The 57,671-nt window shown below is 44.9% G+C and carries 56 protein-coding genes (1 of these 56 cut by a window edge); 39 read left to right on the top strand and 17 right to left on the bottom strand.

Annotated features, from left to right (window positions below):
* The 5 genes from rsp to trhN all read left to right on the top strand — a co-directional run.
* Nucleotides 1–3,142, top strand: partial view of an IncHI-type conjugal transfer protein RSP gene (gene rsp / locus NMD08_RS27085; RefSeq protein ID WP_001232109.1) — the 3' portion only. It extends 1,163 nt beyond the left edge of the window; 3,142 of the gene's 4,305 nt are visible here — the last part of the coding sequence; its start codon lies beyond the left edge, outside the window; the stop codon is at nucleotides 3,140–3,142.
* A 277-nt stretch (nucleotides 3,143–3,419) separates the two neighbouring features.
* Nucleotides 3,420–3,932: an IncHI-type conjugal transfer protein TrhF gene (gene trhF, locus NMD08_RS27090; RefSeq protein WP_001286760.1), complete on the top strand. Its 513-nt coding sequence runs from the start codon at nucleotides 3,420–3,422 to the stop codon at nucleotides 3,930–3,932.
* Nucleotides 3,919–5,430, top strand: a complete 1,512-nt coding sequence (locus tag NMD08_RS27095) for a TrbC family F-type conjugative pilus assembly protein (RefSeq protein ID WP_001256132.1) — start codon at nucleotides 3,919–3,921, stop codon at nucleotides 5,428–5,430. Before trhF ends, NMD08_RS27095 begins: the two co-directional genes overlap by 14 nt.
* Before the next feature lie 144 nt (nucleotides 5,431–5,574).
* Nucleotides 5,575–6,630 (top strand): IncHI-type conjugal transfer protein TrhU, encoded by a 1,056-nt coding sequence (gene trhU, locus NMD08_RS27100; protein ID WP_181231580.1) that lies wholly within the window; start codon nucleotides 5,575–5,577, stop codon nucleotides 6,628–6,630.
* An 18-nt stretch (nucleotides 6,631–6,648) separates the two neighbouring features.
* A complete protein-coding gene (gene trhN / locus NMD08_RS27105; protein WP_000776701.1) occupies nucleotides 6,649–9,837 on the top strand; it encodes an IncHI-type conjugal transfer protein TrhN in 3,189 nt (1,062 codons plus the stop codon).
* Nucleotides 9,838–9,865: 28 nt separating this feature from the next.
* Here the strand turns inward: trhN and NMD08_RS27110 are convergent, their stop codons facing one another.
* A complete protein-coding gene (locus NMD08_RS27110) occupies nucleotides 9,866–10,738 on the bottom strand; it encodes a hypothetical protein (RefSeq protein ID WP_000771834.1) in 873 nt (290 codons plus the stop codon).
* A gap of 179 nt (nucleotides 10,739–10,917) precedes the next feature.
* On the opposite strand from NMD08_RS27110, the gene trhI reads away from it, so the two are divergent.
* From trhI to NMD08_RS27135, 5 genes are all read left to right on the top strand, one after another.
* Nucleotides 10,918–12,702, top strand: a complete 1,785-nt coding sequence (gene trhI, locus NMD08_RS27115) for an IncHI-type conjugal transfer helicase TrhI (protein WP_000517885.1) — start codon at nucleotides 10,918–10,920, stop codon at nucleotides 12,700–12,702.
* Between the two features lie 394 nt (nucleotides 12,703–13,096).
* Complete coding sequence (locus NMD08_RS27120; protein ID WP_000041927.1) at nucleotides 13,097–13,969, top strand: hypothetical protein; 873 nt, start codon at nucleotides 13,097–13,099, stop codon at nucleotides 13,967–13,969.
* Between the two features lie 57 nt (nucleotides 13,970–14,026).
* Nucleotides 14,027–14,404, top strand: a complete 378-nt coding sequence (locus tag NMD08_RS27125; protein WP_000120822.1) for a hypothetical protein — start codon at nucleotides 14,027–14,029, stop codon at nucleotides 14,402–14,404.
* Between the two features lie 60 nt (nucleotides 14,405–14,464).
* Entirely contained in the window at nucleotides 14,465–15,442 is a 978-nt protein-coding gene (locus NMD08_RS27130; RefSeq protein ID WP_000810361.1) for a hypothetical protein, read from the top strand.
* A gap of 57 nt (nucleotides 15,443–15,499) precedes the next feature.
* Nucleotides 15,500–16,309 carry an AAA family ATPase gene (locus NMD08_RS27135; protein ID WP_370620234.1) on the top strand — a complete coding sequence of 270 codons (810 nt, stop codon included), beginning with the start codon at nucleotides 15,500–15,502 and terminating at the stop codon, nucleotides 16,307–16,309.
* 41 nt (nucleotides 16,310–16,350) lie between these two features.
* Here NMD08_RS27135 and NMD08_RS27140 read toward each other — a convergent pair whose 3' ends face one another.
* Entirely contained in the window at nucleotides 16,351–17,319 is a 969-nt protein-coding gene (locus NMD08_RS27140; protein WP_013815099.1) for an IS5-like element IS903B family transposase, read from the bottom strand.
* A 104-nt stretch (nucleotides 17,320–17,423) separates the two neighbouring features.
* Here NMD08_RS27140 and NMD08_RS27145 point away from each other — a divergent pair, with 104 nt between their 5' ends.
* The 19 genes from NMD08_RS27145 (at nucleotide 17,424) to NMD08_RS27235 (ending at nucleotide 33,198) form a co-directional block, all read left to right on the top strand.
* A complete protein-coding gene (locus NMD08_RS27145) occupies nucleotides 17,424–17,624 on the top strand; it encodes a hypothetical protein (RefSeq protein WP_044489213.1) in 201 nt (66 codons plus the stop codon).
* Between the two features lie 131 nt (nucleotides 17,625–17,755).
* A complete protein-coding gene (locus NMD08_RS27150; protein ID WP_001176645.1) occupies nucleotides 17,756–17,929 on the top strand; it encodes a hypothetical protein in 174 nt (57 codons plus the stop codon).
* A gap of 63 nt (nucleotides 17,930–17,992) precedes the next feature.
* The gene (locus tag NMD08_RS27155) at nucleotides 17,993–19,120 is read left to right on the top strand and encodes a DUF3150 domain-containing protein (RefSeq protein WP_000174396.1); all 1,128 of its coding nucleotides are present in this window, start codon (nucleotides 17,993–17,995) and stop codon (nucleotides 19,118–19,120) included.
* A gap of 76 nt (nucleotides 19,121–19,196) precedes the next feature.
* Nucleotides 19,197–21,203, top strand: coding sequence for a VWA domain-containing protein (locus NMD08_RS27160; RefSeq protein WP_000762700.1), 2,007 nt, complete (start codon nucleotides 19,197–19,199; stop codon nucleotides 21,201–21,203).
* 72 nt (nucleotides 21,204–21,275) lie between these two features.
* On the top strand, nucleotides 21,276–21,497 hold the full coding sequence (locus NMD08_RS27165) for a hypothetical protein (protein ID WP_000192120.1): 222 nt from the start codon (nucleotides 21,276–21,278) through the stop codon (nucleotides 21,495–21,497).
* A 113-nt stretch (nucleotides 21,498–21,610) separates the two neighbouring features.
* Complete coding sequence (locus tag NMD08_RS27170) at nucleotides 21,611–22,843, top strand: toprim domain-containing protein (protein WP_000220379.1); 1,233 nt, start codon at nucleotides 21,611–21,613, stop codon at nucleotides 22,841–22,843.
* A gap of 269 nt (nucleotides 22,844–23,112) precedes the next feature.
* The gene (locus tag NMD08_RS27175) at nucleotides 23,113–23,634 is read left to right on the top strand and encodes a hypothetical protein (RefSeq protein ID WP_001011130.1); all 522 of its coding nucleotides are present in this window, start codon (nucleotides 23,113–23,115) and stop codon (nucleotides 23,632–23,634) included.
* Between the two features lie 78 nt (nucleotides 23,635–23,712).
* Nucleotides 23,713–24,591 (top strand): hypothetical protein, encoded by an 879-nt coding sequence (locus NMD08_RS27180; RefSeq protein WP_000762003.1) that lies wholly within the window; start codon nucleotides 23,713–23,715, stop codon nucleotides 24,589–24,591.
* 69 nt (nucleotides 24,592–24,660) lie between these two features.
* Nucleotides 24,661–25,596 (top strand): hypothetical protein, encoded by a 936-nt coding sequence (locus NMD08_RS27185; RefSeq protein ID WP_000691119.1) that lies wholly within the window; start codon nucleotides 24,661–24,663, stop codon nucleotides 25,594–25,596.
* A 68-nt stretch (nucleotides 25,597–25,664) separates the two neighbouring features.
* Complete coding sequence (locus tag NMD08_RS27190; RefSeq protein WP_000991697.1) at nucleotides 25,665–26,585, top strand: hypothetical protein; 921 nt, start codon at nucleotides 25,665–25,667, stop codon at nucleotides 26,583–26,585.
* Nucleotides 26,586–26,651: 66 nt separating this feature from the next.
* On the top strand, nucleotides 26,652–27,590 hold the full coding sequence (locus tag NMD08_RS27195; RefSeq protein ID WP_000472041.1) for a hypothetical protein: 939 nt from the start codon (nucleotides 26,652–26,654) through the stop codon (nucleotides 27,588–27,590).
* A 171-nt stretch (nucleotides 27,591–27,761) separates the two neighbouring features.
* A complete protein-coding gene (locus NMD08_RS27200) occupies nucleotides 27,762–28,718 on the top strand; it encodes a hypothetical protein (protein ID WP_000149830.1) in 957 nt (318 codons plus the stop codon).
* A gap of 263 nt (nucleotides 28,719–28,981) precedes the next feature.
* Nucleotides 28,982–29,257, top strand: coding sequence for a hypothetical protein (locus tag NMD08_RS27205; protein WP_001004200.1), 276 nt, complete (start codon nucleotides 28,982–28,984; stop codon nucleotides 29,255–29,257).
* A gap of 44 nt (nucleotides 29,258–29,301) precedes the next feature.
* Entirely contained in the window at nucleotides 29,302–29,892 is a 591-nt protein-coding gene (locus NMD08_RS27210; protein WP_000578891.1) for a hypothetical protein, read from the top strand.
* 7 nt (nucleotides 29,893–29,899) lie between these two features.
* Nucleotides 29,900–30,157 carry a hypothetical protein gene (locus NMD08_RS27215; protein WP_001371933.1) on the top strand — a complete coding sequence of 86 codons (258 nt, stop codon included), beginning with the start codon at nucleotides 29,900–29,902 and terminating at the stop codon, nucleotides 30,155–30,157.
* Nucleotides 30,158–30,230: 73 nt separating this feature from the next.
* Nucleotides 30,231–30,767, top strand: coding sequence for a hypothetical protein (locus tag NMD08_RS27220; RefSeq protein WP_000107167.1), 537 nt, complete (start codon nucleotides 30,231–30,233; stop codon nucleotides 30,765–30,767).
* A gap of 16 nt (nucleotides 30,768–30,783) precedes the next feature.
* Entirely contained in the window at nucleotides 30,784–31,230 is a 447-nt protein-coding gene (locus NMD08_RS27225; protein ID WP_000549069.1) for a hypothetical protein, read from the top strand.
* 90 nt (nucleotides 31,231–31,320) lie between these two features.
* A complete protein-coding gene (locus NMD08_RS27230; RefSeq protein ID WP_000119428.1) occupies nucleotides 31,321–32,283 on the top strand; it encodes a DNA replication terminus site-binding protein in 963 nt (320 codons plus the stop codon).
* A 9-nt stretch (nucleotides 32,284–32,292) separates the two neighbouring features.
* On the top strand, nucleotides 32,293–33,198 hold the full coding sequence (locus NMD08_RS27235; RefSeq protein WP_001198595.1) for a hypothetical protein: 906 nt from the start codon (nucleotides 32,293–32,295) through the stop codon (nucleotides 33,196–33,198).
* 301 nt (nucleotides 33,199–33,499) lie between these two features.
* Here NMD08_RS27235 and NMD08_RS27240 read toward each other — a convergent pair whose 3' ends face one another.
* A complete protein-coding gene (locus NMD08_RS27240) occupies nucleotides 33,500–34,675 on the bottom strand; it encodes a tyrosine-type recombinase/integrase (protein WP_000795949.1) in 1,176 nt (391 codons plus the stop codon).
* 169 nt (nucleotides 34,676–34,844) lie between these two features.
* Here NMD08_RS27240 and NMD08_RS27245 point away from each other — a divergent pair, with 169 nt between their 5' ends.
* Together NMD08_RS27245 and NMD08_RS27250 are read left to right on the top strand one after the other, a co-directional pair.
* A complete protein-coding gene (locus NMD08_RS27245; RefSeq protein WP_001285422.1) occupies nucleotides 34,845–35,057 on the top strand; it encodes an Hha/YmoA family nucleoid-associated regulatory protein in 213 nt (70 codons plus the stop codon).
* Between the two features lie 360 nt (nucleotides 35,058–35,417).
* Nucleotides 35,418–36,500: a hypothetical protein gene (locus NMD08_RS27250; RefSeq protein WP_001232447.1), complete on the top strand. Its 1,083-nt coding sequence runs from the start codon at nucleotides 35,418–35,420 to the stop codon at nucleotides 36,498–36,500.
* 165 nt (nucleotides 36,501–36,665) lie between these two features.
* Here the strand turns inward: NMD08_RS27250 and NMD08_RS27255 are convergent, their stop codons facing one another.
* The 13 genes from NMD08_RS27255 to NMD08_RS27315 all read right to left on the bottom strand — a co-directional run bounded on the left by NMD08_RS27255 (nucleotide 36,666) and on the right by NMD08_RS27315 (nucleotide 50,073).
* Nucleotides 36,666–38,165, bottom strand: coding sequence for a helix-hairpin-helix domain-containing protein (locus NMD08_RS27255; protein ID WP_001284318.1), 1,500 nt, complete (start codon nucleotides 38,163–38,165; stop codon nucleotides 36,666–36,668).
* A gap of 25 nt (nucleotides 38,166–38,190) precedes the next feature.
* A complete protein-coding gene (locus NMD08_RS27260; protein ID WP_000081059.1) occupies nucleotides 38,191–39,828 on the bottom strand; it encodes a PP2C family serine/threonine-protein phosphatase in 1,638 nt (545 codons plus the stop codon).
* Complete coding sequence (locus NMD08_RS27265; protein ID WP_001253656.1) at nucleotides 39,828–40,868, bottom strand: TerY-C metal binding domain-containing protein; 1,041 nt, start codon at nucleotides 40,866–40,868, stop codon at nucleotides 39,828–39,830. Before NMD08_RS27265 ends, NMD08_RS27260 begins: the two co-directional genes overlap by 1 nt.
* A gap of 84 nt (nucleotides 40,869–40,952) precedes the next feature.
* Nucleotides 40,953–41,591 (bottom strand): VWA domain-containing protein, encoded by a 639-nt coding sequence (locus NMD08_RS27270; protein ID WP_001253658.1) that lies wholly within the window; start codon nucleotides 41,589–41,591, stop codon nucleotides 40,953–40,955.
* Nucleotides 41,591–42,232: a TerD family protein gene (locus tag NMD08_RS27275; protein WP_000116681.1), complete on the bottom strand. Its 642-nt coding sequence runs from the start codon at nucleotides 42,230–42,232 to the stop codon at nucleotides 41,591–41,593. The genes NMD08_RS27270 and NMD08_RS27275 overlap by 1 nt, the downstream gene beginning before the upstream one ends.
* Nucleotides 42,233–42,254: 22 nt before the next feature.
* Nucleotides 42,255–42,893, bottom strand: coding sequence for a VWA domain-containing protein (locus tag NMD08_RS27280; protein WP_001253657.1), 639 nt, complete (start codon nucleotides 42,891–42,893; stop codon nucleotides 42,255–42,257).
* 462 nt (nucleotides 42,894–43,355) lie between these two features.
* The gene (gene terW, locus NMD08_RS27285; protein WP_001176767.1) at nucleotides 43,356–43,823 is read right to left on the bottom strand and encodes a tellurium resistance protein TerW; all 468 of its coding nucleotides are present in this window, start codon (nucleotides 43,821–43,823) and stop codon (nucleotides 43,356–43,358) included.
* Nucleotides 43,824–43,840: 17 nt separating this feature from the next.
* Complete coding sequence (locus NMD08_RS27290) at nucleotides 43,841–45,049, bottom strand: DUF4236 domain-containing protein (protein ID WP_011152964.1); 1,209 nt, start codon at nucleotides 45,047–45,049, stop codon at nucleotides 43,841–43,843.
* A 10-nt stretch (nucleotides 45,050–45,059) separates the two neighbouring features.
* Complete coding sequence (locus NMD08_RS27295) at nucleotides 45,060–46,016, bottom strand: HpcH/HpaI aldolase/citrate lyase family protein (protein WP_011152965.1); 957 nt, start codon at nucleotides 46,014–46,016, stop codon at nucleotides 45,060–45,062.
* A complete protein-coding gene (locus tag NMD08_RS27300; protein ID WP_001585166.1) occupies nucleotides 46,016–47,095 on the bottom strand; it encodes a cysteine protease StiP family protein in 1,080 nt (359 codons plus the stop codon). Before NMD08_RS27300 ends, NMD08_RS27295 begins: the two co-directional genes overlap by 1 nt.
* A gap of 1 nt (nucleotide 47,096) precedes the next feature.
* The gene (locus NMD08_RS27305; RefSeq protein WP_001040058.1) at nucleotides 47,097–47,870 is read right to left on the bottom strand and encodes a hypothetical protein; all 774 of its coding nucleotides are present in this window, start codon (nucleotides 47,868–47,870) and stop codon (nucleotides 47,097–47,099) included.
* On the bottom strand, nucleotides 47,863–49,005 hold the full coding sequence (locus NMD08_RS27310; RefSeq protein ID WP_001280115.1) for a phosphoribosyltransferase domain-containing protein: 1,143 nt from the start codon (nucleotides 49,003–49,005) through the stop codon (nucleotides 47,863–47,865). Before NMD08_RS27310 ends, NMD08_RS27305 begins: the two co-directional genes overlap by 8 nt.
* Before the next feature lie 9 nt (nucleotides 49,006–49,014).
* Nucleotides 49,015–50,073, bottom strand: a complete 1,059-nt coding sequence (locus tag NMD08_RS27315; protein ID WP_012695441.1) for an ATP-grasp domain-containing protein — start codon at nucleotides 50,071–50,073, stop codon at nucleotides 49,015–49,017.
* Between the two features lie 320 nt (nucleotides 50,074–50,393).
* On the opposite strand from NMD08_RS27315, the gene NMD08_RS27320 reads away from it, so the two are divergent.
* The 8 genes from NMD08_RS27320 to NMD08_RS27355 all read left to right on the top strand — a co-directional run bounded on the left by NMD08_RS27320 (nucleotide 50,394) and on the right by NMD08_RS27355 (nucleotide 57,159).
* Nucleotides 50,394–50,975, top strand: a complete 582-nt coding sequence (locus NMD08_RS27320; protein ID WP_000254137.1) for a tellurium resistance-associated protein TerZ — start codon at nucleotides 50,394–50,396, stop codon at nucleotides 50,973–50,975.
* Nucleotides 50,975–52,132 carry a TerD family protein gene (locus NMD08_RS27325; protein WP_001054786.1) on the top strand — a complete coding sequence of 386 codons (1,158 nt, stop codon included), beginning with the start codon at nucleotides 50,975–50,977 and terminating at the stop codon, nucleotides 52,130–52,132. The genes NMD08_RS27320 and NMD08_RS27325 overlap by 1 nt, the downstream gene beginning before the upstream one ends.
* 22 nt (nucleotides 52,133–52,154) lie before the next feature.
* Nucleotides 52,155–52,610, top strand: a complete 456-nt coding sequence (locus NMD08_RS27330; RefSeq protein ID WP_000007449.1) for a tellurite resistance TerB family protein — start codon at nucleotides 52,155–52,157, stop codon at nucleotides 52,608–52,610.
* 22 nt (nucleotides 52,611–52,632) lie between these two features.
* Complete coding sequence (gene terC / locus NMD08_RS27335; RefSeq protein ID WP_000255079.1) at nucleotides 52,633–53,673, top strand: tellurium resistance membrane protein TerC; 1,041 nt, start codon at nucleotides 52,633–52,635, stop codon at nucleotides 53,671–53,673.
* A 48-nt stretch (nucleotides 53,674–53,721) separates the two neighbouring features.
* A complete protein-coding gene (gene terD / locus NMD08_RS27340; protein WP_000116680.1) occupies nucleotides 53,722–54,300 on the top strand; it encodes a tellurium resistance membrane protein TerD in 579 nt (192 codons plus the stop codon).
* A gap of 68 nt (nucleotides 54,301–54,368) precedes the next feature.
* A complete protein-coding gene (locus NMD08_RS27345; protein WP_000301247.1) occupies nucleotides 54,369–54,944 on the top strand; it encodes a TerD family protein in 576 nt (191 codons plus the stop codon).
* A gap of 427 nt (nucleotides 54,945–55,371) precedes the next feature.
* Nucleotides 55,372–56,613, top strand: coding sequence for a VWA domain-containing protein (locus tag NMD08_RS27350; protein ID WP_001053340.1), 1,242 nt, complete (start codon nucleotides 55,372–55,374; stop codon nucleotides 56,611–56,613).
* A gap of 90 nt (nucleotides 56,614–56,703) precedes the next feature.
* On the top strand, nucleotides 56,704–57,159 hold the full coding sequence (locus NMD08_RS27355; protein WP_000374058.1) for a hypothetical protein: 456 nt from the start codon (nucleotides 56,704–56,706) through the stop codon (nucleotides 57,157–57,159).
* 240 nt (nucleotides 57,160–57,399) lie between these two features.
* On the opposite strand, the gene NMD08_RS27360 is transcribed toward NMD08_RS27355, so the two are convergent.
* On the bottom strand, nucleotides 57,400–57,591 hold the full coding sequence (locus NMD08_RS27360; RefSeq protein ID WP_000398479.1) for a hypothetical protein: 192 nt from the start codon (nucleotides 57,589–57,591) through the stop codon (nucleotides 57,400–57,402).
* Between the last annotated feature and the right edge of the window lie 80 nt (nucleotides 57,592–57,671).

Here is a 57,671-nt window from a genome sequence, read left to right on the forward strand (position 1 = left end):
TGAGCCTGAAAGCAAACTGATGCTGTCTGATAACCCAACGCTTATGGTTCTCAAAGATGGGCAGGTATTAACTAAACGAGCACCCGTATACTTCCTGAACGAGATTATCGTTGCAGCTTTCCAGGGGCAGGCTGGGGTTGCTGACATAAAATCAGTAACAATAGACAACAAAGTAGTTTCGTTAACACCTACAAATTATAAAGGTATTTACTACCTGCCGGTTGGAGACGATTTAGCAGTTAATTCGGATCACGAGATTACTGTGGTGGCTGAAAACCTTTATGGAAAAAACGTAAATTTCAGTACCGTGTTCACTTATCAACCTACTGGATTCACTCTTAAGAATCTGGAAAAAAACGTAACTCTTTACTCGCGCGTACGTCAGTATACGGACCTGCTTAGTCAAACAGCTGGTGATAAATGCACTCTGTTTACCACAGAGGAAAATGCGAATGCTTACCTCGCCTGGTATGGGGAAAAATCAGATGTTACAGCATGCTACCCTCAGTGGAACAATGTCCCTGATGGGTTGGAGTTCTATTTTAAAGGACGTACCCCGGGTCTAACTGGATTCTTTAATAAAACAGGTGAGAATCTGCTCGACTATCAAGTCTATATGATTAACGGGAAGGGCTCTAAAGCGGTTTCCGCAAGGAATCGCCGTACTCTGACCACACAATTACCATACAACCCGATCATCTCTTACAAAAAGAATAAAGTCATAGCAGGCATCAATCCGAACACTGCTCTGGCTTATACGACCGGGGGGGAGGCCGCTCGAATATTAGCGAAGGTGGTACCAGCTGACGTTACGATGATCGTCTCTCAAAACGGCTCTGAGGCTGTCAAAACGTCATTTAAAAATCGTTCCTCAAACAACGATGCAACGACCTTTGTACAAAGGGTCAAGGTTGCTGCTGCACCATTGTGGACAAAGAACGTCTTTGACATAGCTGTAGAATACTCAAAGGATCCAGAATTAAGAACTACAGACACCCTCAACGTATATACGGTGCCTGATTTCAATATTCGAGCATCGATGGAAGTGGATGACAAAAAAACAGCCACATCTCTTGAAGTGCCCTTAAAGGTAACAGTGGGGCGTTATAACAACTCCACACGTAAAAGTGCATTTGACCGTAAAACAATGGGAGAATGGGACGTCACGATATACTCTCAAAAAAGTGTATACGGCAAAGATCCAGAAACAGGCCGTTATAAAACTACATACGAAAGAACTGCGCTGACTGAAGCATTGCCGGTCAATGATGCGGGCATTGTCGAAACCAAGATTAAAATTGAAAATATGGATCTGGGTAATATGCGTCTGGTTGGTGTGGCTAAGGTCAGATCGCCATTCTCTGATTTTGAAATGAAACGTGAGACCAGTGCTGTAGGCATTCGAATCTATAAAGGTGAGGAACTGGAGGGTAACCTGTCGAAAAGCCTTATTATCGGAAGGATCCCACTTAGTACTCTGGTAAGCTTCAAATCTGCCAGTACGGCTAACTCTGATGCACTCGCCCCCACCGAATGGCAGCAGTCCTCTGATAATGGTCAAACCTGGACCATGCTTTCCGACATGACCGGAAAGAGAAGTGTAAGTATCAAAAAGACAGAAGTAGGAAAGTGGCTTTATAGGGCAAAAATGACTAATAAATTCACATCCAAGATTTCCTACACAGATGCCTTAACGGTAGTTACCTACAAGCAGCCTAAGCTCAGTATAGATGTTACAGACATTCTTCAGGGCTCAGATATACCTGTAACCCTGCTTGATAACGATGAACCTATACCAGCAGGCACCGCTGAGGTTCTCTGGTCAGAGGATAAAGTCAACTGGGTGCAGGGAGATACAACTTACACTGTGGCTTCAGCTGATACCCTACCGTCTACGATTTATGCCCGGATGCGTTACCTTGATTCCGATGAACTGGCAGAGGAGTCTTCATGGAAGGAAACGTCTGCTCGGTTGGCAGCCGCAAAACCCAAGCGCCTTTCTGTCTCGGTAACGGGGGTTTCAAAGGTAGAGGTTGGTCAAAAAGTTACTTTGGAAGGTAAGTTCACGAACCCTAACAGTAAGTACCAGAATGGTAATAACGTAGTTGAAGAATGGAAAACACCGGATGGCCAGACATTTAAGGGCTCTTCACTGTCTGTTACCCTTACTGAGCAAATGTTGGATAAACAGGGATATGCTGCTTTTGAATACAGTGCATGGTTAGCGGACAATAAGGAGAATACGGTTTCTACCCGTAGAGTTTCTGTCAAATCGTGGGTTTATAAATTTCCCGAGATGAAAATAAGCTCCAAACTTAAATACGACATGGCACCGACCACCCTACGCGTTGCGTTGAGCGGTATTAAGGATGGAGACTATCCTGGTGTTACTTATTCCCGTGAATGGATCTACGACAAAGAGAATCTGGTAATCACTAAAGATGAAGGTGACACCAAAGAATTTACAATTGAAAATCCTGGCAAATATACATTGATGGTTGTTTTCAAAGATAACCGAAACAATGAACAGCGTATCGAAAATACCTTTGTTGTCGATGAACAAACGCCAATGAACGTTGAGATGACACCCAAGTTCTCTAACAAATATATGAGAGCTCCACTCGATGTAACCTTAAGGTCAAACATCAAGCTATCTCATTCGGCGGACTCGATAGATACGGTCACATACAAGGTGAACGGTGAAGTAATACCCAGCGGCAAAAATTATTGGGCTCAACTGATCTCGGGTTTAAAAGAAAAGAAATACGAGATTACAATTGATGTTGTTAGTAAACTTGGACAGAGAGGTTCAGCATCTGTTGAGTTTGATGTCGTTAAAAACGCAGTGCCTAATTGTACATTGAGCTACACGGAAACCAACCTAAGCTGGAGCTTTACCAATAAATGTGATGATACTGATGGAAAAATGGTTAGATATGAATGGTTCATCAACGGCGAATTAAGGAACGTTTTCGGTAGTACGGCTACACTTTCTAAAAACCTTAACCGTGGTAAGCAGGACATAAAAGTAATTGCTTATGATGATAGTGGAGACTTTGCAACACAGCACGTGACAGTTTTCGGACCGGCTGAAGAGGCAAGTAAGTCTGAAAACACTGTATCAATACCAAGCAGTGAGTAGTTAATTTTTAAATATAAAGCCGGGACATTATGTCCCGGCTTTTTTATACCCAATAATTGGACCTTTGAAAAATTAATGTCGGAAAGTAACTTTGCTCCAAAGGCATCTTTCATGGCCGCTAACAAAGCTGCGTATACATGCTGAGGAATTAACATTCTTATAGGTGAATATTAGGTTGGTTTGCAGACTTCCGAGCGTTGAAAAACATGGATAATAATTACTTGGATAGAGGTGCATCTGCCTAGTAAAAATATTCTTCAGTGCCAGTGAGAAAAATATGAGCGACTACATACCTAAAAAGAGAGGGCTGCTTATACTGGATTGGTATGTCCCCCTTAATATTTTATTGCTGATTCTCGTTATGTGTGTCTTTTTCACCCGTTATACATTTGGATACGGTTTATTGAATGGGTGCCTGCCTGCTGATTTTTATATGATTGATCATTCGGATAAAAGTATTAAAACTGGTGAACTCATAGCATTTAACATGCCGAAATCGGTACGTTTTATCCCAGAAAATGAACGAGTCATAAAAATTGTTGCCGGTGTGGGCGGTGACAAACTTAAAGTAACAATGGATGGGGTTTATAACGGGGACAAATTTTTTGAAGCTAATGCACGTCGTATTTCGAAGAAATACAATATTCCGTCCATTTTGATTGAAAAAGAATTGATAATTCCTGAAGGCGAAGTTTTCCTAATTGGGCAAACCGATCACTCATGGGATTCCCGTTTTTGGGGAACAGTAAAGCTGAATTCAGTAATTGGGAAAACATATGCGATCTTTTAATGTAAATAAAAAATATTTACCAATACTTCCTGGACTTGCGTTATGTGCAGTTTTAAGTAATACAAATGCAAGCACTGAGTATCAACATGATGCTGACCTAATCGCTCAGCAAGCAAAAGGGCTTGGGGCACAGGCTAAAGGTGCACAGCAGCCAGATGGGGCTCTTAGCCTTGATGCTACGCTAAAATCACCAGATGTGCAGAAGTACATAGCGCAAGCTGAAGCACTCCAAAAAAACCAGGACCTGAGCAAGCAAATAAACCGTGGTTACGTCCCCGGTATGAATGCGGATAGTGTTCAAGCAGTTATAGACCATACCCAGGCTATCAGGGCCCAAAGTAATAACTCTGAAGCTGTCAACGATATAATTAGAAGACGTGATGAAATTCAAGAAAACGCCAGCCTTAATGAAGCGGCTCTGAAAGCTGTGGAAAATAAGCCGGAAGTCATGCGAGGACAATCTAAAAATATCGAAAAATTGTTTGGTTCCTCGGGCATCACAGCTGCTGACTTCGAAAGAAAAATGGATAGCACACGTGAAGAAGCACTATCAACTGAAAATGGAATAACGATCTTTGCTTCATTTAGCTTGCCGGATTATGTACTGGAAGACCTTCTACGTACGGCCTCAGAGCATAAAGCTCGTGTAGTTTTCAATGGTCTAAAGAAAGGAACTACTCGGCTACCAGAGACACAGGCAGCAATAAACCAAATGATTGTCAAAGGAAAATTTGAATCTCCTTTGATTACAATTGATCCTGATAGCTTCAGTCAGTATCAAGTAACTCAAGTACCGACAATTATTTCTAGGGAGCAAGCTCGTTTTGCAAAAATGGTAGGCTCCTTCAACGTTGAGTTTTTTCAGCGAGAACTTGCTAAAAAACCCGATCAGGATATTTTCCCGGTTGCTGGTACCACTTATCCCGTTGAAGAAAAGAGCATCATTAAAGAACTGGAAGAACGTGCACAAAAATATGACTGGGAAGGTGCAAAAAAAAGGGCCGTTTCTGACACATGGAAAAATCAATGGATGGTCGACCTCCCTCCTGCCCAGGAACACAAAGAATTTTTAATTGACCCTACAGTGAGGGTCACTCAGGACGTAAAAGATAAGCAGGGCCGTGTAATAGCTTCCGCCGGTGAGTTGATTAATCCACTTTCGAGATTTCCTCAAAACCTGACGATGATAATTTTCGATCCACTCAATCCGGGCCAGCTGGTATGGGCTGAGCAGCAGTATCGACAACGTCTGGGTAGTGGAAAAGTAATGCCAATGTTTACCCGTATCCAAAAAGATAATGGATGGGATCACCTAAATGATTTACGTGAAAAATTTAACGGTAAGGTGTTTAAAGTTAACGAACAGATCATCTCACGCTTTCAGATTAAAAACACACCTGCGCTTATAACTACTGACCAAGATAAATTCCGGATCACCCTGTTTAGCGAGGCAGAAGTCCGTGGTATCGGAGCCCCAAATCTTTCAGAGGAAAAATAAGATGAAACTCGGATTTATTATAGGCGCTCTCTTTGCAACATGGCTGACGCTAAATTATCCGGACCAGATGAGAAGTTATTTTACCAAAGCCGTCGACTATATCGAAAGTGTTGCAACATTTATTACATCCAAGTGAGCATGATGGTGAAAAAATTCAAAAAGTTACTTTTAGAGTTCATTGTAGCAGTTATGCTTTCGCTTTCTATACCGGGTATGGCTATGGCAGCAGATGCTGGAGTCCCTGGGGCTATGTGTCAGTCAGCTGGAGTGTGGCAGGGCTTGATTAAGAATATCTGTTGGAGCTGCATTTTTCCCATGAGGATAATGGGCATAGGGGCAGCTCCAGAAGGCGCTGCTCCTTCACGTCCGGGTTGCTACTGCACAGATCAGAACGGCGTACCGGAAATAGGTTGGCAATTGAGCTTCTTTCAGCCGGTGAAGATTGTAGAAGTTGTAAAGAGCCCCTGGTGCAGCCCCTTTCTTGAAGGCACGATGCTTCAAAAATCGCAGTTTGATATTGGTAAAAGCAACACAAATCAGCCAATGACAGCAACTGAAGCCGGATTTTACGATGTTCATCTTTGGGAGTTCCCAATCATGACAATGCTCAAATTACTGATTATTGGCGAGTGCACTGCTGAACCCTATATAGATGCCAGCCTGACCTATATAAGCGAAGTGGACCCTATGTGGGAAAGTGATCTGCTTACACTCGTCCTGAATCCAGAGGCAGTAGTTTTTGCAAACCCAATTGCCTCAATGGTGTGCGCTGCTGACTGTGTAGCAGTAACAGCAGGAAAGGATAATCTCGCTGCATACTTTTGTGCCGGATGCGATGGCAACCTTTATCCATTAACCGGCCACATTTACGCAAATGATGACGCTGTAAGGACGAGTTCACTGATAACCCAGCGTCTTCTGACTAAACTACATCGCCAGGGAATGCTGATGCGAACGATGGGAGCAGACGCAATGTGTGAGAAAACGTGGGAATACTTTACACCTCGTTCCCAGTATCGGCTTTCAATGCTTTTCCCAACTCCTGAGGCGAAAGGGCCGGATTGCTGTCATCGTCTTGGTGATTCGGTACATGACTGGTCAACCCTTAAAGGTGGGCGCAAAAAAATAGGCAATGATAATTATGTCTATATGTTGTGGCGTTACAATGACTGTTGCGTCAGATATATACCAGGCGCTTGATTTCTAAGGGTAAAAATAATGAAACTTAGAAAAACGATAGCTTCAACTATTATTGCATCAATGATTGCCAATACTATGAGTTGGGCTTTTTATATCTCTCTCATAAATATGGTAATGACTCCTCGTATTTATGCGGCAGACGCTATATTTGACCAGCTCGAAAGTAACTTTAATCTTGCTAATCCTAACGCAAATCGCAATGCGACAACCAGTGCTCAGGACATTGTTGAGAAGTACAAGAATGCGGATTCAGGCGAGAATGTCAGTGGGAAGATCACCGAGAAATACGTGGGTAAAGCCGAATCCGCTAATCTTAATCTCGGAAAGTATGGGGCAGGGAACTCAAATGAAAGTGTCATGAAAAATGCCGCATCCGATGGAAAGTCCATTGGTAGCGCCGTACAACTGCCGAGTATGTCTGGAGGGACAATCAATTCAAACTATACCAAGGAAGGGGCAAAGCTGCTCTCTCGGGATGCTAATGGCAACATTGGTATAAGCAGTAATCCCAATACTACTCCTGGAACCAAAACAAATACCGGAGAGATTTTCAGCTCAGAGCAAAAGCACAGCGATATTAAGTTCAATGCCGCAGATCGTTATGGGGATGAGGATGGCTTTGTAAACGATATAAAGAATCGGAAAAGCCAGTTATTTGATGCTCAAAGTTATGATGGCGTTGCCTACCGCACCCTCGTAAATGCTAACAAGGACAACCCGGCATCATCTATAAAGCCTAACGATCCCATGTTTACTGCGGGGAGAAATGAGATAACAAATGCTGTTGCTGGTACTGGAAACTGGCTTCAGAACTGTAATGTTGAGACCTCTAAAAAAACAGTAACCACACACTATCCTGATTACAAAGAGTTCTACTGTAACTCGCCTAAGCAAGATAACTTCAGCAGCTGCACGATAACCCGTGATTTTTCAGTCCCTGTTTACATTTCAGGCGGAAACGGAGACATGTCGATGTGCGGCGATAATTGTGTGCGTATATGGTTTGGTCGCCGTGATGACAACTACTGGAGTGACGGGGTATATGATAACGAACTGACATTAAAATTCCATCCGGATGCAAAATTGGCCTCAGCAAAGATTGTTAACGCGGAGTGGGATGACCACATGCGGGTAACACTTGATGGCACGCAGATTTTTGCTCACATAGATGGTGCATATCGAGAAAGTGACTATCCGGCTCCTAAGGGATCTTGGGAGTTAAAAAAATCGTGGAAACTCGACAAGGTTTACGATGTGACTGATAAGGTCAGAAAATCGGTGTATGAGGAGCCTGATCGAGAAGTGACAATGGCATCCAGAGTATGGGTTGGTGGGAAGGGTGAAGGGTATTTTGAGGTTGAGCTGACTTTTGAAAATATGAAGCTCGAAGATAAGCACGTCCAGGAACCAGCTGGTTGTTACGATGCTGTACAAGCTCCGAATACATTCTGCCGTTTCGATCGGTTTAAAGATATGGATGTTGGCACAAAACGGCTTCCGGAAAGCGTGCTTTCATTGGCAAAGCCTCTGTATGAAGGTGATAAAGGATTTCTTACCTGGAAGACAAACCTTGAAGGCTACTTTTGTGATCCATTGGCCAAAGACAAAATTTGCTCTTATGACGCTAGTGGAAAAATTATGAAAGACGCTAATGGAAAGGACCTCTGTTACAACTATGAAGAAATAAAGAGTATGCCTGATGCATGTAGTGCTTATAAAAATGATGCAGCATGTGTACTCGATAAACAAACATGTGCAGAGGGTTGGTTCGATGAGGGCACTAACAGTTGCTACATGTATGAACAGAAATACACCTGTGACAGAGGGAAGGATGTAGTTCGGGAGGTTGAATCTTCTACAAATGCCTGTGTTGGCATGATCCCATGTTCAGGTGGAACATGCGAAACTGGGCCAAAGGAAGAGAACAACGATTTTGGAAAAGTTGCGGCTTATTCAAACATGGTTCAGTACATGCAGGGCGAAGCCAAATGCGAAGACCCTAACGATGCCAATTCATGTTCCGTCTTTGAAGGAAAACCTGAATGGTGTGGTCGTTCAGTAGGCTTTGTAAATGGCCTGGCAAAGACGGACTGCTGCGAAGCACCACAGGGAACCGCAGGAGCACTTGAAGGTATCATGCTTGCCGGATCTATGATCAGAAACACAAACTGGACCAGAGTTAATGCTCAGCTAATAAAATGGACCGGCGGTGATACAGGTACATGGGCTTCTATGTCTAATGCGGTCGGAGAGTGGACTGCATCAGCTGGTAAAACAGTAGGGCAAATGTGGAACAACGTCACGAGCTCCTTAACGAGCGTATATGAAAACGTCGCTGGTAATCTAAGCAGGGCAGTTGGGTCTTCCGCAACTTCTGGAGGGGCAGGAGGTGCTGGCCAGTTGGCACAGGAAACAATGTCCAGCTTCGGTATAGGTCAGCTTAAGCAGATGGCAATGAAGAAAGCCTACGAATTGCTACCAGATACAGTTCGTGACTTTGTCTTTAAGAACGTTGCTACTACCGGAGGAGAGGTTGTCTTCTCGGCTGCGGTTCAAAACTTTATGCTTGCATTAAACGTGATCGGTTGGATTTATACAGCCTATCAGGTCACTAAAATGCTTTTAGAAATGTTGGTAGCATGCGACCAGAAAGAGATGGAAGCTTCTATTCATAAGAATCAAAAATCCTGTTTTACATTAGATACGGAACGATGCGTCAAATATCTGAATGTTGGTTTCACAAAGAAATGCGTTAAAAAAGCAACAGACATGTGCTGTTATAATTCCATGTTGTCACGCGTTATTATGCAACAAGCTTATCCGCAATTAGGAATAGACCCTGTCGCCTCTAATTGCGTGGGGCTATCAATAAAGCAAATACAGCAACTGGATTTCGATAAAATTGATCTGACGGAGTGGATTAATGATGCAGTTCAGGTAGGAGAAGTTCCTGATCAATATTCAAAATTCTCCGAAGAATCAATTGTGGAAAACTTACCATTCCAGAATGAGAACTATCAACTTCCATCAGAACGTACCAAGGAAGCAATGGGCGGTGAAGAAAATATGATAAAGGCCAGACAAGAAAATGCTCAGGCTATAAAAGAGGAAAATGTAGATTGTAGCTATTTACCTCGACCGGCCATATGTGAGGTAGGTTCAACTACGCTGGATCCGGTTACGGGCAAGCAGTTGCCGAAATATTGAAGAAGGGGCCGTTAGGCCCCTTTTTTAATTACTTGGCTTTCAATGTTTTTTCTGGGAAGCCTTTTTTACCGTATTCACCGGTAAAGAGGTAATAATCTTTTCCGTTGATGGAGGCTGCAACACCCCCTGGAGTTGTTGTATTTGGGCTATCAGAACGGAAAATGATACCCGAAAAATCAGCGCTTGTTTCGTTTCCTTTAAATGGGATGAACACATAACGAATTACAGCGTAATCACCAGCGGGAAGGTTTAGCTCAGGAATTTCGGTTCCTGTTGCGGGGCGAATCGCCTGAAAGCTGTACATTGAATCTGTAGGGAAAACATCAGCATCAGGCTTAGAGGGCAGATCACAGGTACTCCATTTATTGACGACTGCCATATCAATTTTACATGTGGCCAGAGCTGCTTTCTGTTTTTCAGGGTTGTATCCAAATGAGGCCTGAGTTGCTTTTGTATGCTCAAAAACATACTTAGCTCCCTCACGTACCAAACTTTCATCATTGTAAGGCAATTTTTTTGGATTGGGGACGAACACTAGGTATTGATTGACCTGGATGTATTCGGCGTCAGAAGAACTGTACAAAGAGCTGAGGCTCATGATCCCAAAACCTTTTAGACCGCCTGTTACGTAGCCCATCGAACTATTGATGAGATACTTAGAAAGAAAGTTGTCGGCATCCCCTCCAGGAGTAACCTCTTGCTCCTTAAAATTAACGTCGAAACCAGCAAACGAATAGGCATTCTTGGCGACAGAATCATTTGCATTAGCATGCCAGTACTGGCCGTGACTGTACGCATTCAGAGCGGTGCCTGGCGTAGTGCCGGTGTCACCGGCACAACCCGATAGGGAAAAACCAATGACGACAGAAGAGACCAGAGATACTAAACGTAAAAGTTTCATTTAAAGCCCTTTTTGTAATGTCTTTTGGAGATGGAACCATTATTCCATAGTCACGCGTTTCACAAACAACCTGATTGCATAAAAAAGGAAAAAAAGTGATTTCCAGTAGAACCAGCAGTACACAAGAAAAGCGCTTTTATAAAAATGTATAATTATTAAAACGAAGTAATGAGGTTGAAATGGGTAAGCCAACAGAAGAGCAAAGACCTGTTATCGAGAATGCTAGCGCAAACAATATGGTGATAGCAGCGCCTGGATCAGGCAAATCGTTCACCATGATAGAAGCGGTTATATCGATTCTCAAAAAGTATCCATATGCAAGAATCGGGATGGTGACCTTTACTCGCGCTGCAACAAACGCACTTGCAGCAAAGTTACAAAAGCGATTGAGCAAGAAGGATCTTGACCGGGTGCTGGTGGATACTTTTCACGGACTCGTTAAGAAGCAACTGGACATGATTCGCTGGCCGGGAAAGATGTTGATAGGGCCAGCACAGAGATCTGTCATTCACCGGGCTTTGAAAGAATCCGGTGTAACGATGAAGTTTGCTGAAGCTGAATTCGTTATTGATGCTATCGGCAGAGAAATGGATACGGATGTGATTTCAGTTCGGCATAACAGACAACAGATCCATTTGTTTAATACCTATCAGGCGTTATGCCAGAAAGACCATGTGGCGGACCTCAATGCTCTTTCAAAATTTGTTGTCGGTCAAATGCATTCGGGAAAAATGCGCACGTTAGATTTGACACATTTGATAGTAGACGAAGTTCAGGATACTGACTCTATACAATTCTCATGGATAGCATTGCATACAAGAGCTGGAGTCTATACGAGTATAGTTGGAGACGATGATCAGGCCATCTACTCCTTCAGATCCTCAGGAGGAGTCAAAATATTTCAACAGTTTGAAAAACACTTCAGACCTAACATATTTTACTTAAACACATGCTTTAGGTGTGAACCTGAAATTTTAGAGGTGGCCGGAGCACTGATAGGAAAGAATGTTTACCGTTATGCCAAAGAGTTACGCTCGGCAAAAAAGGGAGGGGGAAAGGTCACTTTTCGTTCATATGTAGATATGGAGGAACAGATACAGGGTATTTTAAGCCTTATAAATCAGGATCCACATGGATGGGCAATTCTAAGCCGCAATAATGCTCACTTGGATGAGCTAGAAAGTTTGATCGAACAGCCAGTAATTCGTTACGGAGGTAAATCATTCTGGGATGAAAAAGAAACAAGCGATGTGTTAAGCCTTATGGCCTTTTTCCGACAATCAAATGATCCTCGCTTAATGAAGAGAGTATTGGCATTGTTTGGAGAACAGGAATCAGTTTTGGATGAAGTGGCATTGAGTATGAGAGGAAGAAAAGTTACTTTTGGCGACCTTGCCATCCCGGAGGACAGTTCTCTCGAAACAAAAACATTACATTCAAACTTCGTGCGCTTTACCCAGGAAAGTTCTGATAAAGTTGAGATAGCAAAACGTTTCGCCAACCTTACGAAATGGATGGAATCGTCGTCAATCAAGATGAGGAGTAATAAAGGTACAGCAACCTTAACAAAAATTGCTTTAGACACTTGTAAACAGTGGGCAGAAAAGACTGGTTGGATGAATATGATAAATCGTGCTGCTGCAATGTCATTAGGCCCTAGGAAGAAGGACGAGGAATACAGCCCAGAGAAAGTAGTCCTATCAACCTTGCATGGTTCAAAGGGTCTTGAGTGGAATAAAGTAATAATAATGAGTTGTAATGCGGATCAGATACCAAGTAAAAGATCAGTTGGGGAGGAGGCAATAGAAGAAGAAAGACGTTTGCTTTATGTTGGATTTACGCGTGCAGAAAAGCAACTTTTTGTAATGTGGTATGGTGATCCTTCTTTCTTTTTAAGAGAATGCAGTGAAGAAAAGATAAAAGAAGCAGCTAATATTCGAATTTCTCCACTTTATACAGAATAATTCGATATGGGCATTTACTTATGCTTAAAGCTATAGTATAAAAACAATGAGCTTAAATATCAGCTCCCAAATTTGAGTAACTTTGCTTAAAGTTACTTTCGCGTTAAGCGTTGATTTAGCCGTGAAAAGCGGCCAGCTTAAACAAGCTGTAAGACACCACCGGCAAAATGTCACCTTTGTCGCTGGTGCACTTCCCATGCCTGCAAAAGGCAATCTGAATTTACCAAACCGTAACTAATTTAGCTCCTCCTGGGGCTATTTTTGTTGCGTACTTCTAATGCCAGATAGTATAAATCAGGCGGTTCATAGCTTACGGGAGATGAATGACAGGCTTTGCCTTCGTGTTGAAACAAAAATTTGTTTCTTCCTTCTTACTATATATAGGTGACCCCAAATGTCTAAAAATAAAGCTCGCAGTAAAGCCCTTCATCAAACCTTTAGTGAAATTATTCCAGAGATGGATAAGGCGCTAAACAAACAGCTCTTAGAAGTTCTGATGAAATATACAGAACGTGATAATGAACTGATTGTTATTTTGAATGAGGACGGCCCAAATATCATTGAACTTAAGTCTCTTAAGCCTGTGTCTTTGTTGGCCGAAAAGCTTTCTGCTTATTCAAGCTATTATCATGTGGATGTTGTGGAGCTCGTGGTCAAGAAAATTGATTTCGAAGGAGCTTATAAGCTTCTTAAAGCTTCCCCAGATGTACCACTTTTTAAAAGCTTAACTGAACTGGATAAATATCTTGTTGAGGAGTTTGAAAAATACGGATTAAATTCATTTCTTGACGTGGATAATCTGGATTACTCACTTGAAAAAGCCAGTGAACTCAAAAATGAGCAGTTAATAAATTGGGTTTCGGACATCATTTGCAAACGTGAAAAATTAACTTTACGTAAGCGTTTTGATGTCGCAGTAAAGGCCCACTACGAAAATGTAGAAAAAATGTATGATACCATTCGTCCGTTAATGAAAAAACTGGGTTTCCCAGAAGATCTCATGACGCACACCTTTAGTGAGTTAAGCGTTTTTGAAACTAAAGGATGGGACCATGCAATAAAATCGAAAATTGAGACTCTCGCTAAGCGTGAAACTCAATATTTAGATGATGCGGCTAAAGCAGAGAATCGACGTCTTGTAACAGAGAAGTTGGAGAACTCTTTAGCGATTGCACCAACTAAACCAACAAGAAATTGGTTACATATTGCCGGAATTGCCTGTTTGGTAGTCTGCACGTTCATGTATGTAACTAATAAATTTATTTAATCCTGTTAAGGGGGAACCCTAACGGGGCTTCTCTTTGAACAAATCGAGGAGCGGAAAATGTCATATCTTGAATATATCAATGAAGTAAAAGTGTCCGGGATAGTTATCAGTGCTGTGGAGAAAAAAATGACTGACCAGAGTATAGGTTTGTTAATAAAGCTCAAAAATAGGATGAAGACAGAAGTTGATGGTGAAATCACTGAGAGAGAATTTTCAGTTCAAATCAAGGTGTCGCCTGAAATGTATTCAACCTGTTTCACTGGTATAAATCAGGGTGATGAGTTGATGGTCTCCGGTTATATTGTTGTCGATACTATTATGATTGAAGGGAGAGAACATCCTCTTGACTACATGAGAGTGGTAGCAACAAGTAAGTTGGCTCACATACCTAAACCTCTAAAAGGTTTTGGACAAAGTAGCTTTAATCAGATCTGACATTAAACCCACCCTAAAGGGGAGAAATCCCTTCATGGGATTTCTCCTTTTGGAGTCCCCATGAAACAAAAATTTAGGGCTACTGCAATAAGTAGTAATCAACTTAGTTTTTTTTCTATATTCGATATAGATGAAGATGAAATAACGCAAATAGTTGATTCACCCAAAGAGCATTTAAATGATGCATACACGTCCGGATTAAACTTTAAATCAGATGAAAGTAACATTTCTGAGATAAATTATGATTCTGAAAGGCGTGAAAATCACCTTTATGAAAAATCCAAATTACTTAAAAATCAGATTTTGCATACAATTAATTTTGCAGCAGAAACAGATTATCTATATTCGGTTGAAGAATATAACCCAGATTTGGGTGGTCTGGTAATAGAATGGACCCCTGAGGATGTGTATGTTGTTTTTCTATCCGCTATGGAAGAGTCTTTGGAAATCATTAAAGAACTAGTGTTGAGGAGAAAGTTATTCTTCAAAGATGACAATGGTAATATCACAGTGAATCCACTTTTAGAAGCTGAAACACGGTGGTATATGTCAAAATCATTTGAATACACTTGTTTATCTCATGGACTTGATGCATGTGAATTTAGAGCGGAATTAAAATCATGGCTCTATTATCATTCGCATCGTTCGATTAGTGAAAACACGAAATTAGCTGAATGCAGGAATGATGATGAAATCATTTTGCATGATTGCAATGACGATATGGGCTGGGACATCTTCTTTGATCAGGATTATTTAATGTCAGAAAAAAAACTGGCTGTTAAATGGACTGACAGGGAAATTATGGATGTTTACATAAAAGCTTTTAAATCCACATTAGAGTTGTTTGACGAGCTTGTTTCATGTGATCTGTTAACTAAACGAAACGCTTTTGGCAAGTTAGAAATAAATCCAATATTCGAAAATCATTTTGAATGGATCATGTCTGAAGCTTTTGAAATAGTGGGAAATCATCTTGGTTATAATGTGCCTCAAATCAGGAAACTGATGGCAACTATTTGCCAAATGAATCTCAAATAAAATGCCACTGGCAAACATCTGCCAGAGGGCGGTGTTTGCATTTTACCGGAGTTAAAAATGTCTAATGCCGCTATGAAGTTAAATGAAACATCTTCTGATGCTTATGAAAAATTAGAAGCTCTTCTTTCCCCGGATGTTATAAAGTTAAAACATTATGTGGATAAAGGTGAGTATCTTTTAGTTCTAGCAAAGGACCTTTTTGGTATTCCAGAAATGGATCCAAAGATGGCTGTGCCTGTTTTCAAAACTAAAACCTCGTATCGAGCTCCGCTGAACAAAGACTACATACCAAATCCCCGAATACTTGAACAAGTGGTTAAACTGCTTATCAGTCCGGATATAGATTTAAGTGTGTGTCTTAAAGGTGAGTCCGGTTCTGGCAAGACTGAAATGGTAATGTACATTAGCCACATGATGAATTGGCCGCTGACAATTAAGCAGATCAACAGCAATATTCGAGTTGATGAGCTTGAAGGTGAGCGCAGTCTTAATGGTGGTAATACAGGTTTTGTACACAGCGATTTGGTAACGGGATTTCGTAATGGTCACCTCATTCTTCTGGATGAAGTGGACAAAATCGATCCTGATACGGCAGCAAAACTTCACATGCCCATTGAACGTAAGCCCTGGTCACTCAGTGCTAATGGTGGTGAGGTTATAACTGCTAATGGCTACACGCGATTTATTGGTACTGCAAACACAAACATGAGTGGAGGCGCTCGCCGGTTCGTTTCTTCTCAACGTCAAGATGCAGCTTTTATAAAGCGGTTCTTGATAGTTGAAATGGAGAAGCCCGACAAAGTTGCTTTAACCAATGTGCTTACTAAACGATATAGCTCTTTGCCTTTTCAGGGCTTTGTTGAATAAATCAGATTTCGGGTAAGTCTCCCCCGTAGCGGGTTGTGTTTTCAGGCAATACGCACGCTTTCAGGCATACCTGCTTTCGTCATTTTGTTCAGCGCTCGTACCAGGGCCATAGCCTCCGCAACCTGACCATCGTAGTCACGCAGCGTCAGTGAACCCCCGAACAGCTGTTTTACCCGGTACATCGCCGTTTCCGCTATCGAGCGACGGTTGTAATCTGTTGTCCATTTCCACCGCGCATTACTCCCGGTCATTCGCTGATTAGCCACTGCACGGTTACGGTCTGCATATTCACCGGGCCAGTAACCCGCGCCTTTTCGGGGCGGGATAAGCGCGCTGATTTTCTTACGCCGCAGTTCATCGTGACAGAGCCGGGTGTCGTAAGCGCCGTCTGCCGATGCTGCCCTGATTTTTCTGTGAGTCTGCCGGATAAGACCCGGGAAGGCTTCTGAGTCCGTCACATTGTTCAGCGACAGGTCTGCACAGATGATTTCATGTGTTTTACTGTCAACGGCGAGATGCAGCTTACGCCAGATACGGCGGCGTTCCTGGCCATGCTTTTTGACTTTCCACTCGCCTTCACCGAAGACCTTCAGCCCGGTGGAATCAATCACCAGATGCGCGATTTCACCCCGGGTGGGCGTTTTGAAACTGACATTAACCGACTTTGCCCGCCTGCTGACACAGCTGTAATCCGGGCAGCGTAGCGGAACGTTCATCAGAGAAAAAATGGAATCAATAAAGCCCTGCGCAGCGCGCAGGGTCAGCCTGAACACGCGTTTAATGACCAGCACAGTCGTGATGGCAAGGTCAGAATAGCGCTGAGGTCTGCCTCGTGAAGAAGGTGTTGCTGACTCATACCAGGCCTGAATAGCTTCATCATCCAGCCAGAAAGTTATGGAGCCACGGTTGATGAGGGCTTTATTGTAGGTGGGCCAGTTGGTGATTTTGAACTTTTGCTTTGCCACGGAACGGTCTGCGTTGTCGGGAAGATACGTGATCTGATCCTTCAACTCAGCAAAAGTTCGATTTATTCAACAAAGCCCCTTTTCAGGTCATTGAGAAGTTCGTAAGAGTAGCGATTGCAGTAAATGACTCTGGTACAGAAGACAGTGTGATGGATATTCGTCAATTAGTAGCTTGGGTTGGCACGTCGATGACGTTAAAAACCTTTAGTCTTCTTGACACTTTCAAAATAGCTTTTGCTTCTGCTTTACCTTTACATGTGGTCGATCTTGTTCTTCAAGCTATAGATCTTTCTCTTGGCGAAGACAAGGATAAATCGCTGGAGTATTTCACAGCAAAAAAGTCGAGTTAGATGGGATTTGTTATGAAACCTCTGATATTTGTATCTCAGAGTTATCCCATCTTGAATTTAGTGCGTTTTTAAGTACGGATGGTGCTGCTACCATTGCTATAGCAAAAAACGGAACTAATTTTACTGGACTTATGCAACTGAATAACGACTATTCTTTATTGTTTTATCATGATGGTAAAATAAATATGGAAGGTCTAATTAAAGAAATGGAATTAAAAGGTTATATGTATCAGGGAGCAATGGGCAATGATGATGTTGCCGCTGAGTTTCCCGGTATTCTTTTAATTGCACCAGAGAAGCTTTAATATCAACCCTATCGGGAAATCTTTCCCGTTGGGGAGGGTTTCCCCTTTTTTTTGGAGAAACCCATGACTTTAAATACTTCAATGCTTAACAAAGTATCTGCAAAACAAATCTCTGAGAATTTTGCAAAATCATATCCAGATTTACTGGAAGGTGCAGTTATAACAAAAATTGAAATAAGTGGCTGTCAAGGATCGCGTCGAACCGATAAAATCGATTTGTCTTATGATGGAGATGATATTACGGATCAAAAAAGCGTATCTAAAAGCGAAGTACGTTGGATTGACATAAAAGCCCTTAGCTTCAAAAGTACGATTACCAGCAGAATATCAACCCTTTGCTCACGCTTGTGCATCCGCTATAGCAATATGTGGATTTTACCAGTTTCCAGTATGGAAGAGTTTCTGGAAGGGGCCCAAGAGATTGAACGAGAGTTTCAGGCAGGTATTCAAAACGTTGTAGACAATTATGAGATGCATATTGAGGCTGAAAAAAATAGAAGCCCAAGAATGTCTTCTTTGATTGATCAGTTGAAATTAACTAAAGATGATTTCATAAAATCCTTTAGATTTAATATTGCTCACTTTATTCCTTTTACGCCTATTAGCGTTGAAGGTGATGAAACCCAGGACTACTATCAGGAACAATTGATAACAGATCTGGCAGAAGAAGCAATGAGGGTTTATGAAAAAATTAGTAAAAATAATAATTTGCGCTCAAGTACTATTGACCGACTGAAGCAAATGCAAAATAAGATCATTAGCTTCATGTTTATACATAAAGAGGCGGCAGTACTTGCAGAAGCTATAAAACACATAATGAATAATTTACCTAAAGGTGCCATTTCTGAACCTCGCGACGTTGCGGTGTTACAGCAGTGGTTTTATTTCATGAGTGATGCTTCAATGTTAAAGCGTATTATTTCAGGAGAGCAAAAGGTTACTGACTGGTTGGAATCTATTACCAGATCATTTAATCAAAGCTCACAAACAGAACCGAACGCGCTACAGAACACAGGTATTGAAGCTATTTTAGATTCAACAAATGTGTTTCAGGTTGAACCTGTCGTAGAGAACGATATAAAAAACAGCACGTTTTCAAACACTGATTCTGTAGCTGAACCTGAGAAATCAGTTTCGCAACAGGAAGACAATGCTGAAAATGGTTTTGATATCGAGCTCAAAGGCTGGTAACTGTTTGCTTTATTAAAAACCCCAGATGGGTACTTCACCATCTGGGTGAGTACCCCTTTTTATAAAGAGGTATTCTATGAAATTAGATCTTAAATCATCGCCGCGCCATATTAAGCGTTTACAGAATATAGCAAAAGTCATTAGCGGCTTAGGCGATGTAAGAGTTGTAATAGACGACAATACCAAAGGACCGTATTTTGATCCTGTCAATAAAGTTTGTGTTTTACCAAACGGCGATTATAGCGATGATGACTTTGTCAGTCTGATTGAAGGTTTTACCTGTCATGAAGCTGGTCATGGTCGCTATACCGTCAGTGAGGTTTACAGTGACGCCTTTAATAGTGTTCTCATGTCATCTGAAGGGTTTACACGCTTCGATGACGGAATGAATGCAGAGTTTGAGAGCCTCGCTGAGAAACGTAAAGCTTATAGCAGGGCAAAACGTCTTACCGGGCTTATAAATCTGTTCGATGATGTACAGATGGAAGAGAAGGTTGGTAACGATTATCCGGATGCAAAGCGGCGGCTTGCAGCCACTTACGCACTGATGGTTAAAGCCGGAAGGATGACTCCTGATATATCTTCTCGTCCGGAAAATCCTGTCCTATTTATTGAGTGGTATCTGCTTAACTCATTGCGAGTAAAAGTCCTTCAGCAGGTAGGTCACAAAGAAACCCTCGATCCGTTTTTTGACTATGCCCAAAAGATACTTTCTCCAGTAATTTCTGATGTTGAGGAAATTTTTCATGATGCTCTTGGTTGTGAAAATACTCAGGGCTGTGAATCCCTTGCTCGTAAGACCCTGGCTCTTTTAGAGAGACTGCGGGATGAGGCAAAGGAACAACAGCAGCAGACAGAGCAGGAGGAGCAGGAGGCATATGATGAATCCGAGACCGATACCGATACCGAATCAGAAGATAAATCGCTTACGTCGACTGATAGTCGTGAGGATGATTCTGAGGACGATAGTGAAGGTCAGGCAGATACTTCCGATAACGCTGATCTTGCTCAAGAGGGATGTTCTGAGCCTTCAGAACTTGCTGAAGATAACGAGGGAAATAATGAACCCACCGGTGGCAATCCCACGGGTGATAACATTATTGAAGACGATACTGATGCGATTAACCCTTCCGAGAGTGAATCAGATGAAGCCAGTTCGACTAACGTTGAAGATGAAAGTAACTTTTCATCGGCTCAATGGGAGATACTGGCAGATTTGTTGGATGCCTTTCTTAGCAGTGATGAGGATAGCGAAGATTATCACGATGCTTTGGCTAAAGAGATTGAAGGTATTGCATCAAAAGTATCCGATGACGTGAAAGCCGAATTCGGTGCTTCTGAATGGGATATCCCTGATCTCCTTATCGATTTGAATGTTTACAATGAGGCTTTGTCTCTGAGTCATTCAATCGGTAGCGACTTGTCTGTTTTACAGCAGGTTAAAATGCGTGGCCGAAACAAAACTCATGAGCGTGGAATTACCTTCGATGGAAATCGATTAATTCTGTCACAAATGGGAGTTCGTGATGTCTTCAGAGCTCAAAGCGAATCTAAAAATAGAGGGCATGTTGGCCTCGTATTAGTTCGTGATATTTCAGCGTCAATGGCTAATGATGAAAGATATATTCATGCCATTAAGTCAGATCTTGCTTTATCGATGGCCGCTGAAAGTTTGTCAAAAATGCATGTCTCCAATATAGTTTTTCCCTTCAAGGAAAGTGAATTTGAGATTATCAAAACGTTTGATCAAAGCGTTGAGGAATCTCTATCGAAATTCACTCTTGGATGTAAGGGTTATTATACCCCTACGGGATCTGCTTTAATGGCAGCTGTTGATCTGTTACTTGACAGCCAATTCGATAGGAAAATAATTTTTCTTATAACTGATGGTTATCCGAATAAATCGGAATTTACTATCGTCGAAGTTATGGAAAAGGCTAAATGTAATGGAATAGAAATCGTTGGTGTTGGTATTAAGACTGATGAAATAATTGGTTTTGAAACGGACACTTTCGTAACAGTTGATGATACTTCTTTATTGTCTATTGAAGTCAGTAAGCTAGTTCATCAAATACTTTCTTAATAAACTCTACCCAATCGGGGCAAAAAGGCCCCGGTGGGTCTTTTTGCTCCATGAAGGAATAAGGAGCAAAATATGACTCAGATAAAAACTTACCGTGTAGAACATGAAAAAGTCGGTGCGATGCATAAAGTCCGTATTTTCGGACGTGTTGGTGAAGTTATAAGCAATGATAGCCCTCAGGAAAGAATCTTCCGCGAAGTCACTATAGCGGAGGGTAATAGCCAGCAGGCTGCGTTACTTGTAGATAACTACATACAGCGTCTTGAGAATAATGGCTTCACGACTGAAGCATAAATGTTGAGGGCCCCCGGGCCCTCTTTCTTAAATTCTGCGTTGTGGGTTTCTCCCTGTCTTCTGCACCGCAGAAGGCATTGAGAAACTCACAATGCCAGATAAGAGAGATCATCATGACTTATGCATCCCCGGCTCTTCGTCGTAAACCACAGGAAGTATCTGAACACTTTATTAAACTCGTTCATGCTCGAATTGCTGAAGTGTCTGGCTGGAAGTATATATTCGAAAGAATACCTGCTTTCAAAGACGCTTGTGCAAAAGCCCCGAGCCAGGTTCCTTGCCCGTTTACTGGCGCAGGGAAATCGAAGTTTCGTTTCCGACAAAAAGACCTTTATACCGGATGTGCGATCCATAATGACTTTCCGGTAAATGAGTTTTGCGACGGAATTGATGTTCTGGCGAAATATTATGAATTAAGTAAAACGCAGACTTGCAAAAAGATTCTCTCAGATTTTTTCGGGATGGATCTGCATGCTCCGTTAACTGACGCCGACATTGAAAATGAACGACGCTATAAATCAGCAGTTCGTGCCACAGAAACTCTTGACCGAGAGGAAGTGGCAAAGCGAATGCGAAAACTTGATGTGATGTATCACTATACCGGTGAAATAAAGCCTAATACTCCTGTTGCTTTGTACCTCCGTAATCGTGGGATCTCCCGCTTACTGAGTCACTTACCAAAGGATTTAGGCTTTAATAACCGGATCTACTATTGGGATAAAGATAAGCAGAAATCGATTATCTATCCGGGAATGATTGCAATCTATCGTGACACCCGAGGTCGGCCTCTGACTATCCATAGAACATACGTAGACAAAAACGGTGATAAGGCACCTGTAGAAAATCCAAAGCTGATGATGAAGCCTCCTGCCGATATGACAGGTGGCTCAATTCAGTTGTTTGACCCTCACTATGATTCAGGTAGTTCGACCTGGACACTGGGAGTGGCTGAAGGGATCGAGAATGCGCTTTCTGTTGTAGAAGCGACTTCAACACCATGCTGGGCAGCCAGCTCCGCATGGTGCCTTGAAAACGTTACTGTTCCTGATTTTTTACTGCCTCCGCCGGATGTAAAATATATAAACTTTTATATCTGGGCGGATAAGGATATTGCTAACTCACAAGGCACTCGTGCCGGTATCGAAGCTGCTCAGCGACTTCAAAGCCGCATGGTTGAGTTTTTGGCTAAACGATATCCCGCATCAAAGCTGACAATTGAAGTCTTCGAACCAGCACAAGATATTCCTGATGGGAAAAAGGGTATCGACTGGAACGATGTTCTCCAGTTAACAGGGCAGGATGGATTCCCGATTCACTGGGCTCCTGAATGTCTTAATCAGCTGTAACAACGATAACTCCCCCGCATTTTGCGGGGGGGGTTATCTTATCAATATTATTTTTTAAATTGTATTGATAAGATAACCGCTTTCCTTCGTGATAATTACCTGCCTTTAAGGTCTTTTCACGGCTGAGATGCTTGCTCAGTTAAATAAATGTGCGGTACTACTGGCTATGGTCGGTTGTATGACATGGTTATTCCATAAACTATTAAAACCCATAACGGGAGTATTACCGTTATGGTGATGCTCGTCGTTTTACATCGGAGAGCATTTTAATGAATTTTCAAACTAACGAAGTTTTTAATAAATTTGCTGCTGTTATAAAATCGCGCATCGTCAATGAACCATCGTCATGCTATTTGCTGCATGATAATGAGATAGATATAACGATTTTGAAACATGGCATATTAGAAAATGACAGAAACCTGTTGTACGTAGTTCGTCCTTCAGGAACGTGTTTGTTGCGTTGTGACAAATATTTCTATCCGAAATATTATCTTCGTTGCCGTGGAGATTATAAGTCATTCATATATGTCCATCTTGATCTACATAGTGGTGAAGCTAAAGAAATCACATGGGAGCAAGCAGACGATATGCTGTCTAGTCCAGGAAAACCCCCATTAAAAGGAAATCTTGGACGATTTGAGTATATAAAAGTTGTGGTTGAGGACCTTCGTATTCGAGGTTACGCTGATTATCTTCCTGCGTATAATCTTGATGACCTTCGCCGTTTTGCCTTACAGGACGACCGCCCATCCCTTGTCAGATACATTGACAATGTAATGGCAACGGTCTGATTGGTTGCTAATTGATTTACATATTTTCCCTGATGGCCAACCTGCATCAGGGAGGCCTCAATAACGACTGGAGGCTGTATGAAGTTAGCTACGGACCTGGTAAAAGCTATTTTGATTAGAAATGGTGTTGAACCAGTAAATATAAGCGAATCATCTAAATTATCTTTGAAACAACCACTGACAGAACTTAAATTCAGTTTATATTTGCGAACTGAGCATTTATCTCACTTCCTACCCGGTTATGTTTATTCTATAAAAGAATGTCCACTGTCATATGACATCGGGATCGAAATTCAGAAAATCTTCGAAAGTTTACATTTGTTAAACGAAGAATTTGAATCCCTCGGTTTTGTTTCTGTATGGATAGAAATGCATCAAAGCATTTTTGAACAAAGTCGGTTTAAGAAAAGTAACTTTACTTTTCGGGAGGAAGAGGTCGAGCTTGCTAAAGGGCTTGTTTGTTCTCACAATTCACAAATAAGTAATGCGGCTTATTTCTGGCTTCAGCACTTTGAGGAGTTTATGATTTATGTTCGTAATAAGCTTATCGACCTCTTTCGAGAGGCCTATGACCTGATCCTTGGAATGCAGCAAGTATTTTTCATTCGGGAAAAGGAAGAGCTGTTGAAAACTATAAGTTATGGGGATGACCTGTATGAGGTGAAATTAATGGCGGCTGAGCTTTACTCTATCGAACAGAACTTAAAGTGTTCTGAATCGATAAGTACAAAATCTCAAGCTTCGGCATATATTAACCGCATCCGTGAGTTTGTGCGTTCGGGGTGGAGGCAGGGCTATATAGTCTGCCATCATAAGCGAAGTAATCAAATCTCATCATTGTCATTACCGATGTACTTGAAAGATACGTCAGGCCGAAGTGCTCGAAAGCGAGTAAAACGTCTTATATCTTCTACAGTTTGTGGTAGAAATAAAGATTTAGGTCTTACAGATTTTTAATTAAATTATACCCATGTGGGGATCACACCCCATATGGGAGTGATCCCTTTTTTATTGAGAGAGGATCACATGAAAATTATCGAAAAAATCATTAATGCCTTTTTGGTTGTTCAACATAAAAAAATACAGGTTAAAAACATTACATTTTTAGACAATGGGCAGGGCATGTTCTCTGGTATGTCTTTTGATGCTGATGTTTCACTGGAGTTTATGTATGAATCAGCAAAAGCATATAGTTCTTGTTTCTGTGATATTCCCTTTCCAGGTTTTGAAGATGCAAATCTGGAGGAAATTACGAAATTTCAATTAGATGCTTTGAAGCAAAGAAAGAATCATTCTTTCATTGTTAACCATTTGAGGTTTCCTATAGTTTTAAGGGAAGGGTGCAAAATCGAAAGAGGAGAAGTCTATTCAATTTCGAATTGCACTTATAATAAAGAAAGATTGCAGTATCTTTTTTCTCAGGATATTTACGGTAAGTTGTATAATTCCTTAGAGAAAGAATTAAGCTCGTTTTTCTCATTTATCAATGTTGAGGTGCACGAGTTGTTAAAAGATGCTGTATGCTTTGCATTAAAAATCCTGAATAAGATATCTTTGGATACACCTGAAAGACTTATTAAAGCTTTTAATTATCGTGACTGGTATTGTAGTTACGATGTTGAGCTTTTTAGGAAAGGCTTACCTGGTCATATTCTGGAAGAGCTCATTGCTCCAGATATCTTACTTTCAGACCTTAACGGTTGTAGAAAAATACTTAGAAATGCAAAACGATTTCTAAATGGACATACAAAAACCAATTGTGTTTATATTAAATATGAATGGTGGTTGGGGCCTGTGGATACCTCACACTCAGCTAAGTTGATGTCTGACAAAGAAATTAACAACCGAAGTGACTTGAAGAATTTTTCAAAGGTCTTTTTCAAAGAGTGTTTAAGTTCTGGTAAGTCGGAATATGAAAACCATCTTAGTGAAAAAGAACATGCGCTTCGCTACAATTATTAATTAAAATTATTTTCTCCCATAGGGATTTCTCCCTTTGGGAGAAATCCCTCTATTAAGAGGGTATTTAAATGAATGCGATACAAAAGTTAGTTGAATCTATTCTTGTTAAAATGGGTTTTGTTGGCGCTGTAGTGGAAAATATATATTTGGATTCAAAACCATTTCGGCATATTCGATTTGTGGCTGATATTCCAGTAATATCTTTTCTACCTCATTTGGTGAAATATCTTAAGGGCGCAGACCATCTTTACTGTGGTAACGATGATTTGCATCCTCTTTTCATTTATTTTTCCGAAGCGGCTACATTAAAAGCAGGCCCTGTAAATCTCGCGAACTTTCGTTTTGAAGTTTCTATAGCTTCAACTCATTTACGACTGGTCTCAGAGCAGCCTGATTTGCTTATCAAAGGATTTAACCGGGATAATCTAGAATACGTTTATTACCGCTCAGATTTGGCCTCTAAGGATCTTATACTAGGCCTTGTTGAACACGGTTCTCCTTTCATAAAACATCTACATGGACTTATACAAAAGCGAATTTTAAACGAGTTCTCTCTGATTTTTTCTGTTCTTGAAAAGATTTTAGAAAGCGCGAAGCCACAAATTCTTGCTTGCTTCCATAGTGTTGATTATGAAATGAACGTAAAAATAATAGCCGAAGCTATACCTGAAACTGTATCTAATCAGATAGTCACATCTGATTATATAGTTAATTCTATATCAGATGCGGACAAGTTTATAAATCATGTTCGTCGCTATTTAGCAGGCAGGGTAATGAAGAGGCGGATATACGCTGAATTAGATGTTTGTGAAGAAACATCAAATATTTCACTAGTGAACTTAGGATGCTTTACGTCTCCTCTGCTCGTTACGGAATATCAAATGTTTAAGCCACACTCTTCAGGGTTATATCGAAAAGCTATAAACAACTCCTTAAAACAGTTCAAACCAGAAATGCATGTACCTTCTGAAGAACTCTTTTATAATTAATCTAACCCATCCGGGAACTTGCTTCCCGGTGGGAAGCACTTCCTTTTTAGTCATGAGGTAGTGTAAATGTTTAAAGAATCTGACCACGTGGAATTTGTTAGTGCCTTTCTTTATCAAAATTTAGGCCTTAATGTTCCCGCTGACGATATAACCGTTCAATTATCTGATACTTCGTTCGACAAAGTAACCTTTGATTACGATGTAGATATCGATAATTTAAATTGTATGTTGGATCTCTACATATCTGAACTAATAAAGCACAACGCATCTTACTCCGATTCTATTCTTTTGAAACAAAAAATAATTTATTTTCTTGGAGTATTTAAGAATTTCGGATTTTTTACGTTTGATATTCGCGGATATAGTAATACTTTAAGCCCAGTTAAAGTTATTGATATTGTTTCAATGATTATTAATGACTGTGAAGAGTTATCTAAAGCTAATTCTTCTACTGATGCTATAAGAAATCTTTATCTCGATAAAATGAAGGTGGATGGGAAAGTGTTAGTTGCGAAATTTGCACTTAAACAGTTTTTTCATTCCGACTTTGGTGACTTTATCTCATTTGTCGAGAAAAGAATTACAGATTGTCTTAATGAAACTTTAAGGATTATCAAAGCTGTTGAACATGGCTTTGTACGTGTTGGGCAGCATAAGATTAATCGCCGTATTAATGATGACTTAAAGTTATGCATTGATTTCAATACTGATGATTATCCGGCAAATATGCCAGATATATATATTAAGTTTAACGATACATTTGATGGGAACGGGGCGTTATATTGTGACAATGATGCCCTCATATCCCTCTATACCGATGTTGCTTCAATTATCAATGTGCCGGTGATGATGGAAGTAAGATTGATCAATAAAAGAGGGCGTGTTGTCTGTGATTCTTCGCATTCAACTTACGTATCTCTCGAAAGTAATGACCGATACAGAGTAACTGATCGCACATTACTAATAACTGAAGCTTTTGACGATTTTCGTAACGCGTCTCAATGATCCTTTTGCTTCAGTCCAAAAAAGTAACTTTGGTTGGCTGAAGACACTTGTCTATGACAATGTAAAATCTGTCGCTGGCATCTTCTTTTAGCTTAACCAAACTTTTATCTAACCCAGTGGGGAAGTCGCTTCCCTTCTGGGGCACTTCCTCTCAAATTTGAGGTAGTGTATATGACACATTCATCTGATGATAAAAACTATGTCCGAGCAGTTCTGAGCTATCTTGGCATAGATTTTGATGAGGCGGATATAGTATTAAGTGTTTGCCATTGTCAAAGTGACGAGCTTTCTTTTACCTGTAATATCAAAGCTATTGAACTCAAGAATGCTGTTGATTTATATGTCGATAGTATCTCTGAGAATGAAATAGAAGCTTTAAACAGAGAATCTTTAAAATCTCGACTCTGTTACTTTCTTGAGGTGTTTGACGCAGTCTCTGGTCAGTACCTTGAGATTTCAGGAAAACACTTTGCAACTAGCCGTTTTGAATATGATGATGTTTGTAGTGAAGTTCTTAGCATGTCTAATGATGTTTCTCAGTCGAAAGGTTATGACCGGGATGAATATAACAGACTGATGCAGGTTGATGGTCAGGTTATGATTGCCCGTTTTGCTTTGCAACAGTTCTGGGATACTCATTTTATTGGACTAATAACATTTGTATCTGAGTCTATAACATCGAGCCTCTATAAAGCTTATGAAACTTTTAGTGATATAAGTTTGGCTTGCTATAAACTGAGTGAATATTCTTATTCACGCTCTATCAACAGTGAATTGACCCTTAATATTTCACTTAAAGAAAATGACTTCTGTGAGGACCTATCTGATTGCTATATGGAAGATGAGGCTTTACCTTCTGGTAGGGTAATTTCTCGACGCAACAATGACTCCATAATAAGTATTTATGAGAGCTATGCTGCGGCTTCTTATATTCCGATGATTGCATCTTTGGAAGTCGTTGATGAATACGGCGAAGTGGTTACTGACCTCTGCCATACCGTTTATGTTTCAGAGTTAACCGGTGGGCGGATTAAAATCCACGACCGTAATGACTTAGTATCTGAAGTTTTCGATAACCTAAGAAATTTAAATCTTGCAGTTGGAGATTCAGTTTCACAAGCTGCTTGATTCTTTCCCTGATTTTGATTTTTTCTCACATACTCTTATGGCACGGTTTCCGTGCCTTTTTTTTGCCTCGCTTACAAGCGTCTACTCCTCTTCTACCTATCCCACCTTACATCACCACTTAAAATCTATCTTTCTAATTCCATTATCCTTTTCGTAGCCTCTAATGCTCTGGTATGAACATACTCTTTAAACTCAAAAAAGTGCTATTAACGAAAAAAAATCCCTAAAGAGATTTGTATACTGTTCTCAACCAAGGAGAGCTCATGAATGAACTAAAATCCAAAAACGAGAACAGTACCAAAAGCAACTTTCCCCCGGTTGATAATCAGTTTTGCTTTTACCATGTTGATTTCAGCATAGAACGACTACTTTCAACGGCCGAGGATCTCCAGTTTGAGTACATCTTCCAGAAACCTGGAAGTGAAGTAAGAAAGGATTTGGTTGAGCGATTCGAACGTGGAGAGCGCTTTGTTACAGCTTCACACTGTGACAATTTCTGTGAAATCCTTGGTTGTCAAGGCCATCAGGAAAATGCATAAACCCATAAACCTACATTTCCACTTTTAAGGATGTTCACTAAAGAATGATTGGAGAAAGTATTTTTGACTGGGTAATTTACGGAATATCCATTTTGATATTTGCCTCAGCACTAATTGAAGGAAAGACAACTCGCTACCCAGCACTTTTTTTCTATGGGAGTTTAATTTTAATGTTAATCCTGATAGTTGCTGGAGGCCTTAACTGGTGGTTCTACAGGTCAAAATATGGCGCAGTAATCGTTATCTTCACAGTGGTCTCTTTACTGATGACTCGATTCCGCCTGGTCATATATAAATTAAGATTAAGAAAGTTAGTTTCAGAAATCAGATTTCGTATAAAAACGGGTTTTCGTATAATTCTTGTTTTGTCGGATAATGAGGATGAGCGTAATGTTCTGCTGTCTATGCTTAGCAACGTATTGCCAGAGCAAACGCTTATTCACACGCGTGATGCTCTCGGACCTCATTCAGAGCCTATCCTAAAAGCTCTTGAGCTACATCATCAACAGGGAACAGGTTACATACTCGTCTGTGAACAACAAATCTCAGCGCGTACGTGGTTGAGTATCGTAGAAAATGGGAAACCTGATACATCTATAGCTGTTAATTTTCATTCGATCCCAGAAATGGAGTGATTTTTCAATGAGTAGAACCGTTTCACAAAGTGTCACAGAAGATTGTCTTTTTGATACCCGCACACAAGTCAGATTACAACTAAGTCGAAGCGTTCATAAAACGCTGGCATCTGCTAAAGAAATTTTACAGGGAAGGGGGGTTGATTCGGTCTCTATTGAAGATCTTGTGCGAGCCTGTCTTGAAGAGAACCAGCCAATTGATCTAGCCTCACTTTACCTTGAAAATCTCTTAAAACAGAAAGGTACCAGCATTTGCGATTTTTAGTGTTTTCAAACCTATTAGATAAAATGCCGGTTGTGTTTATATAACATCAATAATTTCATGCAACAGGTAAAACATGAGTACTCAAAAGCAACTTTCCAGAACTACCGGCACTGAACGTATGTTTAAGGAAGAGCTGGCGTTATCCTTAATTTGTTGGGTTTTCACCAGTCCTTTTACCAACTGGACCGATAAAGTCTTCAGTGGTATTGAAGTTCCGTCTGAAGGACCGTCATCATTACGGGGTGAGACAGAAAAATTCTTTCGTTTTGTCGTTAATGAAGAAGGCTACGACGCAGGAAGGGCTGCTATTGGTCTTGACCTATGTTGTTTTTCACTTCCGTTGTGTTTGTTCCCGGACGCTGCCCTGTCTGAGGAAGAGGTTATGAGTAAGTTAACCGGAGAAGTTATCCATGGAATTCTTCTTTCCTTACCTGAGTTTATTGATATGCCAGAAGTGCTCGCTTACCAGGTCAGGGATGAAATTCTTGCTTTTAACACTCGCTGTGGAGACGGGATCTTTCATGGTTGGAACACGGCTTCAGAATTGTGGAAGTTTGAAATCTTTCCCCGCACCACCATCATGATGCAGCATACTTCGGCAATACATTAAAATTAGGCGGGGCAGAATGCATAAAAAACTTTTTCTTCTCGAATGGAAACCCTGTCAGAGCCGCGTATGGGCCGGTTGGATGGCCCTGTGGTTGACTATCAGTTTTCTGATGTTATCTGCCTTGCTTATGACAGATCATCTCCTGAACAAAGTCATCCTGCCGCCAACATGGTTGTTGATCTGGTTTTCGCCAATGCTGGGGTTTTTGATAAAAGTTCGCGTCGTCGAAACTCAACATTTCCTGGAGCATGACCTCTGTGTTGCAGGTTTCTCTTTTTACCGCTGGAAGAGGTTAGTTTCTCCCGGGCTTTGGTCAGTTGACTGTATAAATGGTCGTTTTCGCCTCAATCGGATCACCCAGGTGGGTAAGACTATCCACTATCCATGGCGTCTCCATTATCATCCTTTGTTCATGAGCCCTATCGAACATAAATCGCATGCTGTGAAAGCTGTTTCAAAATGACTTCTTTAGAGGTTTACATGACATTTATGTTCTGCAAGGTCAGCCTGGGCAGCAAAATTGATTGGAAATAACATGAGCCTGGAGAAACGTATGAGTTATGACGATTTGCCCTATTTTCGTGACCAGATTCTGGAACGCATCGACTCGCTCAAGTGTTTTCTTTCGAACACCCCCCCGATGATGGCAAACCTGATGACTGTCTCCACCGTATCTAGAACAGAAGAGCGCTTGAAGCAGGTTAAACCCATCAGGGTTAGTATTAAAGACGATGCTTCGGTTGAGGAAATTATTCAGGCACTTACTGACATCTGTGTGGATGACATAGAGTCATTAAGTCATGATTCCACCAAAGTAACCACTAAATACCCGGGTCTAATCATTGTCCCCGAAAGAGCAGATCTTCTCGAAAGCTTGATCACTTCTATAAACGAAGCAAAAAATGATTTTGCTGCGGCAATGAGGCGTATCGATAATAAAAAGAATGTCCGTTTTGATAAAGTGCACAAGAAGCTCCCGGGCCTTGTCGCTATGCACTCAACAAGAAATATCCTTTTCATCAAGTCCCAGCTTAAAAAAGTTACTTTTTCATGGCGGCTAAACCGAAACCAGGAAGTTAAAACAGCAGAGCAACTTGTGAGTTTGTTGGAGCGCAGGAGAGCCTCAGAAGTAAAAAATGTAGCAACTACCAATTTGAATGTCGTGTCTAATATCGATAAGGCTTTACACCGTCTTGAATTTCACCCACTGAAGCAGGGCGAATCTTATCGCCTTTGTCGAACTAACTCTTTCCCTGTTCCGATTGCTCACATTTTTGCATTTAGGCCTGAAGGGCAGGAACGAAACGGGAATAAATATGCTGAGACTGATTATTCAGTAGTAAAAGCATCCTTGCCCATTTTCGCAGCAGGCAACATACCTCAATTAAAAACGCTCTCTGACTGGGCTCCTGAAAACAGCCAGGGTCCGTCCAACCAACGGAAGCTGAGCCTGAAATATACAGAACTCGTGCCGGGGGCTGAGCTGGGCATTTTCATTGTCAGCCCCGAAAATTAAGGAACAACAATGCAATGGATTTCCACAGCCAGCCAGAAAATCGATGAGCGTCTCTATCGTGTCTGCGTCTGGGTAAAAAAATATCACGCTGATGCGATTAACCGCGTTGTGCTAACCGTTGATCTAAGTAAAGCCCGACATGACCCTGACGAGGACCAGGTAAGAGCAGAGCTGCTGTGCGGCCATTATTTTTTGCTTCGTAAGGAAAACGCTTCGAACTCTGCGCCTGACGATCAAAAGTTTGCTTTCCTGCCTGACGGGCGCAATCTGTGTTGGCAGACCGCAACCCCGGTGCTTCAGCATCTCCTACTCAATAAAAACGTTCCTGAGTCGCTGAGGTTGCTTACGGACTACATACATATGCGTCTGGCCAGGCTGACAATGGTACCTATGTCCGGAACCATCATGAACGAGGCTCTGCTGGACAGCATCAGCTGGGTTAAGGTGGATTTGACCTACTTCTGGCAGTACGAACAGCTCAGCTCTCATCTGGGACCCATCCAGATAACCCACAAGGCACTTGTACGCTTCGGGCACCTGGCAAAGAATGATGAAAACTCCAGTGCCATAAGAATTCTGCGTCAGCGTCTGTCTTCAGAATTCTTACAAGAATTTCAGATGGCTGAGGATGAGCTAAAGCGCAAACAGTCGTTGATGGGCACCATGGACGTGAAAATGCTGTTTCATGCTCATTACCCCAGCCAGAAGATGCTGGTGGCTCGATATAAAAATGGTTGGGTAATGGTGGATTGTTTTCTGTTTCACCATACCAAACCTAAGAAAAAAGCAAAAAACAAAACTACTGTGGCTAAGCCTCAACTTAAACAGACTAAAAGAGAAGGGAGTGAAAATGGAACTGGGCATTATGGTGTGCATCGTGTTGTTACTCTCAGTGGCGGCGGCGTGGATCAGTAATAAGACAGTTGATTTGCTCGAAAGATTCTATTTCAAGCGTCCGCTGAGCATGGAGTACGCGGCATGGCTACGTGTAATGTGTGCAGGCTTGTTATTAGTTTTTATTCAGGTTGCTCCCCAATTTACACTCCTGTATACCCTTAAACTTGTCACGCTTATTAATCTTGGAATCCAGACAATGAAATTAAATGGCGTGTACAAATATAAAAGGACGGGAATTTTGCCTCCGGGAGGGGCACTCTCTAATCTCACCAGACTTAACCCGTTCAAGAAAAAATAAAGTTATGCGCCCGTGAGGGCGCTATTCATCAAAGGCATTTCGCATAAGCTTGATCATGGCTTTTTTACCAGCTTCAATATTGCGAATGTAGCGCATAACCATTTCTTCATTCGACCAGTTCCCCATTTCCATAATCTGTGGTAGCGAGTAACCTTCAATATCCAGCTGTATCGCACCGCCTACACGAACGCTGTGCCCTGTCCAGTAACGGGTTTTAGTCTCATTTGGATAAAGCTCATTCCACATTTCTTTAAATGCCCGTAAAAGGGAATTTTTGCTGAGCATACCGGCATCGTCCACAGTGTCTTCCTCATCTTCATCGTTCAGAAGACTTTGTTTAGCACGGTAGGGCAGGTTATGCCGTTTAAGAAGCTCAGATAGCTCATTCCCTTTACTCCGAAGCTTCCAGCCGGGTGGCATATAGCCTGTATCATGGAAATTTACGGCCTGGAAAAGGTATTCATCCGGATGACTGTGCTGATCCATTTTCACAAGGTTCATCAATCTCAAGAGGCAGTTAGTTAACTGACGTGTCAGCCGGTAGGTAAGAAGTGTACTGATGTTCGTTTTTGTACGGTATACCGTCAGGTTAAATTCACCGGTCATACTATCCAGAGACAGATCTTTCAGACGTATACGGCGAATTTCGGATGAACGGAGCAGTGTTTCAAAGCCTGTCCAGATCAGGCACAGGTCACGAAGCTTACGAACTGAGTTTGTAGTACTGCGTAACTTTATCAGAGCCTTGAGATCGCCAATAAGAAAGGGAGTTGCCTGTTTAGTCGTCTTTCGCTTCCGGGCTTCCGATTGTTTTAAGGCTTCCAGCATGTACCATGCTTCAGACGTAATAATCCCGGGCAGGTTAAGCCCTTTTTTATGGATACTGTTTAAGGCCTGAAGACAGCTGTTTATGCTGCTTCGTGACAATTTGCCTTCAAGATGCCCCATAAACGCCAGCAGAGCTTCCTCAGACACGGGGAGCGAACTTACTGGCCAGTCTGTATGCAACCGGGCATTCGCCTGATACCATTCGTTCCATACTCGTAGCCAGTGCAGATAGGTTTTAGCTGTGTTGTATCTCAGATGGGAAAAGTAACGGATCAAGCGTGAAAGCTGTTTATCATGGTTGCCGAACGTTTCCAGCTGCTGATGCAATTCGCTTTCCGAAAACTGTCTGATCACTGATTGATTCTTCATCCTGCTCACCGGGATACACTGGTTTTATTTACAGTCATTTTAGCACTCATGTACCTGGTTATGAACAGGGTGGAAACAACGAAAAAGGTTGTGAAATCGTTAGGCTTAAGTGAAAAATGATATTAAGATTATCCCTGGCCAGTTGAGGCCTGTCTAAAGAAGGTTGATTATGTCTGACACAAAGCAGTCTTATTTAATGAAATTCCGTAAGTGTAGTTCGTTCGAAACGCTCGAAAAAGTATTTGAAAGGTTATGTGAAAAAAACTCGGGTGTCGCCTCTCTTGAAATTTCTGGTGCTTATGATCATCGTAAAGCTGAACTGACAATGAAAAAGTTATATGACAAAGTTCCTGCGAGTGTGTGGACCTTTGTTCGCGAGTAATTATTGATATTGGCACAACAAAAAGACTGTGTCTGGATTTGAAAATAGTTTATGCCCCTTTCGGGGCTAAAGGCACTGTAATAGCCTGTCTTTTTAACTTTCTTATTAAGTTCGGAGAAAGACTTTAATCATAAGCCAAGCCCACTGCTAAATACATCCGATATTCTCCTTAATTTTAGAAGTTGTGATAAAAGTTACTTTACCTAAACTTCTCTCTCCATATTTGTAAGGCTCTCATTTGATTCTTGTCAAACATTAATCTGGAAAACTAAAAAATCATTTCTTTTAATTCGTTTTACAGAAATCCTCCTCCGTTATTTCGGATATAGTTTGAATAATTATCAAAAACGGGGTGCAGCCATGCGTAAGAGTTACACATTTGGTATTCCATTTGGACTCCAGAGAGAATCAGGACTCTTTTTAGATATTACAGAGGTCAGCCGGGGTATCGACTGTAACTGCATCTGCCCCGCTTGCAAAACTGATCTGTTAGCAAAGCAGGGGGAGGTCAAGCTTTGGCATTTCTCACACAGTACTGCTGTAGCCGGTGACTGTGATGGTCTGATGGAAGCCATCCGGGGAAAAATTATTGAAGTCATCAACGAGCACCAGGTTCTTGGTTTCCCAAATCTTCTCGCTGGCGACGATGGTGGGCCGGTTTCACTGAATGAGGTTATTGGAAGCGGCAGTATGTTCGGAGGCACAGCTGATCTGTTCGTAAAGGTTAATGATTTATGTGTGGCCGTCTTTCTGGACAGGGATCGTAGCATTTCTGCGAAGTTAACCTTTGACCACCTTCATCCTTCCGAAAGAGTTGCCGCATTGCGTATCGATCTTCCAGATATTGAATATGAAATCAGTCAGGTGCAGCTCGGGCGACGTAAAACAACATACAGTGAGTGCATTGAAAGCCTGATCATTGATGAGACCAGTTCCCGGGAATGGCTATATCATCCATTAATGCATGAACTTGAATCTGAACCTCTTCAGGAGTATCGGGGACGGGAGCCTTCAGAGGAAGGGCCTCTTCTTCAGCGCCTTGCTGACTGTAAGATGAAATTGCCTGATATCCTTCCGGGCAGTCATAACGCGTTAGTCAGGTTACAGCAGGATACGATTGTATGTCTGTGTAGGTTAACGGTTCGGGCTTATGACATCGCTCAGACCGATGAATTTCCTTTGTTCCTTCGCTATTTCAGGTTGCACTGCCTGGAAAACAGCGAACATGTCAGTTACGAAAGACTGATCTGCTGGCAGGAAATGATTTCAAAAACCCAGGAAGGCCAGTCCTTGACACAAAACGAACTTGAATATCTTCATGAGATTGTCCGCATCGCCTTATACAATCACCGGCTTAACAATGTCAGTATTTCAGATGTTAAAAACCATGACACAGGAAAGGAGAGCGGCAGGGTAGAGCCACAAAACTATTCACTCTTATAAATAAATTGGGCTTTGCGCATTAAACCCTTGCCGCAGGAGGTGTACCGCATATCCGGCACAGACAGTCAGTTTTTCTGGCAGCTTAAATTTGACACAGCTTAATATAGTGATTCATTAAACAGGTTCAGTATGCTGCCAGAACGTTTTAGTCGTTATGGGCGTCCGTTAGTTTTCTACTAACTGAACGACGACCAGCCTGCCGCCTTCCTCCTTTGACAGAACAAACTGAGCGTTATTCGTCAGTTCAATTTTTTCCCCAATGGCAATCTGTCGTTTATCCGGTAATGACATAAGCCCATTTATGCCTTCATTTACTAACCACCACTGATCGTTATGGAAAACAAAATACCCAACTCGTTTCCTTTGCAAATCGGTTGTACGCTCATTTGGCGCAATGAGGCGATTCACATGCCACGCATAGATTGACTGCCCGCTCCACACCATCAACCGGTGGTCGTCAGGACGATAACTGCCTTCCTTTCGGGAAGAATATAAATTTAGAACCGGTAATTTACCCTTGTATGGCGTACCGCAGTAGGGACAAACCGGCTTTGTCTTACCCGAGAAAACGTACCATTTCTGTTCACACGCCTTGTTCTGGCAGGGCTGTATCAGATCGACTGTTTTAACCAGGGCGCTTTCCCACTCATCGGCGGTCGGGCGTTTAGTGGCATCGTGTAAGCCATCTATAAAGGCGCGCTCAAACAAAGGTGTCAGATAAGGGCCCATGATGGTGTAAGGAATTTTCTCCGGGTCAGCCCAGGGCAGTGAAAAGGACGATAGCTGACTGACTTTGACTGCATTGCTTTTGTCTGTCGGATGTTCAATGAAGAGTGCCTTCTCACCCATAGATAAGGTCTCATCACGTACTTCATCCGACATGTCATGTATTTTTCCGCCACGTAGCGGATGACGGAAGAACAGATACATGTAGATAAGCACCGACAGCGCATGACGGTCAGTAGTAATGCTTGGCAATACGCGGTTCGGATCCTCTTTGGAAAGATGACTGGTTTTCACCACTTCCGGAGCGATAAAATCCGGGGTGCCCACCACGTCGGGAGGATACTTTCCAGGGACAACCAGGCCGTCTACGTCAATGATGCAGGCATGTCCCATTTCTGGATCGATAAGCACGTTTTTATAGCTTAGATCGCTGTGACAGAGACCTGCCGCATGCATCCTTCTGACGGCTCTTGTCAGCAGCAGACAGACCTTGAGATAGGTAAGCGTATTGCCTCGTTCACGTGGGTCGAGAAATTTGTTCTGGTTGCTGGCGCTGGCAAACCATTTGCCTTCCTTTTCACGACCTTTTATGCCAAGAAAATCATCGTTTTTAGAGCCGTATTTAAAGAAAAAGTAGCTTTTGTAGGTTGGAACCACGATGCCGATTTTATGCCCATGCTCAACAACATGGGTCGGCCAGCAAAACAGGTCCTTCCAGTATTCACCTCCGGACTGGCCAAAAATGTTTTGCCTGTAGCGTCCGGTGATCATATCAATCCGATCCCGGGCCTGCTCGTTCTGCGGTTTATGATAAAAAGCGACGACGTATGATTTATCAGGCGAAAAGTAAACATCCTTCATCGAGCCCGAACCAATTACCTCGTCAACATACTGGACTGTTTCGCCGTCCTTTGTTTTGCACGTAACGATATTTGCCATATTGATCACCGAAAAAGCGTATCCCTTACCACAACACCGCAATAGTGCGGTCATCATGGTTCCCTGTGGAGAAAAAGTTAAGCCAGTCGCCTAACCTCTCAGGCGCAATACTGGCGTCTGTAAGGACAGGGTTGAGCTCATCAACGAGACGGGTCCATTTTTCGTCACTGCGAAGCCCATTATCCGTCTCAAACAGAGGGTCTGAGACGCCGTCTGTCATGAGGATCAAGTGAGATACATCATTCCATTTACCCACGCTGATGCGGCCGCTAAACGAGGGGTCTGCGATAATGCTCTGGTCAAGGAAACGGGTTTGTCCTGCGTATTCTCCGCTATCGGGATTTCCCAGTATCCTGACTTTACCGGAAGGGCTGTATGCACCTATCGCACCATCACCAAGCCAGAATGCAGCCGCAAACAGCTCGTTATCAGTTCGTAGCGCTACAGTTGCCAGAAGGGTTGTTGAATAGGATTTCACAGGTTGTTCTGCACAAATGGCTTCGTTCTGGATACTGTTGACCGCGAGCGTAGCTGCCTGTTTAAAATGATGAAGCATGGCGTTTATTGTTGCCTGCTGATCGCTCCCTTCCCACGCCGTGATGTGCTGCTTTAAATGGACGCCTTTCACACCACTGAGCTGATTTAAAAGGTAATCGCCAGCCGTTTTGACTGCAATCCGGGAGCCTTCCCGGGAATTTACCGCACTACCGGCTCCGTCTGCGACCAGCATGACAGACCATCCTGTTTCCTGGCAGTGGTTGATGTAGAAGTCGTCATCTCTGAAGCTTCCGGCATGCTCATGAGAGCGTCCCCGGCGACTGGCGGCAGCAATACGTATATCACCCCTGACCAGGCCAGCAGCGTCCAGATGGGACTTAGGGTAGGGAGCGTCTGCTGGTGGCTCTACCACCTTCCACAGGCTTCTCGGATCGGGATTGATTATAAATAGCTGTTTTGTTTCACATTCGTCGTGCGACGTGCATGACCAGATTACTGAAAGCTCTATATCGCCGCTTTCGGTGGGAGTACCTGTCAGCAACTCCTGTTCTTTGTCAAAAGACAGGCCAATGTTCCGGGGAAAGACAACGTCCCTGACAGTAGCCTGCTGGCCCTCACCCAGAACGATAGCAACCGGCGAAGAGAAACGTTCGCCTGCGCGGGCGTTGGGGATCGTTATTTTAGCTCTCGGGGGAACGGCAGGTGGCACAGCTAAGCTGGCCCGCTGCTGGCCTGTCGGTATCTGCCCGGGTTTTAATACCAGGGAAGACAGGTTTTCGTCTTCCCTCTGTGCTGGTTTATCAAATTCGTAATAAGGCATCAGCTTCCAGAACGGAGGATGAGGCTCATTTTCTGGCAGGGGTTGCAGTGCTGATGTATCGGTAGCGTCAATGCCCGGGTTATCAGCAACACTTACGACCGTTTGTTGCTGATCGGAAAGACTGGATGCTGACGAGGCGGCAATCTCTGCGTCGTTATCACCTTCGCTAACCCGCGCAGATAAACCCTGTGCAAGGCTCTCAATCCGCTCTTTAAGCCGCATAATTTCTTCGGTAAGGGATGGGTCCTGCGATAGAAGTAAAAGCCGCTCACCTTCAACAGGGTGGCCCAGCTCAGACAGAACTAAGCGGATAATCTTCTCTTCAAGTAAAGCATTTTGCGACATCAACCTCTCCCTCTGTTTACGTCGAAGTTAGTGTTTCCGCCATCATTGCTGAATGACAGGCCTGTTTCACACCACGGGCAGATCACGTCATCCGGGCCGTCAATACACAGCAACTTTCCGCATGAGCACAGGGCAAACGCACTGGCATTACCGCAGTGGGGGCAACCCGGTACGCCATGCAGTTCGCTGGTATTTACCTGCAAACCGGTAGCGGTGGCATCTGACCACGCAAAATAGTCCTCATCGATGGGATAGCATCCGGCAATATTAAAGCTGTTCAGGTTCAGACTGAAATCGAGCCCGGAAACCCTTGCTGGTGGCCGTTCATACTTCATCAGGTACGGACGACGGGTCTTGCTGCAACGGCCGGTAAGCGTAACGCAGTTTTCGTCGTACGCTTTTACTGGCTCGTCCTTGGCCAGCCGGACTATGTATTCAGTCTGGCTGAGCTCAGGTTGTTTGTCGTCCCCGACGCTGCGGCTGTGCGCCGTAACCGAGGCCGTGATCCATTTGATGAAGCGGGTAAAGTCCCCTTCCTGAGATTCGGTGAACAGCATGACATTCTCTGTCAGTTGCCGCAGGATATTCAGGTCCGCTGACGGCCCCAGGCCAACGGCAATGAGATTCACTTTACTCGCGTAGTGATCCTTCCAGCGCTTCACTTCTGCGGTTGTGTCGTCAGTCGGACGTCCGTCGGTAAGGAGATACACGACGGGTTTCCAGTCGCCTTTAGCCTCATGAGTGGTTTTTCTGACCTGGGTATCAATTTGCACGGTCAGCTCACGCAATGCAGCTCCAAGGCTCGTACCGCCGCCAACGGGAAGGCGGGGAGGGTAGAACGAGGCAATTTCGTGAAGAGGTACAATCGTACGGGCTACACCGGCAAATGCGATTACCGAGACCCAGGCTGTTTCAAGTGCGTGTGGATCCTTTCTTAAATCTCCGACGATCATTTGCAGACCATCAGTCATTTTTTTCAGGTTTTCACCAATCATGGACTCTGAACAGTCCAGGACAAAAAACACGGGAAGGCGTCTCATAATTTTCCTCGTACGGCTGGTACGGCCAGCAGAAAACGTTGCTGTACAGAAAGGTGCTGCCCGGAAACAGCACCTTTCTGTCTGTCAGAGCACCAGCTGGATTTCTGGTGGAGGAGGGGGAAGGGTATCAGTTCCGTTATTAATCCCCGCGCTTGTGCTGCCGGAAGACACGCTGGCCGATACCCATTTAAAGAAACCTGCAAACGCGGTTGAATCTAGCGTCTCCAGAGACACAACCTTATCGGTGAGCTGTTTTAAGTGCTCATGGCCTGCTTTAGGACCAACGGCGCAGGCAATGATGGATCCGAATCCCCGGCCGCGAATCGCTTTTACCGCTTCACCGTACGCCAGGGCATCAGAAGGGGTTCCATCAGTCATCAGGAATACCAGAGGACGCCAGTCTCCTTTGGTATCACCATCTGAGCGACGTACATCCCGTTCAACACACTGCATCAGACATTCAAGGGCAGCACCGGTGAACGTCCCGCCTGCGCTTGGCACAACGATGTCAGAAAACTGGAAGTCTTCCAGCGGCGTGAGAGGAATGAACTCACGCGCCTCATTGTCATAGGTGATAATGGAGATATGAACGCTTTCGAGGGCGTAGGGATCCTGGCGAAGAGCGCTAAGCATCGCCTGAATTCCAACGTTAACGGAATGGATTGACTCACCGCGCATCGAGCCGGATGTGTCGATAACAAGGTAAACAGGCAGGCGGCGCATCACATGTAATTCCTCAGGTGCGAGACAAACGAATCTGATTCTGAAGGCTCACCAATTGCCCTGAGTTTCCAGCCTGTAGCCTCGCGTATCAGCTCGGCAAAGACCATGGAGCGCTGGCTGGCGAAGGCGGGTCCGCCAGAAAGATCGAATCGTGCCATTTCAATATTACGGGCATCTACTGCCCGGATGAAGGCATTCTGAACTTTACCAAAGTGCTGCTGGAGCTTTTCACCATTGTAGATCTGAACGATGAACACAATTTTCTCGTACTGAGCGTCAAGGGAATTCAGGCGCACAATAATTTGCTCATCGTCACCGTCACCGGCTCCGGTTCGGTTATCGCCCGTCAGCCAGATATTGCCTGACTTATGGCGAAGGCTGTTGAAAAAGATGATATCGCCATTCACAAGCGTTGGTTTACCATTTTCCACATTGCCGAGATCGGTCACCTTTCCGGCTGAATTACACAGGAAAGCGATCACATCAAGGTCGTATTCTTCTTCTTTTTTACCAAAGATCCCGCCGAGAAAACCTTTCTTTTCCTCATTAATATCCCAACCGAGGCCGATAGTAACGGACGAGAGATCGTATTCATTTTTTTTCAGGCTTACGCCCTGGCCTTTGCTCAGACTGACAGACATGATATCCCCTTAATCAATAAAATTATAAGACCACATTTACTTCTGGCGGCGGCGGTGGCAGGTCTTCAAGACCGATCACTTCTTTTTTGCTGGACTCCACTTTCTGACTGCCTACCGAAATGCTCGCACTGACCCATTTAAAGAAAGCTTTAATCGTCGAACTGTCAGCTGTATCGAGCTGAACCACGATTTCAGTGATTTCTTTGAGGACGCTGGTATCGGCATCATGCCCGGCTGCACATGCCACAACAACGCCGGTTCTGGCCGCTTTAAAGTCATTCAGGCCTTTACGCCAGTCATCATTCGGACTTCCATCCGTCATCAGGAATACAAGGGGACGCCAGTCACCTTTAGTGTCAGCCGTCGTTTTCTGTACTTCTTTGGCAATGGAGCTGGCCGTGAGGGAAAGCGCTTCGCCAAGAGACGTGGTGCCGCTGGCTGTTAGTGCTGGCATCTGGAAACTCAGGAGGTCTGTCAGGGGGACTGCCTGTCGGGCTGAAGAATCAAAGGTGATCACTGACACGTGAGCCGTTTCGAGTGCATACGGATCCTGTTTCAGCGTGGTAAGCAGCGTCTGAACGCCATTTTTAACCGCTTCGATAGGCTCTCCGTGCATAGAGCCGGACGTGTCGAGTAGCAGATATACGGGTAAGCGTCTCAAATGTAATTCCTTCTTAAGAGATCGGAAGAGGAGAGTAGTTTCAGGAAGAGGCCAGGGTTTGTTGATTTGATAAAACGGCACGACATCTGTCGGGTGGAGATTAAATACTCAGAAGCGGCATTAAAGAAATAAGTTAACCACCATAGAATTACCGACATGTGAATGGCCTCTTATCAACAGAAAAATAATTCAGACCGGACTGGAATATAAGATTTCTGAAAAAACTCGGACAAATAAACTGTCTTATGTATGAAATTCATCATACATCACAGATCTGCATGAATGGAGTGTAAAACGCCCAAAGATTGATGTGTAGCACAAGAGGATGTCAAGACACCAGGTTTTGTAGTCAGTAAGGCGCTGCTGGCATTGCGGGAGGAGAATAGATCAAAACTACGTCACGCCAATACAGAGGTAAAATATGACAAAACCGGGGTTTTCACCCCGGTCTGAGATTTAGCGTCAGGACTTTTTAGCGCTGTATTCTTTTATCAGTTCGTCAACGGAGTGCAGAGCCAGCTTCTCTACCGCTTCACTTCGGGTCGAGCCACTCAGCGCAGCCAGACGGTCAATTTTTCTTAAGATCCGCATGCGTAGCGATAAGGACACGGCTGTTTTTTTATCCTTATCGAGTACGACCTTCCCTGTAGACTCACCGGTTTTCAGTTCAGCATTCTGTGCGAGCGCTTCATTCATCCGGCGAAGGGTCTTTTTATCCAGCTGGCCCGGATTAACGAGATGGTAGGAATGACCTGCCTTGCTGTATTTGATCTCCGCAGAATATGACTCGCGTAGCTCTTTGAGGGCCCGGGTTAATGTCGGCTCTGAGCATTCCAGACTGGTTATAATGTCGGCAGCGGAAACGGGCTTGCCGGTGCCCAGTAAGTTGGCAAGCTTAAAAATCCGGGCCTGTCTGGTATTTAATTGCATCGTAAGATTTAGCCTGCTTAAAGGGTTAGTGGTTCAATAGGCTGAAAAATGAAGGTACTGCTCATCTTTCGAATAACCGGGTGATCGCCTAACGCTTCAACCGGATCAATGTGTTCTATGCCTGCAAAATTTACTGACGACATCTGGCTGCGAGTGCATTTGCAGGACAGGATATACTCATCCTCCAGATAGCCGGTCCGCTTACTGACCCGTTGCGTAAAGCCTGACACAATCACGTTGTCGAAAGGTAGCGTATGTAAAACGATACCGACCAGGCGGAACAAGCAGCCATGGACGTGGCGGGCATAGTTTTCGCGTACGGCTTTTTGCGTCATGGCTTTTTCCGTCAGCTCCGTGCCCCGGGCATTAACGCCGTAAATCTTATCAGGGAAATCTTCAATCTCAGCTAAATCAACGTCCAGCAGGACTGCTGATAGCTCCGGCTTTACTTCAAATGCAACAATCGTTTCACGCGGCCATTCAGTTTCTGCCAGCACACCCGCCAGGTATGATTCGAAAAACGCGGCGTCTGTCCGGAACTGCTGCCGGGCATCTGCCTGAGCCGTGGCGAGCCGTTTTTCATGTTCTTCTGCTTCAAACTTCCAGTTTGCATACTGTTCGGCCCAGGCCGTCCGTTGTTGCTGGTACCGGTGCTGTCGAAGGGTATTCTCACGCTCCACATCAATCAGCTCCTGCTGCCACCGGCGAAGATTTTCGGCGTGGCGCTCAGCTTTAGCTGATTCCGATTCAAACCATTTACCCAGAAAACTAATGCCTTCGCTCTCGGCAGGCTTTTCCGGCAATGCAAGGTAGTCTGGCTTTTCTGGACGCACCGGTGCCGGAACCTGAAAAGGCGACGTTCTGTTATGCAGGTATACTGCTTCCAGCTCTGCCCAGCTGATGCCTGTTTTTGGATCCGGCGTCAGCTCGTGAATATTACGGATTGCGGTTACCGCTGACATGAGTTCAGCGGCTTCCTGCTCAAGCGCCTGTCTGAGCCCCGGGTCGGTTGCCGTCCGGTTTCCACCTCCGGAACGCGCGGCCCGGTCAAGCCGGGTACGGTAACTCAGCCCGGTACCGGGCAAGCCCAGATTGGCATAGGTCCCCCGGCTACCAAAAGAAACGGAAGCACCTCTCGGCCCGACACTCAGGCTCGGTGCACCGTTACTCAGGTTGAGGCGAACGCCAGGAATAATGTTGATCGACTTTCTGAACCTGAACCCCATTATGATTTCCTTAATGATGCTGGGTCACGGTAAGTAATCTGATTCCATCAGCGCTTTGCTCGTTCTGTAACCCATAAAAACGAGCTCTGTCCAGAATGCCAGCCGCCCAGCGGCGATGTGTGGCGGGTTCACACATTGCTCCCTGCGACTTAAACACGGCCTGGGTAGAGTTCAGGATCCGCAGAGCGTCAGAATACTCACCCTGAGTGACCATCAGCGCGTTTTGAATGACCTCTATCTGACCCGGGTGAATGGCCGTTTTCCCAACAAGCCCATGTGCCATATCAAGAGCCAGCTCTCTGGCCATAACGGCATGATCGTCAATATGCTCACATACGGGCGCGGTCAGGGCAAAATCACGCGGGCCGAAGACTGAAACGAGCATTTTGATGACGTAGCCCATCGGGCTGTCATACAGCGTCAGGTCCCGGGGGCGGCGAAGCGACACAACGTTCATAAGATCGTTGCCGCCGATTCGAAGCGCAATAATGCGGTCGTGGCAGGGATGTTCCACCAGGCGAGTGGCCAGCTCGCGCATCTGAACCACGTCAAAGACGTCTTCTGTTTCCAGCGTTGGCATCATGCACAGGTGAGTCCCGCCCATGATATCCCACCATTCAGCTAACGAACTGAGGGTAAATTTCGGCAACACAAACCCATCGACAGCGGAAAGATCATAATGCGCTTTTAACCATCTGCCCATTTCGGCATGCCGAGGGCGAATGAACACCAGAGGCCAGTCATTTTTACCCAGGCTACGCATGCTGTTACTGAGCTCGTGCAGCAGGTGCTCCAGATTTTTGAGGGCGATGGGGATGTCTGCTTCACTGACAGCATCCTCCAGGCAAATCACCAGAGAGCGCAAACCCGGGATTTTCCCGTGCAGGACGGCATCAGCAATATCTTCCCGTGTTGCAGGCATGTATAGCGTGGCTCCCAGATTCCAGGGAGAAAGACGATTTTTCATCAGAGTACCTTCTTGATAATGGTTACAGCCCGATACTGGCCGAGGGTTCCCCCCATTTCTGTAACAACTATTCCCTTTTCACGAGCAAGCCCTACAAGCAAGGCAACGTCCGGGTCGTCAATAGAACGCACAAATACATGGTCCGGTACCCGACGTAATACAGCCCGGGTTGCTTCAGCAATACCGGGTTTAATACGATTGACGCTGTCCACTTTAAATTCATCGGCCAGGAACGCGATAACGTCGCGACTTGTCTGCCATAAGACCCGGGCTGACTCCATATTCCAGCTCAGGGTAGCGAGGGATGACGGGGTTAACTTCTTACGGAAATGGGCGACGGTATCGACAAGCATCCGGCTGCATTCGAATTCACTGAGATGCTCGCAAACCATGCACCCATGTAATCCTTCAGAGGACCATACTGACCGGGAGATCAGGCCTGATACCGGCGCACCCATGATGCCAAAAGGAATGAGCCAGTCATCATCACTGGCTGCAAGCCAGGAGCAGCCACAGGGATCGGCCAGGACAACCAGTCGCGGCTGCTCAGGATAGCCCGGGCGATCTTTCAGTGCGCGTACAAGCTCTCCGGTAATTGCGCCTTTACCTGTCCATCCGTCAACAAAGACAATACCGCTGGTACCATGGCGCTCTTCAATGACGTCGAGGGCTGCACCGTCAATTCCACGATCCCGGATAATGCTGATACCGTAATGCCATGAGGTTTTCCCCATGTCACGCAGGGCCTGGTGCAGCATAACGCCGAGCGGCACGCCAGCTCTGACGAGACTGGCCAGTACAATGGGCTCATCACCGAAGCGTTCGGCCAGAGCAATAGCGAGCTGTGTGACTTCTTTTGCAAGTCTCTCTGCGCCCCGATCCAGCGCCCGGTGAAACAAATCAAGATGCCATTGTGTTGGCGCTGGCTCCTGACTGAGCATGTCCGAATAATGTTTCTTCCCTGACTGAATCAGCTCTTCTTTTTGCTCAACCGGCGTCATCTCAATGACTACCGGCTTTAGCAGAAATTCCACGTCACCGGGCTGGTATGAGCCGGTAAATGTGTCATGTGGCTGCATTTTAATTTTCTCCAAAAATTCGCTGTGAAATGGCATCTGCAAACTGACTCTGACGCGGGATGCCAAACCAGCTGCACAGTTTCATAAAACGATGATCGCTCAGGCTGTCGCCCAGACCAATTACGGGGAAGACTCCGCGTTCAGCCCGAAGTTTTTCAAGAAGCCATCTGACTGCCAGCCCTTTCTCAACCGCGGTGGGAAGCCAGGCCACGTTATTACTGTTGCGGTGGATGTAGAAGCCCTCGGTCGGAAACACCGTTTCTATCTCATCTGCAATGGCATTGAGCTCGTCAAGGCGGGTGCTGTCGCGGTGCTTCATCACCATATAAACCGCCGTTTCACCGTATTCGAAGTTCAGCCTTGCCCAGGCATTGATCCCTTTTGCGTCCATCATTTCAGTGATCAGACGCTGCATCGATGTCAGCTTTTCCTGATAGGGAGCCAGCTGGCCGAGCATATGGGCCTTCCACTCCTCGTCGGGTTTGCCTTCTGGCGTGAGAATGACGGCCCCGTGAGTGGTGATTGCCCAGGAGTGGAAAGGGATCCGTACGCGGCTGATTTCTTCAGTTCCCCGTGCGGTAACGGGTATGAGTTCAGCCTGCTCCAGGAGCCAGTCCACCAACATGGACTGTTCTTCCGTCATAAAGCTTCGTGGATTCAGGGTGCGATCAACGGCACCGGTACGGAATGGCTCCAGGGCCAGCTCGTCCACCATTTTACGACGGGTCTGAAAGAGCGTGTCGTCAAGGTCGCTCAGAACAACGGGTTTATTCATAGGTAACAATCTCCACGACGGCCGCAACCTCAGCCAGCGCTTTAAGAAGCTGCGTGTCAATACTTTCTGCGGGTGTCTCAGTACACACAAGAATGCGGTCAAACTGCTGGTGGGCGACGTTATAGACAAAATTGGGGATGCCCAGCCCGTAGTTATCCGTAAAGGAAATGGCGGACTCAATGGCATAACCAACGGCGATAGGGGAGCGGGTGGTCGATCCATAAAATGCCTGTGCTCCGGCAGCTTCGAGCCGTTCAGCAAGCAGGAACGGCTCCCAGACGAATTCCCCGGTCCCGAGAACCAGAATACGTTCCCCCTTGTGGACGGAGACCTCATGGCCGAGATCGGCCGCAGGTGCGAGCATCCCCAGTCGGCCCCAGGACTGTTTTCCCTGGATGTCCCATTCTCCTCGTGAAGTTACGTTGACTTTCGGCATGTCCGGGACAGGTGCATCAGGTAATGGGGTCCATCCCCACTTACCGCTTACAAGAGAAACCGAAGTGACTGGTAAGGTGCTGCGCTCGGACAAGGCTTTGCCACTCCAGTCGGTAAGCGTAACGGCTATAACCTGTTCAATATGTTGAAGCTTGCCGGTATTACGCAGGGCTGAAAGCAGGTTAATAAAGGTATTACCGGTGGTTGCCTCGTCATCAATCAAAACCAGCGTTCGTGCGTTGGTAACACGACGTCTTTTCTCTTCATCATCTGGCAGATAGATCAGATGATCGGTGGCGTGGCTGTGTTCTTCCTTGAACTCGCAAAGCAACGTGCCATCAACCGGGTGACGGGTAGAGGTCAGATAGACAGATTCAGGATGCTGGTGGCGCACTTCATCAAATACACCGGCCCCAAGCCCAACGGCGGTTTCAGCCATACCGATAAACAGTACGGGTCCTGTCAGTGTCGAGGGGAACTGGCTGGCAAGCTGTCTGTAGGCCTGCCGCATGACTGAGGGTGGCACGGGAATGTGCCTGCCGAGTACTTTGCTGACAAACAGAAAGGCGCGTTTCGGGTTACGTCTTTCAGCGATGTCAAACAGGTCATCGAGCGAAACTTCACCCTGGTCGCGGGTTACCTGAATCGTACCGCATGAGAGGGTACGGCGATAAATCATATCTTCGAGGATATCAGACATAAATACGCCTTAATTCAGAAGGTTAGAGAGTGATTCCGGGTATGCAATTACATCCGTAATGGATCTCACCGCAACCGGAGAAAAGGTGTTTTTAGCGCTCTGGCGCACCATATCTTCAGACATCAGACCGAGCTTAAAGGCAGCAAATAACCCAGGAAGGTTCACCCCGCTGTGAAGGGTATAACCCACCCCCCCTGACGGACGCATGTTGGTTTCAAGCAGCACCGGGTTGCCATTCACATCGTTTCGCGTCTGAACATTCACCAGCCCGTCGGCCTTCATAACCCTGGCGCAGTCACACGCCAGTTCCCAGGCGCTTCCTTCGTTTACCAGATACTGGATAACCCCTTCCTTACGGCGTCCCACGGCTGCGAGTATTTCGCCCTTATCCGCGAGGATATCGACGGAAAATTCCGGGCCTGGCAGGTACGGCATCAAAACAAGGGGTTTAAACGACTCAGCAGCTGATGCTGCTGCAATATACTGTTGCGGACTGACCAGACGATGTTCGGGATGATTAAAGACGGCCATAGGCGAAGCACTGTCATCAAAGCGCCAGAATCCCATGCCATAGATACCCGTCACCGGCTTCACGCATACCGGGCTGTCAGTGAACGGCGGGGCCGCGAGGTGTGTTTTTAATTCTGCCAGCGTATTCACCCGCCAGGATGGTACGACCGGGAGACCCTTTTGCTCCATAAACTGAGCAAAAGTAACTTTTTCGTCAGCCAGAGTTAACCAGTCGACGCCCGTTGCACCGGTAGTAAGGGTGGCACCGGTCGATTCAATGGCTGAACGGTGTTCTTCAAACCACTGGCTGTTACGGCCAGTATGAATATGGTGGATGCCGTAGGACTGAATGGTTTCCTGGATAAACTGAAGACGTTTTTGAGGATCTTCAGGTTCAGTCAAAGAATAGTCGGCAACGGAAAGGATTTCATTTCTTTCGTTACGGTGGGAGGCAAAAACGGTAATGGCAAAATTATTTTTTTTTGCAAATGATTTTACCCCCTGAATAATATCTCGCTGGGAGGATAAACCTTCCATAAACCAAATTTTCTTGTTCATTTTTTTTAATTATCCGGAACGCCATGCAAATTTATGATTGAGAAGTGAGTCTATGAGTGTCTAAGCTACATGTCAATCATAATATGATTAATAACTCCTGTGGTTATGGAGTGCGTCAGGTTTTTTGGATTCCTGATAACACATTGATATTTAAATTAAACTTAGAAAATTAACACCCTGAAAAGGATTTCTTTTTGTGTTTTTACAGAAAACTACCAAAATTTCCCTTGTCAGAGAACTTCATCATGATATGATTTTCTTCGTCAGTTACTAAATATACCTTTGATTGTCTCGGTCATTACCATTTTAAGGAATAAAACATGGTTTCATTAGTTAAGAACCAGACGGTATCACTCAGCAAAGAATCATCTGCATTAAGCCAGCTTCATTTCGGTCTCGGTTGGGATCCGGTTAAGAAAAAAGGTCTTCTTGGAGGATTGTTTGGAGGCAACGACTCAATCGATCTCGATGCTGGCTGCGTATTAATGGACAGCACCGGTAAAACAATTGACACCATCTGGTTCCGCAAACTGGAATCCACCTGCGGCGCTGTTGTGCACAGTGGCGATAACCTGACCGGTGAAGGTGACGGTGACGATGAGGTGATTAATGTCAACCTCTCCCGACTGCCTGCAAACGTTGAATACCTGGCGTTTACGGTAAACAGCTTCCGTGGTCAGTCGTTCAATGACGTCGAAAACGCGTTCTGCCGCGTTGTCGATCAAACCGGCAAAGAGCTGGCTCGCTACAAGCTGACTGAGCAGGGCTCACATACCGGGATCGTTATTTCTTCGCTGCGCCGTAATAACGGCAACTGGGACTTTACCGCCCTTGGCCATGCCTGTCGCGGCCGCACAATTGACGATATGCACTCCGATATCGTTTCAGCGGTTATTCGCTAATGAACCTGACGCCGGGGGGCAATGCCCCCGTTCCAGCCCAGGAGTTGCGGGTCCGGATCACCTCGGGCGGCCAGGTGGATGCTTCGGCGTTTCGCCTGTATGCCGACGGGAAGGTGCAGGGTGATGCGGACATGGTGTTTTATGGTCAGCCACGTAACGATGATGGTACCGTCAGCCTGGTCAGTGAAGGCCAGTACTCAACCTTTACTGTCGCGCTCAACCGGCTGAAACCTGATGTCCAGAAAATTGCGTTCACCGTGACCTGTGACGGTGGGCAGACGGTGTCCGGTCTTCGTAATCTTTCCATCGACGTGGAGCAAGGGGCTACCGGCCTGGTTAGCGGCAGTGTCGAACTGAGCGGCCGTCAGGAAGCAGCCTTAATTCTGGGTGAATTTTACCGTCGTAATAATGACTGGAAATTCCGCTTCGTTGCGCAGGGGTTCAACGGTGGACTTAAACCGCTGGCAGAGCATTTCGGCGTAAATATTGCCGACGAACCGGCTCCCGCAGCCCCGACTCCTCCGGTTGTAACCCCTCCGCCAGTTGAGACAAAAATCAGCCTGAGCAAGGTATCGCTGACAAAAGAGAAGCCTGCAATCAGCCTGACCAAACGGGATAACTTCGGTGAAATCCGGATCAACCTGAACTGGCACCGGGGCAGCGGCAAATCAGGCTTTGCAGGCATGTTCGGCTCCAAAGGAATCGACCTGGATCTGGGGGCCTTTGTTGAGCTTCAGGACGGGTATAAATCGGTCATTCAGGCGCTCGGTAATGCATTCGGTGATTATCGCGATGAACCGTATGTTCAGCTCAAGGGCGATGACCGGACGGGTGATGTATCAGACGGCGAGTGGCTGCATATCAATGGACGTGAATGGAAGCATATCCGCGAAGTGCTGATTTACGCCTTTATTTATGAAGGTGTTCCCAGCTGGGACAAGACTGATGGTGTGGTCACCATTCATGTGCCGGATCAACCGCCCATTGAGACCCGCCTGACCGAAGGTGAAAACCGTCGCACATTGTGCGCCATTGCCAGACTCGTAAACGAAAACGGCGCAATTAAAGTCGAGCGAATTAACCAGTACTTCAAAGGCCAGGACGAAATGGACCGGGCATTTGGCTGGGGATTTCGCTGGAGCGCCGGTTCTAAATAACACAGCAACAAAGGAAACAGGTATGAGCTTTTTCGACAAAGTTAAAGGTGCCATTAACTCAGGCCGTGACGAACTGACCCGCCAGGTTGGCCGTTTCAAAAACAAAAAATTCATGCAGGGCACCGTTGCTGTATGTGCCCGTATTGCCGTATCGAGTGACGGCGTAAGTTCGGAAGAAAAGCAGAAAATGATGGGCTTTCTGCGCTCTTCAGAAGAGCTGAAGGTCTTCGATACCAATGAGGTGATTGAGTTCTTCAATAAACTGGTTTCAAGCTTCGATTTCGATGTTGAAATCGGCAAGGGCGAAACCATGAAATACATCCTGGCGCTGAAAGATCAGCCTGAGGCCGCTCAGCTGGCCTTACGTGTTGGTATTGCCGTTGCGAAAAGTGACGGTAACTTCGATCAGGACGAGAAACTGGCCTCCCGCGAGATCGCTATCGCGTTGGGCTTCGACCCGGCTGAATTTGGCCTCTGATCCACATCCCTAAGGGTAAAATATGGTTTCCACACACATCGGCTTCCCGACTGAAACGGTCATTGTTTTTATTGCGCTTTCAGTCGGTGCCATCTTTATTGACCTGTTTATGCACCGTGATGACAAGCCTATTTCGCTGAAGAGTGCGGCGCTCTGGTCCGTATTCTGGGTTGTGGTTGCGATGGCATTTGCCGGTTTCCTCTATATCCACCACGGTGCTGAGGTTGCCAGTCTGTTTGTCACGGGTTATGCGCTGGAGAAAGTGCTGTCGGTCGATAACCTGTTCGTCATGATGGCCATCTTCTCCTGGTTCGCCGTTCCGGATCGTTATCGCCACCGTGTTCTCTACTGGGGGATCATTGGTGCCATTGTCTTCAGGGGCATCTTTGTCGCCATCGGTACGAGCCTGCTGAGTCTGGGGCCGTATGTTGAAGTTGTCTTCGCTATTATCGTTGCCTGGACAGCGGTCATGATGCTTAAAAGCGGTGATGACGATGATGAAATTGAGGATTACTCCCAGCATCTGGCTTACCGCATGGTTAAACGCTTCTTCCCTATCTGGCCGAAGCTCAGAGGGCATGCCTTCCTGCTTAACCAGAAGGAAGTGGATGCTGAACTGGCGAAACCAGAAAACAGCGATGTCACCATTGGCCGTGGTAAAAAAGCGGCGCTGTATGCGACCCCGCTGTTCCTGTGTGTGGCTGTGGTTGAACTCTCGGACGTAATGTTCGCGTTTGACTCGGTACCGGCAATCATTGCCGTCAGTCGTGAACCGCTTATCGTCTATAGTGCCATGATGTTTGCTATCCTGGGCCTGCGTACTCTGTACTTTGTCCTTGAGGCACTGAAACAGTACCTGGTTCATCTGGAGAAGGCCGTTATCGTGCTGCTGTTCTTCATCGCGGCAAAACTCGGCCTGAATGCGACCGATCACATCTGGCATCATGGTTACAGCATCGCGGCAACAACCAGCCTGTATGTTGTACTGGGTGTACTGGCGCTGGGCATTCTCGCAAGCGTCATGTTCCCGGGCAAACCTGAATCTGAGGAAAAGGGGAGTTAATCCCCTTAAGTGTTAACCTGAACAATTACTAATCGAAGAGGTTATTTTATGAGTGTTTCTCTTTCCAAAGGCGGGAACGTCTCCCTAAGTAAAGCAGCTCCGTCAATGAAAAACGTCCTGGTGGGCCTTGGCTGGGATGCGCGTTCAACAGACGGTCAGGACTTTGACCTGGATGCTTCAGCATTCCTGCTGGCCTCAAACGGCAAAGTGCGCGGCGATTCAGATTTCATCTTCTATAACAACCTGACGTCATCCGACGGTTCCGTAACGCACACCGGCGATAACCGCACCGGTGAGGGCGATGGTGATGATGAATCGCTGAAAATTAAACTGGACGCCGTCCCGTCTGAAGTTGACAAGATCATCTTCGTTGTGACCATCCACGATGCTCAGGCTCGTCGCCAGAGCTTTGGTCAGGTATCCGGTGCGTTTATTCGTCTGGTTAATGACGATAACCAGACTGAAGTTGCTCGCTACGATCTGACCGAAGATGCGTCCACTGAGACTGCCATGCTGTTCGGCGAGCTGTATCGCCACAATGGTGAGTGGAAATTCCGCGCAGTAGGTCAGGGTTATGCTGGTGGTCTGGCATCTGTATGTGCTCAGTACGGCATTAACGCGTCCTGATCAAAAAGTAACTTTTCTACCCGGGGCTGTTAATGCAGCCCTCATTCAACTGTTTGCAGGAGCTAAAAATGGCAGTTTCTCTCGTAAAAGGCGGCAATGTATCTCTGACCAAAGAAGCACCAACCATGAATGTTGCTATGGTTGGCCTAGGCTGGGATGCCCGTGTAACCGATGGTCAGGGTTTTGACCTGGACGCTTCCGTGTTCGCAGTAGGCGAAGACGGTAAAGTGTTGTCAGATGCGCATTTCATTTTCTTCAATAACAAAACCAGCCCTGATGGCGCGGTAGAGCACCAGGGCGACAACCGTACCGGTGAAGGCGACGGCGACGATGAGCAGGTCAAAATCGATCTGACCAAAGTCTCAGCAGATATCAAAAAACTGGTGTTTGCCGTTACCATCTATGATGCAGAAGCGCGTAAACAAAACTTCGGCATGGTGAGCAACAGCTTCATGCGCGTTTACAACAACGACAACGGCACGGAAATTGCCCGTTTCGATCTGTCTGAAGATGCCTCAACCGAAACCGCTATGGTCTTCGGTGAACTGTATCGTCATGGCGCTGAGTGGAAGTTTAAAGCTGTCGGTCAGGGCTTTGCCGGTGGCCTGGCGGCTCTTGCCTCCCAGCACGGCGTTAACATCTAAAATAACGCTGAATCATACCCCGGCAATGCCGGGGTTTTTTTGGTTGCGATCCGCTATCAGGAGGGGGGGGGCAGAAAGGGTTCGGGAATCTCAGAAAGCAGAGAGATGTTAATTCTGACGTGAGCCTTTTAAAGGCAGGAAACGGATTTTTCTCTGGTTGCTGGTTAAAGCCTGTATTCCGTGCCTTATATCAACAGCATGCCCCTCTGATATATGTTACGTTTGCGACTTATGAAGGCACGGGTTCTGGAAGATAAAATACCCGACCAATGGAAATTCCAATTCAACAGGTATAGAAACTTCAACGTGATGAAATATGGTGTCACACCATATATACGCCTCACCAGAAATCCAGCGTCCTGAACTAAGCCAGGGGAACCTATATAAACGCTGCGCTTTAAAATAATCAAAAATCAGGAGAGTTAATGTGAATCTACAATCCGGACAAAACATACCACTTCAGCAATCTGCGATCAGGCTGAATCTTCAGTACCCTACCAAATCCGGCTTTAAAGGCGAACCCGATACCTGCCTGTTCCTGCTTAATGCTCAGGGAAAGGTCAGCGGCGATTCTGACTTTATCTTTTACAATAATCTGTCTTCTCCTGAAGGGGCAGTAAAGCTCGTTACCGGTTCTCAGCAGTCCAGCATTGAGATAGCACTGGATCGTGTTCCTGCGAACATCAGTAAAATTGCAATCACAGTTGTCATTGATGGTGAAGATACCATCAGTGGGCTCAGTTCGTTGAGCATGCAGGCTCAAGGAATCGCTGAGTTCCAGGCTGAGACTCAGGGCCGCAGTGAGAAAGCAATTATCCTGGGTGAAGTATATCGGCACAATGGCGCCTGGAAGCTTCGTGCGCTCGGGCAGGGTTTCAACGGTGGTCTTGAGCCTCTGGCCATTAGCTATGGCGTTGATGTCGCACAGCCAGCTCCGCAGCCAGCAAAGCCTGCTCGTATCAGTCTGGAAAAGAAACTGGAAACCAGATCTCCGCGCCTTGTAAGCCTCGCTAAAAAAGCCTCGGTCAGTCTTACTAAAAATAAACTGGACACCCTTGAGGCAGCGGTTGCATTTGTACTTGACGCATCCGGCTCAATGAGTGGCCAGTTCAGTAAGGGTAACGTTCAGTCTGTGCTGGACCGCATCGCCGTTCTTGCCGCCCAGTTCGACGACGACGGTGAAATGGATGTCTGGGGATTTGGAGAGAAGCATAAGAAGTATCCAAACGTCACACTGGACAACCTGGACACATATATTCAGTCCATTCGCGGGGCTGGAAAGCGTTCAGCCTGGGAGAACCTGCCGGGCCTCGGAGGGACAAACAACGAGCCTCCTGTGATGGAAGAAATAGTCGACTACTTTAAGGACTCGAAAATCCCGGTGTATGTTGTATTTATTACCGATGGCGGGATCAGCAAGACCCGGGCGATTAAAGATGCAATCCGGCGTTCTGCCAACTACCCCATCTTCTGGAAGTTTGTCGGCCTGGGTGGTTCAAGCTACGGTATCCTCAAAAATCTGGATGACTTTACTGACCGCCGGGTTGATAACACCCACTTCTTTGCCATGGATGATTTCGGTTCGATTAGCGATGAAAAGTTATATGATAATCTACTGGAAGAATTCAGACCGTGGATCGATGAAACAAAAAGGTTAGGCATCCTTTAATACGCACAGTTTGAGCTTGGTTGAATGAGCTCTACAGCAGCTTAATACTGTAGAGCCTTTGTTCATTGGAAATCGTACAGGGAGGCGCATATGGACCGCATCAAGTACCTGAAATGGATAGCTGAAGAATCACCAAGTACGGCTCAGCAGCTGGTGGCCTGGTTAAACAGAGCAAGGCACTATACGCCCGACATGAAAGAGCATCAGGCAGGTGTACAGATTCAAGAAAAGGGGATTGTTGTAGGGCTTAGACAAAGTACTAATCGTTATCATGGAGATTGTCTGACCATACATGTGGTACGGCTTCCGGAAGAAATACAAAACAAGGGATGGTTTAAGTCTTTTCTGAAGCTTTGCTGTGAATCGAATCCCTGGTGCGATGTTGTAATAGAAGACGTGAAAAACCCATATTTATTAAGCTTTTGTAAGAAACTAAACTTTACTGTATTAGATGAATTTTACCCGAATACTTACATAGTAAACACAGATGCCATTATGAGTTTACCTATCCCACCCTTAGGGAGATACGAAACCTATCTTTATTAAACCTGCGAACCTTTACCGGTTGCGTGGGGAGCGGATGGACTTCGGCTAAAGAAAAATCACATCGTCTATTTTGACCAGAAAAAGCTAATCTGCTTGATGTAATGCAGAAACGCATTACATTAATATCTTCTCCCAACAATCACCTGAACAATTCCCTGATTGCTTTTCACCTCATACCAGTGCTGGCTCATAGTTAGTCCTTAAGCAAATTTGTTATCGGAATAAAGAACGAAGCCAGCCTCATCGAGGCGCATAACCTTCTTCCCTTAACGCCTGTTGTAATTTTTCAATTGCGCTTTTCATTACCCAGGCTTCTTCGTCACTCACAGCACAGCCACGAAGATCGCTCCAGCTCAGACGTTTAACTAATTGAGCAAGGGCCATAGTTTCATTCTCATCAAGCTGCAAACTCAGTGTCTCAATACCTTCCACTATCTAACCTCCCTTATACTGAAAAATGGCGCTTTATTTCTGACCAGATGCCGAAGCCTTGAATGCGGCCGGAACTGCCG

The organism is Citrobacter meridianamericanus (assembly GCF_041320245.1).
Lineage (GTDB): Bacteria > Pseudomonadota > Gammaproteobacteria > Enterobacterales > Enterobacteriaceae > Citrobacter > Citrobacter meridianamericanus.

What these genes read in the sequence shown, in the direction of transcription:
- trhF (WP_001286760.1), top strand. Translation starts at nt 3,420, where the DNA reads ATGAGCGACTACATACCTAAAAAGAGAGGGCTGCTTATACTGGATTGG.
- NMD08_RS27095 (WP_001256132.1), top strand. Translation starts at nt 3,919, where the DNA reads ATGCGATCTTTTAATGTAAATAAAAAATATTTACCAATACTTCCTGGA.
- trhN (WP_000776701.1), top strand. Translation starts at nt 6,649, where the DNA reads ATGAAACTTAGAAAAACGATAGCTTCAACTATTATTGCATCAATGATT.
- NMD08_RS27110 (WP_000771834.1), bottom strand. Translation starts at nt 10,738, where the DNA reads ATGAAACTTTTACGTTTAGTATCTCTGGTCTCTTCTGTCGTCATTGGT.
- trhI (WP_000517885.1), top strand. Translation starts at nt 10,918, where the DNA reads ATGGGTAAGCCAACAGAAGAGCAAAGACCTGTTATCGAGAATGCTAGC.
- NMD08_RS27120 (WP_000041927.1), top strand. Translation starts at nt 13,097, where the DNA reads ATGTCTAAAAATAAAGCTCGCAGTAAAGCCCTTCATCAAACCTTTAGT.
- NMD08_RS27125 (WP_000120822.1), top strand. Translation starts at nt 14,027, where the DNA reads ATGTCATATCTTGAATATATCAATGAAGTAAAAGTGTCCGGGATAGTT.
- NMD08_RS27130 (WP_000810361.1), top strand. Translation starts at nt 14,465, where the DNA reads ATGAAACAAAAATTTAGGGCTACTGCAATAAGTAGTAATCAACTTAGT.
- NMD08_RS27135 (WP_370620234.1), top strand. Translation starts at nt 15,500, where the DNA reads ATGTCTAATGCCGCTATGAAGTTAAATGAAACATCTTCTGATGCTTAT.
- NMD08_RS27145 (WP_044489213.1), top strand. Translation starts at nt 17,424, where the DNA reads ATGGATATTCGTCAATTAGTAGCTTGGGTTGGCACGTCGATGACGTTA.
- NMD08_RS27150 (WP_001176645.1), top strand. Translation starts at nt 17,756, where the DNA reads ATGCAACTGAATAACGACTATTCTTTATTGTTTTATCATGATGGTAAA.
- NMD08_RS27155 (WP_000174396.1), top strand. Translation starts at nt 17,993, where the DNA reads ATGACTTTAAATACTTCAATGCTTAACAAAGTATCTGCAAAACAAATC.
- NMD08_RS27160 (WP_000762700.1), top strand. Translation starts at nt 19,197, where the DNA reads ATGAAATTAGATCTTAAATCATCGCCGCGCCATATTAAGCGTTTACAG.
- NMD08_RS27165 (WP_000192120.1), top strand. Translation starts at nt 21,276, where the DNA reads ATGACTCAGATAAAAACTTACCGTGTAGAACATGAAAAAGTCGGTGCG.
- NMD08_RS27170 (WP_000220379.1), top strand. Translation starts at nt 21,611, where the DNA reads ATGACTTATGCATCCCCGGCTCTTCGTCGTAAACCACAGGAAGTATCT.
- NMD08_RS27175 (WP_001011130.1), top strand. Translation starts at nt 23,113, where the DNA reads ATGAATTTTCAAACTAACGAAGTTTTTAATAAATTTGCTGCTGTTATA.
- NMD08_RS27180 (WP_000762003.1), top strand. Translation starts at nt 23,713, where the DNA reads ATGAAGTTAGCTACGGACCTGGTAAAAGCTATTTTGATTAGAAATGGT.
- NMD08_RS27185 (WP_000691119.1), top strand. Translation starts at nt 24,661, where the DNA reads ATGAAAATTATCGAAAAAATCATTAATGCCTTTTTGGTTGTTCAACAT.
- NMD08_RS27190 (WP_000991697.1), top strand. Translation starts at nt 25,665, where the DNA reads ATGAATGCGATACAAAAGTTAGTTGAATCTATTCTTGTTAAAATGGGT.
- NMD08_RS27195 (WP_000472041.1), top strand. Translation starts at nt 26,652, where the DNA reads ATGTTTAAAGAATCTGACCACGTGGAATTTGTTAGTGCCTTTCTTTAT.
- NMD08_RS27200 (WP_000149830.1), top strand. Translation starts at nt 27,762, where the DNA reads ATGACACATTCATCTGATGATAAAAACTATGTCCGAGCAGTTCTGAGC.
- NMD08_RS27205 (WP_001004200.1), top strand. Translation starts at nt 28,982, where the DNA reads ATGAATGAACTAAAATCCAAAAACGAGAACAGTACCAAAAGCAACTTT.
- NMD08_RS27210 (WP_000578891.1), top strand. Translation starts at nt 29,302, where the DNA reads ATGATTGGAGAAAGTATTTTTGACTGGGTAATTTACGGAATATCCATT.
- NMD08_RS27215 (WP_001371933.1), top strand. Translation starts at nt 29,900, where the DNA reads ATGAGTAGAACCGTTTCACAAAGTGTCACAGAAGATTGTCTTTTTGAT.
- NMD08_RS27220 (WP_000107167.1), top strand. Translation starts at nt 30,231, where the DNA reads ATGAGTACTCAAAAGCAACTTTCCAGAACTACCGGCACTGAACGTATG.
- NMD08_RS27225 (WP_000549069.1), top strand. Translation starts at nt 30,784, where the DNA reads ATGCATAAAAAACTTTTTCTTCTCGAATGGAAACCCTGTCAGAGCCGC.
- NMD08_RS27230 (WP_000119428.1), top strand. Translation starts at nt 31,321, where the DNA reads ATGAGTTATGACGATTTGCCCTATTTTCGTGACCAGATTCTGGAACGC.
- NMD08_RS27235 (WP_001198595.1), top strand. Translation starts at nt 32,293, where the DNA reads ATGCAATGGATTTCCACAGCCAGCCAGAAAATCGATGAGCGTCTCTAT.
- NMD08_RS27240 (WP_000795949.1), bottom strand. Translation starts at nt 34,675, where the DNA reads ATGAAGAATCAATCAGTGATCAGACAGTTTTCGGAAAGCGAATTGCAT.
- NMD08_RS27245 (WP_001285422.1), top strand. Translation starts at nt 34,845, where the DNA reads ATGTCTGACACAAAGCAGTCTTATTTAATGAAATTCCGTAAGTGTAGT.
- NMD08_RS27250 (WP_001232447.1), top strand. Translation starts at nt 35,418, where the DNA reads ATGCGTAAGAGTTACACATTTGGTATTCCATTTGGACTCCAGAGAGAA.
- NMD08_RS27255 (WP_001284318.1), bottom strand. Translation starts at nt 38,165, where the DNA reads ATGGCAAATATCGTTACGTGCAAAACAAAGGACGGCGAAACAGTCCAG.
- NMD08_RS27260 (WP_000081059.1), bottom strand. Translation starts at nt 39,828, where the DNA reads ATGTCGCAAAATGCTTTACTTGAAGAGAAGATTATCCGCTTAGTTCTG.
- NMD08_RS27265 (WP_001253656.1), bottom strand. Translation starts at nt 40,868, where the DNA reads ATGAGACGCCTTCCCGTGTTTTTTGTCCTGGACTGTTCAGAGTCCATG.
- NMD08_RS27270 (WP_001253658.1), bottom strand. Translation starts at nt 41,591, where the DNA reads ATGCGCCGCCTGCCTGTTTACCTTGTTATCGACACATCCGGCTCGATG.
- NMD08_RS27275 (WP_000116681.1), bottom strand. Translation starts at nt 42,232, where the DNA reads ATGTCTGTCAGTCTGAGCAAAGGCCAGGGCGTAAGCCTGAAAAAAAAT.
- terW (WP_001176767.1), bottom strand. Translation starts at nt 43,823, where the DNA reads ATGCAATTAAATACCAGACAGGCCCGGATTTTTAAGCTTGCCAACTTA.
- NMD08_RS27290 (WP_011152964.1), bottom strand. Translation starts at nt 45,049, where the DNA reads ATGGGGTTCAGGTTCAGAAAGTCGATCAACATTATTCCTGGCGTTCGC.
- NMD08_RS27295 (WP_011152965.1), bottom strand. Translation starts at nt 46,016, where the DNA reads ATGAAAAATCGTCTTTCTCCCTGGAATCTGGGAGCCACGCTATACATG.
- NMD08_RS27300 (WP_001585166.1), bottom strand. Translation starts at nt 47,095, where the DNA reads ATGCAGCCACATGACACATTTACCGGCTCATACCAGCCCGGTGACGTG.
- NMD08_RS27305 (WP_001040058.1), bottom strand. Translation starts at nt 47,870, where the DNA reads ATGAATAAACCCGTTGTTCTGAGCGACCTTGACGACACGCTCTTTCAG.
- NMD08_RS27310 (WP_001280115.1), bottom strand. Translation starts at nt 49,005, where the DNA reads ATGTCTGATATCCTCGAAGATATGATTTATCGCCGTACCCTCTCATGC.
- NMD08_RS27315 (WP_012695441.1), bottom strand. Translation starts at nt 50,073, where the DNA reads ATGAACAAGAAAATTTGGTTTATGGAAGGTTTATCCTCCCAGCGAGAT.
- NMD08_RS27320 (WP_000254137.1), top strand. Translation starts at nt 50,394, where the DNA reads ATGGTTTCATTAGTTAAGAACCAGACGGTATCACTCAGCAAAGAATCA.
- NMD08_RS27325 (WP_001054786.1), top strand. Translation starts at nt 50,975, where the DNA reads ATGAACCTGACGCCGGGGGGCAATGCCCCCGTTCCAGCCCAGGAGTTG.
- NMD08_RS27330 (WP_000007449.1), top strand. Translation starts at nt 52,155, where the DNA reads ATGAGCTTTTTCGACAAAGTTAAAGGTGCCATTAACTCAGGCCGTGAC.
- terC (WP_000255079.1), top strand. Translation starts at nt 52,633, where the DNA reads ATGGTTTCCACACACATCGGCTTCCCGACTGAAACGGTCATTGTTTTT.
- terD (WP_000116680.1), top strand. Translation starts at nt 53,722, where the DNA reads ATGAGTGTTTCTCTTTCCAAAGGCGGGAACGTCTCCCTAAGTAAAGCA.
- NMD08_RS27345 (WP_000301247.1), top strand. Translation starts at nt 54,369, where the DNA reads ATGGCAGTTTCTCTCGTAAAAGGCGGCAATGTATCTCTGACCAAAGAA.
- NMD08_RS27355 (WP_000374058.1), top strand. Translation starts at nt 56,704, where the DNA reads ATGGACCGCATCAAGTACCTGAAATGGATAGCTGAAGAATCACCAAGT.